The organism is Allocellulophaga tsushimaensis, assembly GCF_055383085.1.
The window spans coordinates 1326443-1384113 of record NZ_AP039451.1 but is presented as its reverse complement, the minus strand read 5'-3'; the positions used below and the strand labels follow the sequence as shown (position 1 = coordinate 1384113).

Here is a 57671-nt window from a genome sequence, read left to right as displayed (position 1 = left end):
TTATGCTGCAAAATTAGGTGTTGATATTGATAATTTAATTATTTCGCAACCAGATAATGGAGAGCAAGCTTTAGAAATTGCAGATAATTTAATTAGATCTGGTGCTATTGATATTGTTATTGTAGATTCTGTTGCTGCTTTAACTCCTAAAAGCGAAATAGAAGGCGAAATGGGAGATTCTAAAATGGGACTTCATGCAAGACTTATGTCTCAAGCGCTAAGAAAACTCACTGGCTCTATTAGCAAAACTAATTGTACTGTAGTATTTATAAACCAATTAAGAGAAAAAATTGGTGTAATGTTTGGAAATCCAGAAACAACTACTGGTGGTAATGCCCTTAAATTTTATGCCTCTGTTCGTATTGATATTAGACGCTCTACACAAATTAAAGACACAGATGGTAACGTACAAGGAAATAAAACAAGAGTTAAAGTTGTTAAAAATAAAGTAGCCCCACCATTTAGAACTACTGAGTTTGATATTATGTATGGTGAAGGGATTTCTAAAGTAGGAGAAATTATAGATCTTGGTGTTGAGTACGAGATTGTAAAGAAAAGTGGTTCCTGGTTTAGTTATGGTGATACTAAATTAGGGCAAGGAAGAGATGCTGTTAAAAACCTCTTGCTAGACAACCCAGAGTTATTTGAAGAGCTCGATGGTAAAATAAGAGAAGCCATCACCGCAGTGAAAGAATAAAGCAACAATAAAAAATCCCAATTTAGATTGGGATTTTTACTTTTTATAACGCAACCATTACAGCCAATCTGCATCTATTAAGTAAAAAATAAATTTATGAAGAGAAGATTTTTTGTCTTTTTATTATTTTTAAGCTTTATCACCTTAACAAACTGTAGTAGTTTAGATGAAAGCGATCAAAATTTTCATTTTGTATCTTTACCTATTGTCGAAGCTGATTTTCCTGCTTTTTTTACACTAAACGAAACATATACTATAGACGTTAGTTACGAAAGAGCATCGGATTGTATCTTCTTTGAAGGTTTAGATCGTGTAACATTAAATGACTCTACAAGGGTTATTACCCCTATAGGAACTATGTTAGTTGGGGAACAAGATTGTAAAGAAGTAAATCAAGTATTAAAATCTTCTTTTCAATTTGTGGTAATTTTCAACCAAACCTACACATTTAGATTATGGAAAGGTGAAGATGAAAATGGAGTCCCAGAATTTACAGATATAGAAATTCCTGTTAGAAATTAAATAATAATCGCTTTAAATACATAATAACCAACAATTTGAGTCTAGAAGAACTCATAAATAATTGCAAAAAAGGCAATAGAAAAGCACAAGAAAAGCTGTACCGAGACTATTCTCGAGTACTGTATGGTGTATGCCTAAAATATTGTAAAAATAAGACTGAAGCTGAAGATTGTTTGCATGACAGTTTCATGACCATTTTTAATAAAATAGACCAATTTAAATTTAAAGGATCATTTGAAGGTTGGATTAAAAGAATAACCGTAAATACTGTACTTCAAAAATTTAGAAAGGAAGAACACTTAAGTGTTGTTTCTGAAAATATTAAAGAAGAGATAGAAGTAGTAGAAACAGACTATACTAGTGTTAATCTGCCAACATTATTAAAATATATTCAAGAGCTTCCTAATAAATACAGATTAACATTTAACATGTATGTGCTTGATGGCTATTCGCATAATGAAATAAGTAAACTGTTAGGGACATCTGTAGGAACCTCAAAATCTAATTTGGCTAGAGCCAGATTAATTTTAAAAGAAAAAATAGAAACAACGTTTGTAAATGATGTTATTTCATTGCATTAAATAACACAAAAAAACAAATACAAAATAATACTGCATAATTTTTTGCATAATGAAAGAAAAAAATATAGATAATTTGTTCCAAGAAGGGTTCAAAGATTTTAATGAAATTCCAGACGAAGCCGTTTGGGGTAAAATTGAGTCTTCTCTAGACAAAAAGGAAAAATCTAGGAAAGTAATTCCTATATGGTGGAAACTAGGCGGCATTGCAGCTGCATTAGTGATCCTGTTTTATACAATTAATTTAAACAATACAACAACTGAAAACCTTCCTGAGATTACAGAAATAGAAACTAATGAAGACCAAAATAAGAAAGAAAGCATTTCTGAAAAGGAAAAAGTAAATAGTATTATTATTGAAAATAAAAATACTATTTCTAAGGAAGGCATAGCTGAAACTGAAAAGGAATTACAAGAAAAGGCTACTGTTAAAGAAAGCCAAATAATACCAAAATCTAAAAATGAAGTAGCGACTAGTATTCCTCAACATAATAAACCGAATAACGCCCATAAAATAACAAATAACACTAACGCTATTTTAGGTCAGCAAAATGTTGATGGGCAAAATAATGAGCTTACTAGTAACCAAAAGTCTACTCCAAAAACTCATAGTATTCCGGAAATAACTACAATAAAAGATAAAGAAGAAACCGTTGCAACTACTAATGATAAAGAAGCCGGAACAGTACTTAAAGATCCTTTAGATCTTCAAGAAAAAAATGATATAGCTACTAAAAAAGATGCCGTAAGCAAATTAAATGAAACTGAAGAAAAAAGCATAGAAAATAAAACCAGCAAAAAATCTATTTTTGATGTTATAGAAGAAAATAAAGAAGAAATAGTAGAAACAAAATCTTCTAAAGATAAATGGTCTGTTGGGCCAAGTGTTGCTCCTGTATATTTTGATGCTTTAGGGGAAGGCTCTCCTATACATTCTATTTTTGTGCCAAATTCTAAGTCTGGTGATATCAATTTAAGCTATGGAGTAGCTGTTTCTTATAAAATAAATAAAAAGTTAAGTTTTCGTTCAGGGATTCATAAAGTAGATTACGGTTATAATACCAATGATGTTGCTTTTTCTGCATCTGTACAAGCTTCTACTAATGGGCAAATAGATAATATATCATATGTGCCCACAGCAAAAAATTTAGTTGTTACAAGCCGTGTTACAAATAATGCAAACTTAAGTAACGAATCATCAGATTTTATTAGAGCCCCACAATCTATTGATATTACTGCTAGAAGCTCAGAAAGAGTTGGTTTTATTGAGCAAGAATTTGGCTATTTAGAAGTTCCTTTTGAACTTAATTATGCCTTAGTAGACCGTAAGTTTGGAGTACAAATTATTGGTGGTTTTAGTTCTTTATTTCTAGTAAATAATAGTATTACCTTAAGTTCTGGAAGTGCAACTACTAATGTAGGGGAAGCCAGAAACCTTAATGATGTAAACTTTAGTACAAACGTAGGCTTAGGACTTAATTACAAAATTACACCTAAAGTAAAATTTAATATAGAACCTATTTTTAAATACCAATTAAATACTTTTTCGGAAACAGATGGTAGTTTTAATCCATTTTCTGTAGGGGTGTATAGTGGTATCAGTTATAGATTTTAAAATACTTCAGCAGGATATTTCAGGACAAACACCTATGGGTTTTCTGCTGAAAAAATAATTAACATTCGATGTAAACTCGCAGTATTTAAACTTCGATCCATTGATTACTTATATAAAGAGGTTGGTTAGGGTATGTATCGTTCCACACGGTAATACCTAAAACGCTCTACTGTTAATGTTCAGTAGAGCGTTTTTATTAGGGGGAACTTGTGGGGGTATTTTTAGTCTTAATCATCATGTCCGCAAACTTTCCTTTTTTTTGCTTTAGCACCTTTTTGGTGATGTTTTGCAAAATCGTCTGGTCTGTAATAATTATTTGCATGTATTGGAAGTTTTTTTGTTATGGTAAGTTCTTCTAAAACACGTTCTATAAGTGGTACAGTACCCGTATTAATATCATCTACTTTTTTAGAATAAGTTAAATTAGAACTATGAGAAAAAGTTAAACAATGTCCAATTTCGTGTTGTAAAATAGTATATCCCTTTTGATGAATAAACCCTTGGAGTACTTCTTCTGATACACCAAGTGTACTACCGCCACCAAGACCCGACACATGAGTTGTTTTACCACATCTAAAGAATTTTTGATGAACTAATTTTTCATATACATTAATTTTTTCTTCAGAAAGCATCATCATAGAACCATCATTATTAATCAGTTTTTCCTTTATAAAGCCATCTTTAAAAGCATCAGATAAAATAACATAACCATAATTAATTAATAATCCCGTATAGCGTCTTATATCTCTAGCTGAAATATCTTCTGCCCAATCATTTTCAGGATCATTATTTAAATTATAATCATGAAATTTAATTCTCCAATCTAATTGGGCTAATTTTTTTAGCACTTTTATAAATTTTGTTTCTCCAGTAAAATCAAATCGTATTAGATTTTTTGTAATTCCAATGTCTTTATACTTTGAAAGGTCTACTGGGTTATTGTTGATATCAACAAAATCTGTACTGCCCTTTACAAAAGAATATTTTATTTCTTGTTTTGCATGTGCTCTAATTTTTTCTATATGCAGTAACTTTATTTCGGTATCTACGCCTTCTATTTTTGCTAATATGGTAGCATTTTCAATAGCTACTGGAGCAAAATTTGAAATTTCAATGGTAAAGTTGTCTATTGCTCTTACACGGAGTATTTTACCAATATCAAAAGTTCTTTCATCAGAAGTCATTATTTTTTGTGCTTCTCCATCAAAAAACATTGGTTTAGAGGTAGCATCAGTATCAAAGGAATATACTTTTACATCTTTAAAATAACTTCTGTCTATATTACTAATTTGAATTTCGCTTTCAAGAATTATTTCTTGATTATCAATTTCGTCATCTGTACTGCAAGAAAGTAGGCATAAAAAAATTATAAAATATATCTTTTTCATGATGAAATTGTCTTTAATTTGGGATTACAAATATAAAAAAAATATGCAACTTAACGTATTTTCCTACAATTTTAACGAGAAAAAATAGTATTTAGTCTTCTAAATCATGAAATTGATAATATTATTTTATATGATAAGTATTCTTAAAAAAGATGCAATATTAGTATAATATATTGATTTTCAATATTTTAAAATTTTTGTTAATGTAAATTAATTTAATAAAAAATACTGATTTTTTATACCAATTTTTCCTACAAATAATAGTATGTTACAGTAATTTTTTCTATGAATTGCCCTTTTTTATAGGTGAAAAACCATTTTTTGCACATCAAATGCATTAATTTTTTCTTTAAAATAAAAATAGACTGTTAGCTAAATCTAAATATGTTTTTCTAGTGTTTTATTATTGCTCTATTCTCTAGAGTGTTAAGAATAATTGTTCTAACCGTTTCTCGTAAACTTGCTTTATGATCTTCCGTAAGGGTTTCTGTTTCATGAAAAGAATGGATTTTTGCACGGCATTTTCCTGGTTTCCCTTTATCAAAAGAAAAGGGAAATCGTTTTTTATGATCAAAAAAAGTCATGGGTACCACAGGAATTTTATGTGCTATAGCCATTTTAAAAGCTCCATCTTTAAATTCATCCAATAAAATTTCTTCATCTGGCACACCACCTTCTGGAAAGATACAGATGCTCAGCCCTTGCTGTAATCTACGTTGCGCACGCCTGTATACAGCTGTTCTACTTCTGCTATCGCCACGGTCTACCATAATACATACTCTCTTATAAAAAAAGCCAAAAACAGGAATCTTTACCAATTCTTTTTTACCTACAAAAACAAAAGGGTTTTTGCTCACTTTTAACATTAGCATAATGTCTAACATACTGGTATGGTTGGCTACCAACATATAACTTTTTCCTTTTTCTATCTGTTGTTCTCTTTTTATTATGGGGATACATCCCATACCATATAAAATAAAATTAGCCCAAATGTTTCTGGCCAACCAGAAAAACTGTGGATAGGTTTTTTCAGAAATAGAAAAAATGACTAATAGGGGAAATAAGGAAAAGATAGGAATGGCAACTAAAATATAAAACCAAATATGATATAATACACTCCCTATTTTACGTAAAAATGAAATCATAAAAGTAAAAGTAACAATTTTATAAGGTTCTAGTATTTATTTTACTTTTGCATTAATTATAAATATACAATTTGTGTCAAGAATTTTAACTGGAGTACAGAGTACGGGAACACCACACTTAGGAAATATATTGGGGGCTATAATGCCTGCCATTAAAATGGCAAAAAACCCAAAAAACGAATCTTTTCTTTTTATTGCAGACATGCACTCGCTTACGCAAATAAAAGATGGAGAAACCTTACGTAATAATACCTATGCCACGGCAGCTACTTGGCTTGCTTTTGGTTTAGATATCGAAAAAACTGTTTTCTACAGACAGAGTGATGTGCCACAGGTAACAGAATTATCTTGGTATTTAAGTTGCTTTTTTCCATACCAACGTTTAACACTATCAACTTCTTTTAAAGATAAAGCAGACCGCTTAGAAGATGTAAACGCTGGGTTGTTTACCTATCCTATGCTTATGGCAGCCGATATTCTATTATATGATGCAAATATTGTTCCTGTAGGTAAAGACCAATTACAGCATTTAGAAATGACCCGTGATGTTGCTTCACGCTTTCATACGCAATTGGGCGAAACTTTTGTTTTACCTGAAGCCAAAGTACAAGAAGAAACCATGTATATTCCTGGTACTGATGGTGCAAAAATGAGTAAGAGTAAGGGTAATATTATTGATTTGTTTCAGACCGATAAAAAATTGCGGAAACAAATTATGGGTATCCAAACCGATAGTATCCCTATGGAAGACCCTAAAGACCCAGAGAATGATAATGTATTTGCTTTATATAAAATTTTAGCGAATGATGAACAAATTGCTGAGATGCGAGCTAATTATTTAGGTGGTAATTATGGATACGGACATGCAAAACAAGCCTTGTTTGAGCTAATTTTAGAAAAATTTGGAGATGCTCGTGAGAAGTTTAATTATTATATGGCTCATTTAGAGGAAGTGGATGCTGCTTTGTCTACAGGTGCTGCAAAAGCTAAAAAAGTTGCTGATGAAGTGTTGAGTAGAGTGCGGAGTAAGGTTGGCTATTAAATACACCAGAAATATAAAGTTTTAAGATTATTTTATGTTTTATTTTAAGTGTTTTTAATAAAACATTTACTAAATTAAATGTAAATAATTATTGTTTTAATGATAAAGTTTAGAATATTGTTTTGTGGAGTACTATATTCTTTTCTTGCGACACAAATTTATGCCCAAGAAAATAAATATGCTTCTAAGATAGCAGGTAAATTGTTGTTATATAATACAACTAAATATCCAGAAAAAAATTATTTACAAACAGATAAAGATATTTACATAAACGGAGAAACTATCTGGTTTAACACCTTCCTAGTAAATGGTATTACTAATACTAAAAGTGAACTAAGTAAGGTTATTTATGTAGAATTACTAAATAACAAAGATAGTATTATAGCAAATCGCAGATTTTATATTGATGGAATAGTAACCAATGGTCAAATTACTATACCTGAAAAAATTAAGCAAGGAAAGTACTTTTTACGCACTTTTACTAAGTATATGCTTAACAATGAAACTCCAACTCTTTATCAAAAAGAAATAGCAATTCTAAAAATAGATCCTAATTTGGGTAATTATCGAAAAGATATAAAAACACAAACAGCTAAAAAGGATAGTTCAAAAACAACTTTAGAAATTAATTTAGACTTTTACCCTGAAGGTGGTCACCTAATTACTGATATGTCTACTTTTATGGGAATTAAGGCTGTAAATAAAAGAGGTATAGGTGTTGCTCTAGAAGGCAGCATTATAGATCAAGAAGACAATTTAATTACAACTTTTAAAACTTTTGATTATGGTCTTGGTAAAGTTAGTTTTGAACCAGAAATAGGGAAAAAATATTTTGCTAAAATAAATGGTGCAAAAGAAAAGTATTCAGTACCTGATCCTAAGTTAAAAGGTTATCTACTTAATGTCATAAATACTCGTGACTCAATAACAATTAAAGTTCGTACAAATTTTGAAAATGGGTTAAAAAATACTTTACTTTTAGGACACCTAAGAGGTTATACCTTTTTAAAACGTATAGAACAGTCTAATAATAAAACTTATAGTCTTAAGTTTTCTACAAAAGATTTACAAGATGGTGTTGCGCATTTTACTTTATTTACCAAAACTGGCGAACCAGTTTGCGAAAGATTAGTTTTTATAGATAACCCTGTTAATAATTTAGATGTTCAGATTAAAACTTCTGCAAAAAAATTCGCTAAAAGAGAAAAAGTAATTTTGGACATTAATATACAAGATACTAAAAATGAACCCATTTCTGGAAATTTGGGTTTAAGTGTATCTTATGTAAATAGTAACTCTAAAAAAACACCTTCAACTATTAAAAGCTGGTTATTGTTAAACTCTGATATTGGAGGAACCATCCCTAACGCAAATTTCTTTTTTAATCCTAAAAATAAGTCTGCTAGTTATTTGTTAGATTATTTACTACTGACACATGGTTGGAGGCGTTTTATATGGAAAGATATGCTCTCTAATACAGTAAGTAAAAATACAAAATACACTCCAGAAAAAGGAATAATGATAGATGGAAAAACTACTTTATTTAATAATAAATTTTCTCCAAAAAAAAGTATCTTAACTGCCACTCTTTTGGTTGAAAATCCATATCAAGAAACTGTATCAACTAACAGTCAAGGCAACTTTAGTTTTGGGCCATTTGTTTTTATAGATTCCGTTCAAATACACTTAAAAGCGGAATCAATAGAAAAATTACAAAACAAAAAGGAAAATGATTTAAGTATTACTATAGACTCTTATATTTCTAGTAGTAGCTACACAGATAAAACTGCGGTTGATACAACTTTTAGTTTAAATTTATCAGAAAAGTATATACAAAATGCTTTTCAAAAGAAAGTTACTGAATTTAGATATAACTCTAGTATAACAAAATTGAAAGAAGTAATAGTAAGAGCAAAAAAGAAAACTCGTGAAGAACTTATAGAAAGAGAAATTAAAAAATTTACTTTACACAAAAACCCCAGTATAAGAGTCTTTACTGATTCTATACAAAAAGGCAGTCGGTTAAGTGCTTTTGATAATCTAAGGAATATCGCTGGAGTACAATTAATTGGAGGGTATCCTTCTCAGAGCATAAAAATTAGAGGTAGGAATCCATTAATTTTGTTCAATGGAAGCCCTATAAGCAATTCATTTGCCCAACAACTTAGCGGATATGAGGTAATGTTTATTGATATTTTAAAAGGTGCTAATGCTGCCATTTATGGGTCACGTGGCTCTAATGGTGTTGTAGCCCTTTATAGTTATAGACATCTTAATATTGAATCTGATATTCCAGGAAATTATCCCAATACAATTAGTTTTAGCACTAAAGGCTTTTCTAAAATAAGAGAATTTTATAGCCCTAACTATGCTATTACAGAACTAGAGCATAAACAAGAAGATTACAGGGCAACATTACACTGGAAACCTAACCTTATCTTAAATAAGCAAGGAAAAGCACAAACTGAGTTTTACACAGGAGATATTCCTGGTCTTTATTCTATTATAGTAGAAGGGATAACTATAGATGGTAGGCCATTTGTGGAGACAAATACATTTGAAGTTACAGAGTAATGATTTTTAAAAACTTTATTATAGATTTTTAAATACTTTGAAAAGTTGAATTTTATATCAAAATGTAATGATAAACTTAACACAATTAATATATGTAATTGAGGGGTAAGAGGATTCATTCCATTAATTTGAGGAAATAGCAATACCTACAATCTTAAAATATATTGGTCAATTAACACTACTTATTCGACCTGAAAAAAATCTATAATAAAGAGTAATATTAAAGTTCCTTGTGAAATTCATTTAGTTGAATTTGATTCAGAAGAAGATTTTGAAAAATTCAAAAAAAAAGATTTATACATTTAAAAGAGCAATCTATTAAATCAACTATTCTAATCCAAGATAGACAATTAAATTAACCACAAACAAACCATTAAGTTGGTTTAATCTCAGTTTATATCGATGTAAAAACACTAAAAAGCAGTTTATCTATTGACTTTTAGAGTTAAAACGCTGATATTCATTAATTTTTAGTTTAAAAGTTTTATTTTTTAAACTAACCGGTTTGTTAACTGTAGTTATTTGACATATTAAATTATATGAAAATTCGATTTTTTTTAGCAAAAAACCTATTTCTCTATATTTAATAATTCTATTTCAAAAATTAAAGCTGCATACGGTGGAATATCTCTTCCAGCACCTCTTTCTCCATATGCTAAATTATGTGGTATAAACAATTTCCATTTAGAACCTACAGGCATTTTTTGCAAGGCTTCTTGCCAACCTTTAATTACACCATTTGTGCTTAAAACCAAAGGTTCTCCCCTATCGTAAGAACTATCAAAAACAGTCCCATCTAATAAAGTGCCTTTATAGTGCACCAAAACTTGATCTGTAGCTTTAGGAATAGCACCATTTGCTTTAGTTAATACTTGGTACTGTAACCCACTTTCTGTTGTAGTTATTTCTGGTTTTCTTGCATTTTCAGCAAAAAATAATTCATCTTTTTTTATCCGTTCAGCAGCAAGTGCTTTTTGTTTTTCTTCCTCTGCTTTTTGTTTTTTTCTAAAGAAACTCTTTAAAAATTGCTCACAATCGTTAATAGACATCTTTTCTTCTCCATTAACAACATCTTTAGCAGCTCTTATTAATGTTTCAAACGAAATAGAATCTAGTTTAGAACTCTTAATATTATTCCCTACAGACACTCCAATTGAATAACTTAACTTTTCAAGATCGTCTTCAAAGTTTATAGGTTTTTCTTCTTTTAGGGAAGTGATTTCAGATTTTAAGGTGCTTATTTCTGTATTGAGTTGGGCAACTTGCTTTATTAATTCTTTTTTACTTTGTGCTTGGGTAGAAAAAGCAAAGCTGATTATGGCAATGCTAATACATATTTTTTTCATCTTGTTTTTATTAATTTATTTTAATGTTATTTATGATAAGGCTTCAAATAATTTACCAGGCAAAGGTCTAATAACCCCTTTCATCTCCATATTTAGTAAAGTAGATGACACCGTAAAAATAGGCAGATTACAACTTAAAGCAATAGTATCTAGTAATTGTTTTCCTTCTTTTAGTAAATAATTATAAATTTCTTTTTCAGTAGTATCTAGTTCAATAAACATTTGTTGTTGGATACCCTTTCCTCTTTCCGCTTCTAATTCCCAGCCAAGCATATAAACAAGGTCTGCCGCAGAAGTTAACATATGTGCTTTTTGTTGTTTAATAAGATTGTTACAGCCTATACTGTATTTGTCTTGTGCCCGTCCAGGAACTGCAAAAACATCACGGTTGTAGCTATGCGCAATATCAGCAGTGACTAGGCTACCTCCTTTTTCTGCAGATTCAATAACAATAGTAGCTTCACTTATTCCTGCAATTACTCTATTTCTTTTTAAAAAATTTTCTCGTTCCGGTTTGCTTGTACTCCAAAACTCTGTAAAAAAACCTCCGTTTTCTTCTATTTCTAACATATACTTGGCATGTGCCTTAGGGTATATTTGGTTAAGACCATGTGCTAAACACCCTATTGTTTGTAAACCCTGTTTTACAGCTGCCCTCTGTACACAAATATCTACGCCATAGGCTAAACCACTTACAATAATAGGATCTAATGGCGCTAAGTCTTCTATTAGTTTTTCGCAAAAAGCAGTACCATAGCTTGTTATTTTGCGTGTACCTACTACACTAATAATTTTTCTGTTTTCTAAATTAATGTTTCCGCGGTTAAATAAAAGTAAAGGACTATCGATACAATGCTTAAAATAACTAGGATAATTCGCATCCATAAAATAAGAAATGTTAATATCTTTCTGTTTTATAAAGCGAAACTCCTTTTCTGCATCTTTTAAATATTGAGGATCATGTAGGCATTGAAGTGTATACATTCCTACACCATCTATTTTTAAGAGTTGTTGCATTTTATCCTGAAAAACTGCAGTTGGACTGCCACAATGCGAAATAAGTTTTTTTGCAATAACATAACCAATATTAGGTATTTTTTGCAATCGTAAAACAGCAATTAACTCGTCATCAGACATTTAAAAATTCTCTTTTTTATTTTTCTAATTACTTCAAATATAATGTTAATAAAAAGTAAACGTTATAGTTTTAGACTTTATGTTTTTTTACAATATTTGTTGTGATGAGATTAGAACACTACATTGAAGAACTCCTTTATAGATATGATTGTGTAATTGTACCAGAATTTGGTGCTTTTTTAACACAAGTAAAGTCTGCGTATTTGCATAAAACCACAAGCACGTTTTATCCGCCTTCAAAAGAACTTTCTTTTAATGAGCAATTAAACTCTAATGATGGTTTATTAGTTTCTCATATGGCTTCTATTGAGAAGACATCTTATGAAGAAATGCAAAAACAAGTTGCTGCACTTGTAAAACAATGGCATACACAATTAAAAGCTGGGGAACGTATTATGCTTTCTAATATTGGGCAACTTTGGTTAAATGCCGAAGGTAAAATACAATACAATCCTTATACTCATATAAATTATTTAACAAGTTCTTTTGGTTTATCATCTTATGCTTCTTCTGTAATTACTAGAGAAATTTTAAAAGAAGAAGTTGAAGTTTTAGAAGAAAAAATACCTTTTATTATTACTCCTGAAAAAAGAGAAAAAACTTCTTTTAGACCCTTTTTAAAATATGCTGCTATTATTTTATTAGGGACTTCTATAGGTCTTACCGGTTTTCGTTTATACAATGAAAATACGGTAGGTGTGGCTATTGCAGAACAAAATGCAAAAGAACAAGTTTCTAAAAATATACAAGAAGCTACTTTTTTTGGCGATATACCACTAGAGTTGCCCTCTTTAAACTTAGATCTTAAAGTAGAATCTAAGATTCATAAAGAAGGTGCTTCTAAAAAAAGAAAACACCATATTATTGCAGGTGCATTTAGAGTAAAAAAGAATGCAGATAAAAAAATCAATAGTCTTAAAACTAAAGGTTTTAATGCAGCTTACTATGGTGTAAATAAATTTGGATTGCATGTTGTTACTTTTGATAGCTTTATAAATCCAGATGACGCTACTGCTTATTTAAAAGAGATTAAACAAAATGTATCTGCTGACGCTTGGATGCTTTCAGAATAAACTCTTTTAGCCTTTCTAATCCTTAAATTAGCATGTATCTTTGCATCAAAATTTAGGTTATGAAAGCCAAAACGCCAAGCCAATCAAGAACTATAATGACAGATTTGGTTCTCCCAAGTGAGACCAACCCTTTAGGAAATCTTTTCGGAGGAGAGTTATTAGCCCGTATGGATAGAGCTGCTAGTATTGCCGCTAGAAGGCATAGTAGAAGAATAACAGTAACAGCTTCTGTGAATCATGTAGCCTTTAACCAATCTGTACCATTAGGAAGTGTGGTTACTGTAGAAGCATCAGTTTCTAGAGCTTTTAGAACTTCTATGGAAGTTTTTATAGATATTTGGATGGAAGATAGGTTCACTGGAAAACGCAGTAAAGCAAACGATGCTATTTATACTTTTGTTGCAGTAGATGATACCGGCAAACCCACTCAAGTACCTGAAATTATTCCTGAAAGTGATCTGGAAAAAGAACGTTTTGCTGGAGCCTTACGCAGAAAACAATTAAGTTTAGTATTGGCAGGGAAAATGGCGCCTAAAGAAGCTACTGAATTAAGAGCTTTATTTATGGGAGAATAATAGTAGTGATTTACTATTATTATGATTTAACTTTTAGCAGTCTTATTACAATACCTGATGTTTTTTGATTGATGAGTCACATCCGCAAAACAATTATGAGATATAGCATTTCTAATATTTGTTGGTTTGACTCACTTAAACCCTAATTATCATTACATTTATAACAATATATACATTGTCATTTTTGTGAGCGATAACAATCCACTTAAGATTTAAAAAACCTAATGCCTTCATTAATATATAAATATCATTTTTTAGCTGCTTTTGCAATTGCTATGTGGCTCACTTTTTTCTTAATTCTTATTGCGCCTTTTGATATTGCTGAACTCCCCTTTAAAGTAAGATTACAAATAATGCCTTTATATGGTTTTATAGCTTTTGTTGGCTATATGGTATTAATTCCACTTCAAAACTTGAAGTATAAAAAGAACCCTAAACCTACTATTCCTTTTGAAATACTCATCATTATTCTATACAATATCCTTGTCTTAATTGGGAGTTATTTCTATTACAAATCTGATATCGTTAATGGCGATTATTCTTTTGTTGCTTTTACACTTGAAATATATTATCCTACTTTCTTTATATTATTACCCATAATTATTGCTTCAAGATGGTATATAAATAAAAAAGTGTCTCCTAAAAATTCAAATAAAATAACCCTAACAGGAGCTAATAAATTAGATATTTTACAACTAGAAAATAAAGCATTAGTCTGTATTTCAAGTGCAGATAATTATGTAACAGTTATGTATTTAATAGATCAGGTGCTAACAAAAAAAATGTTGAGAACTACCCTAAAAAATATAAAATCTCAATTACCTCAGCTCGTACAAGTACATCGTTCTCATCTTATTAACCCAAGTCATTTTATAGCCTGGAAGAATGCAAATACCATCCTATTAACTCAAATAGAAGTGCCTGTTTCTAAAAATTACAAAAAAGACATCTTAGCTATGAATCATTCGTCCCTAAAAACGAATAGTTCGCCACAAGCACCTTAAAATAAGCTGTTTATTGAGTGTATCATTTCTATTTTTGACATCAGTATTAACTTCATAAACAAATACATAATGAAAAAATATGTTATTTTAATAGTTGTTTCTTTAAGCTCCTTTATAGCTAACGCTCAAGATAAGAATACAGAAATAAAGGTATTATTAGAGAAAACAATTTTAGATAAAACAGTGGTAGGTGTTGTTGCTGGTTATTCTGTTGAAGGAAAAATAATAGGGCAATCTGCCGCAGGCTATTCAAATCTAAAAACAAAAGAGCCATTTAAATTAAACACCAAGTTAAGAATGGGTTCTATTGCAAAATCTATGACTGCACTAGCTGTAATGCAATTGGTAGAAAAAAATATAATTGATTTAGATACTCCCATACAAACTTATATTCCTGACTACCCTAAACACCAAAAAACACAAATTACAGTAAGACATTTATTATCGCATACTTCTGGTATTGCGGGTTATAAAGATGGTCGCGAATCTAATACTACTGTTAACTATGCTACACTTTATGATGCTTTGCATTTATTTAAAGACAGGGCATTATTATTTGAACCTGGTACCCAATATAGCTATACTTCATATGGGTATACCGTTTTAGGAGTTATTATTGAAAAAGTCACAAAAGGTAGTTTTGAGGCGTATATGCAAGAAAATATATGGGACAAAGCAGAAATGGCCCATACTGGGGTTGAAAAATATGGTGTTACACTAGCGCATAAATCAATGCTATATTCGCGCAATAATGGAAAAGGTAAAGCAAAGCTTGCTAAAGAAAATAACTTGAGTAACAGAATTCCTGCTGGAGGTTTCTATACCACTTTAGGAGACATGTTAAAGTTTGGTAATGCAGTTCTAAACAACACCTTTGTAAAAGAAAGCACGTTAAATATCATGAGGCAACACCATAGCTTAGAAAAAGAAAATAACGCTTATGGCTTTGGATGGTTTTTATACGCACCTAAACCTGATGAAGGTCGTATAATTGGGCATCCGGGTGCACAAACAGGAAATACTTCTTTTCTTTTTATAGTTCCTAGTAAAAAAGCAGTTAGTATAATACTTGCCAATACCTCAAGAGCACAATCTAGTGTAGATCCAATAGCCAATAAATTATTGAGCTTATCATTTAATCATTCAAAAAACAACTAAACCTAGTAATATACGAACTCTTCATTTTTTAGTGCACAAGGCTCGTATACTGTACTTCTTTGTAAAGTATATATAGATGAATAAAAAAGCTGTTTTCTCAGGAAAACAGCTTTTTTACCTTTTATAAATTACTTTTCTACTTATTACACATCATCAAAATCTACCTTAATAGTAGGAGTTGTTGGGTGTGCCTGGCAAGTAAGAATTAAACCTTCTTCGATTTCTCCATCAGTTAAAATCTGGTTTTTAACCATTTCTGCTTTTCCTTCTGTTACTCTAGCAATACAACTACTACAAACTCCGCCTTGGCAAGAATATGGAGCATCTATATTTTCTTTTAAAACCGCATCTAAAATCAGCATCTTTTTATCCATGGTTAGCGAAAAAGTTTCGTCATCTACTACAACGTTAACTTTGGTTTTCCCATCTAGTTCCTCTGCCATAGTATCTACAGTATCTGTAGCCGTAAATAACTCGAAATGAATTTTGTCTTTTGCTATTTCTGCTTCTGATAAGGTATTAGAAACCAGATTGATCATTTCCTCGGGGCCACATAAATAAAAAGCATCAAAAAGAGTCTCCTTAAATTTATTCTTAATGATATAGTTTACCGTAGCTTTTTCTATTCTACCAAATAAAGCACCTTCTTCTTGTGTTCTACTGTATACATATTGAACAAAAAACCGATTAGTATATTTTTTTTGTAAAGCTTCTATTTCATCTAAAAACATCGTTTCTTCTGGACTTTGGTTGCCATATACTAAAACAAAAGTGCTATTTAAATGACTCTCTAATACTGTTTGCGCAATACTCATCATAGGTGTAATTCCACTACCAGCAGCAAAAGCTGCTATATGCTTTTCAGAATTAGAAGGTTCAAAAACAAATCTGCCTTCAGGAGGCATAACTTCTAAAATATCACCTTCTTTTATGCTATCATTAGCATAAACAGAAAATGTTCCATCAGTTACTTTTTTAACGCCAACGGTTATTTTATGGGCTGTGGGTACTGAAGATATCGAATAGGCTCTACGCAATACTACACCATTAATTTCTTTATTTATGGTTATGTATTGCCCTGCACTAAAGGAAAATGTATTTTTTAAGTGGTCTGGAATAACAAAAGATATCGCTACAGAATTGGGTGTTAATTGCTTAACTGTAGACACACTTAAAGAATGAAAATCGCTCATGTATTAATTTTTCTGCAAAATTACGTAAAGGATTTACCATATAAAATTGGATTATTAAAAAAATAACTTTTCCTTGTAACAATTATAGTATATAAGATACTCATTTAAAAAAACCTTAACAATTTCAACATGAAAAAAATCTTAATTGCAATCGTATTATTAGCCTCTATTACATTAAATGCACAAGAAAATAGTGCTGCTAAAGAACAAGCTATTGAACTGGTAAAATTAGCTGGAGCTGCAGATGCATTTAATAATGCAATAGACTTAATTGGTGGTGCAGTACCAACAGAAAATAAAGAAGCTTACAAAAAAGAAGTTGTAGGTACTTTAGGTGAAATCTATAATGGCCTTGCTGATTTGTATATGCAAGAATTTACTGAAGTTGAAATAAAAGAACTTATTGCCTTCTACAAAACTGATCTTGGAAAAAAATTAGCCTCTAAGCAGACCTTAATGGCACAAAAAGGCATGGCATTAGGGCAAAATTGGGGAATGAAAGTTGGCCAAATAGCACAAAAGTATAGCAGTCAATAATATTGCTTTAAGTATCTTCAGCATAAAACCAGCCAACATTATGATATTTAAACACTTTATTAACCTACAATGGAAATCTTTTTTTAGAGCAGCTTCTTTAAAAAGCAGTATTGCTATTAAAATTCTAATGGGCTTTGCTGCTTTTTATATGGCGGTAGTTCTTATTTTTATGGGTATTGGTGTTTATTCTTTAATTGAAAATAAAAGTATGGGCAATCCTTTTGATGTGGTAAATAAATACATGATTTACTATATCTCTATTGATTTAGTTTTTAGGTATATGCTTCAAAAAATGCCTGTTACAAATATTAAACCCCTACTTTACCTACCCATTAGAAAAAGTAAGATTGTTAATTACTCATTAGGTAAAACTATACTATCCTATTATAACTGGTTGCATGCTTTCTTTTTTATTCCTTTTTCTATCATATTATTAATCAAAGAGTACAACCCCTTAGGAGTTATTTCCTGGCATATAGCAATTATCGCGATCATATATTGCAATAATTTTATCAATATTTTAGTCAACAATAAGGATAAGGTTTTTTACCCAGTAGTTGGCATAATATGCATTTTAGGGCTTTCTCAATATTATAAACTGTTTGATATTACCCATTATACAACTTACTTCTTTGATGTATTATACACTGCACCTTGGATGGCATTAATTCTTTGGATTGTTACTGTAAGACTATATTATGCTTCATATCAATATTTTAAAAAGAATTTATATTTAGACTTAGGATTAACAACCAAACAAAGTATTGCTAAAACTGAAAATTTAAATTGGCTAAACCGTTTTGGAAACTTAGGCACATTCTTAAAGAACGATATAAAACTAATCAAAAGAAATAAACGTTCTAAAATGGCTGTAATTATGGGTTTCTTTTTTATTATCTATGGACTATTATTCTTCAGTGGTATTGTTGAGGCTTATGATCATCCAATTGGGCATATTTTAGCAGGTATTTTTATCTCTGGAGGTTTTTTATTTAGTTTTGGGCAATTTGTACCCAGTTGGGATAGTGCATATTATCCACTTATGATGAGTCAGAATATTAAATACAAGGAATACTTAAACTCTAAATGGTACTTAATAGCCATTGCTACTCTAATAAGTACTATAATAGCTTCATTTTATCTCTATTTTGGGCTAGATGCTTATCTCTCGATACTTGTAACTGCTATATACAATATTGGAGTTAATTCTTATTTGGTTTTATTAGGCGGAGCATATACCAGAACACCTATTGATTTAACATCTGCTAAAAAGGCATTTGGCGATAAGCAATCTTTCAATCTAAAAACAATGATACTTTCCTTACCTAAAATGCTTTTACCATCACTAATTTATGGACTAGGGTATTATTTAATTAACCCAACTACTGGTTATATTCTTGTAGCCTTAGCGGGTATACTTGGTTTTGCTTTTAAAGGATTGGTATTCAAAAAAATTGAGAAGATTTATAAAAAAGAAAAATATAAAACCCTGCTCGCTTACAAACAAACCAATTAAATTATAATAGCCACAAAAAAGAATTAACTTATGATCACCACACAAAATCTTAGTAAAAAATATGGTGCAAATACCGTTTTATCTATAGAAAACTTAGAAATTCCTAAAGGACAGAGTTTTGGTCTTGTTGGGAACAATGGCGCAGGTAAGACCACTTTTTTTAGCCTTTTACTAGATCTGATTCAGCCTACCACTGGGCATATTATAAATAATAATGTGCAGGTAAATACTAACGAAGGTTGGAAACCTTTTACAGCTGCTTTTATAGATGAAACCTTCTTAATAGGCTATTTAACACCAGAAGAATACTTCTATTTTATTGGTGAACTAAGAGGTCAGAATAAATCAGATGTTGATGCTTTACTATCAAATTTTGAAGATTTTTTTCATGGCGAAATATTAAATCAAAAAAAATACCTTAGGGATCTCTCTAAAGGAAATCAGAAAAAAGCAGGAATTATAGCTTCTTTTATTGGCAATCCTGAAGTAATTATTTTAGATGAACCTTTCGCAAACTTAGACCCAACCACACAAATTAGATTAAAAGAAATTATCAAAAATCTTACTACTAATCAAAATACTACAGTACTGGTTTCTAGTCATGATTTACAGCATGTAACAGAGGTTTGCGAACGTATAGTAGTACTTGATAAAGGTAAGGTGGTAAAAGATATTAAAACGTCTACAGCAACCTTAAATGAATTAGAAATTTTCTTTGCGAGCTAATAATTAAATCAAAAATTAGAGCTAAATCTATTGACTTCTGTATAACTTCATCCTTGTAAAAAAAATGCAATCCTAAAAAAAATTACAAATTATCGATGAAATACATAATAATACCCCTATTTTTAAGTTTACATTATACACTAAAGTGAGGGGAATTTTGAAGCTTCGATTTAAATTTATTGCAAGTATTGCATTTGGTAGTATTGTTTTTAGCGCATGTTCTACAAAAAAAGACGCCTTTTTAAATCGGAGTTGGCACAGTGTTAATACAAAATTTAATGTGTTGTATAATGGCAATGTTGCTTTTGAAGAAGCTCGAGAAGAACTTAATGCTTCGTACCAAGATAATTACTGGGAGATATTACCAGTAGAGCGTTTAACCATTTCCGAAGATATTATCATAAATGTAGATACATCAACTACAAAATTTGGAAGAGCAGAAGAAAAAGCTGCAAAAGCCATACAAAAGCACAGTATGGAGATAAGGAATAGAGAGCGCAACCCCCAAACCGATGAAGCTTTTTTACTTTTAGGAAAGACACGATATTTTGAACAACGCTACTTACCTGCCTTAGAGGCTTTTAATTATATTTTAAGGAAATACCCAGATAGTGATAAATTAAATGAAGCCCGAATTTGGAGAGAAAAAACAAATATTCGTTTAGAGAACGATGAATTAGCTATAAAAAATCTAAAAAATCTTTTTAAATATGATGATCTAAATGATCAGGAGTATGCAGATGCTAGGGCTATGATGGCACAAGCCTATCTTAATATTGGTGTAAAAGATACGGCTATTCAAAACCTAAAAACGGCACAAGCTTATACAAAGAAAAAACCAGAAAAAGGAAGGTATTTGTATATTATAGGTCAGCTTTATAATGCTTTAACGTATAAAGACAGTGCAAATTTTGCTTTTAAAAAGATAATAGAACTCAATAGAAAATCTCCACGAGAGTATATGATTAATGCACATATACAAATCATAAAAAATACCGAAGTTACTGCTGCCAACGAGTTAGAAATTTTAGAATATTTAACTGATCTTGAAGAAAATAGGGAAAACAGACCTTATTTAGACATTATATACAGACAAATAGCTAAATATCATTTAGAGAAAGAATCTGATAGTTTAGCATTAGCCTATTTTAATAAATCCATACGAGCTACACAATACAAACCTGTGTTAAATGCTTTAAATTATGAAAATTTAGGAGAATATAATTTTGATGAAAATGCTTATAAAACTGCTGGAGCCTATTACGATAGTACTTTATTAAATCTTCCAGAAAATTCTAAAAAATTTAGAGCTATAAAAAAGAAATTAGATAATTTAGAAGATGTAATACTTTACGAAGAAATAGTACAATACACCGATAGTGTTATTACATTATACAATTTACCAAAAGAAAAACAACTCGCTTATTTTGAAGATTATATTTCCAAAATTAAAGCAAAGGCAGAAGCAGAAGCTAAAAAAGAAGAGCAACGACAAACGCGGGGTATTGCAGCTTTTGGAGATACTAAAGCGGGAAAACAAAACAAAGGCAAATTCTATTTTTATAATGTTACTAGTTTGGGTTATGGTAGAAACGATTTTAGAAATAGATGGGGAGAGCGTACTTTAGAAGATAACTGGCGTTGGTCTAATAAAAGTATTAATATTAGCTCTGATGCTGATACAATAGTAGACCAAGAAACAAATAATGATACTTCTACAGACGAAGAAAAGTACGATGTTGCTTATTATATAAAGCAAATACCAACAGACACTAAAGTAATAGATAGTTTAAGTAAAGAACGGAATTTTGCAAATTATCAGTTAGGTTTAATTTACAAAGAGAAATTTAAAGAAAACCTTTTGGCGGCTGGGAAATTAGAAAACGTATTAAAATCTAACCCAGAAAAACGTTTAATTCTTCCTTCTAAATACAATCTGTTTAAAATTTATGAAGAAGTTGGAAGTCCATTAATGGAGCAAATGAAAGCAAATATTATTACGAATCATCCAGATTCTAGATATGCAGAAATTTTATTAAATCCACAGGCAATCCTTGCTGGGAATACAGAAAGTCCCGAAGCTAAATATGCCCAATTGTATAAGTTGTTTGCAGCACAAGAATATTTAAAAGTCATTACTTTAGCCGAAGAAAACATTAATAAATACACTGGTGATCCTATTGTTCCAAAGTTCGAAATGATAAAAGCAAATGCTACTGGAAGAATACAAGGTTATACTGCTTTTGAGGAAGCATTAAATTATGTGGCGCTAAATTACCCCAATAACCCTGAGGGTAAAAAGGCTAAAGATATGGTAACAGGTTTGTTACCTAAATTAGCAAAAAAAGAGTTTTTACAACCTGATAGTACTAAGAGAGCAGAAAATTGGAAGTTAATTTTTCCTTTTAAGATAATTGATAACGAAAAAGCTTTGGCATTAAAAGAAGCGTTAGAAAACGTTATTAAAGACCTTAAATATTCAAATAAAATATCAAAAGACATCTACAATTTAGAAAACCAATTTGTGATTGTGCATGACTTTAAAACTAAAGAATTTGCGCTTGGTTTTGCAGAATTAATAAAAAACAATGTCGATTACCGTATTAAGAAAGAGAATTTTGTAATTTTATCGTCCAACTATAAAATTATCCAAATACATAAAAACCTTAAAGAATATAAAAAAACAGTAACAACCCCAAAACCCTAGAACACATGTTTTCAGATAACAAAAGAGGCGCTACCACAGAGATGGGCGGCCAACCAAACAGAATTGAAAAAAACACTAAAATTAAAGGCGATATCGTTTCCGAAGCTGATTTTAGAATAGACGGAAAATTAGATGGTAATGTAAAAACTTCTGGTAAAGTTGTTATTGGAAAAGGTGGTTACATCCATGGCAAGGTAGAATGTGTAAATGCCGATATAGAAGGTAATTTTAATGGTGAGCTTCTCGTTTCGGATTTATTATCCTTAAAATCTTCGGCTATTATAGAAGGTACTGTTTCTGTTGCTAAATTAGCAGTAGAGCCTGGCGCAACATTCAACGCAGCTTGTACTATGGGTGGTGGCAATAAAGCTGCTAAACCCAATATAAACCCTAATGTATCTAGTGGAAACGCAAAAGCCCCAGAAAAAAGGCACTAAAGGCTTACAAAACGCAGCTAAATTATCGGGTATTGCTTTTGAGATGGCAGCAACTATTTTGGTGTGCGTTTTTATTGGAAAATTCTTAGATAGCTATTTTGAAAAAGAAAAAACCGTATTCACTGCGATATTCTCTTTTATTGGAGTAGCTATTGCTATTTTTAACCTTATTAGAAAGGCTATTAATAGTCAAAAATAATAATGAAAAGAAAAAATATTTCAATATTTCTAGGAGGGATTCTTGCTATTAACTTACTCGTTGTCTTTTTTACAAAGCTCTTTCCAATATCATGGGTTGTAATTATCCATCTGTTTTTTCTATTTCTACTTATAGTTGTTTATACATTATTCTTAATAGTTGCTAAACGTAAAATTCAGTATGCTGGGTATTCATTCATGTCAATGTTTACTGTAAAACTAGCTGCTATTGTTTTATTTCTTAAAATTTTCCAGTCTATTAATTCCTTAAGTATTTCTTTTATCTTAAATTTTAGTTTGATATATCTTTTATACCTCTTCACATCAATGTATTTAGGGGTAAAATACCTTAATAAAGAAAACTTAAAATAAAACTTATTTATTTTTTTCTAAATAGATAAATTAATCTAATTTTGCGCAAAATTTAAAATGGCATTTTACCATGTATAAAATAAGCTCTAAACTACTTATTTTAACTGTTTTAGTATTAAGTGTATTTAGTAGTAACACTATTATTGCACAAGATCAAACTGAGCACCCGCAATCAACTAGCGACTCTACGGCTAAAGATACAAGTCACGAAGAAGAAAAGGAGTTTAATGCTATTGAGATGATTATGGAACACATATCTGATGCTAATGAATGGCATATAGCATCCTACAATGGTTCTGATGGTCATGAAAAACACATTTCGATTCCTTTACCTGTAATAGTTTGGGATGGTTCTTGGCACTTTTTTATGTCAAATGCAATTGCTCATGGTCATGAACATTCTGGTTTTACTTTAGAACACGGAAAAGTCATTTCAACTCTTGGTAAAGATAGGGCTCAACTTACTGATTTATTTACAGGTCTAGAAAATAAATTTGTTGACTTGTCTATCTCAAAAAATGTAGCTGGCATATTTATTTCTTGCCTTTTATTATTCTTTGTTTTCAGAGCTGTTTCTAAAGCTTATAAAAAACATGATGGTGTTCCTAAAGGCATTGCTGGATTCATGGAGCCAGTAGTTCTGTTTATAAGAGATGAAGTTGCGTTGCCAAATATTGGAAAAAAATATACTCCAAAGTTTTTACCCTTATTACTTACTATATTTTTCTTTATATGGTTCAATAATCTTTTAGGCCTTATTCCTATATTTCCTGGAGGTACAAATGTTACTGGTAATATTGCAGTAACAATGGTTCTTGCATTAATAACTTTAGTTGTTGTAAATATAAATGGGAATAAACAATATTGGGGTCATATTTTTAATCCTCCTGGAGTGCCTTTTCTTCTAAAGTTTATTATGATTCCAGTAGAAATTCTAGGAATTTTCACAAAGCCTTTTGCCTTAATGATGCGATTATTTGCAAACATTACAGCTGGGCATATCATGGTTCTTAGTTTAATATCACTAGTTTTTATATTTAAATCTGTTTATATAGGTCCTGCATCTGTATTATTAGCTTTATTTATATCAGTATTAGAATTATTAGTTGCAGCATTGCAAGCTTATATATTTACCGTTCTTACAGCGTTATTCATTGGAATGTCGGTGCAAGAACATCATTAATTTTATTTATTAGTAACCATTAAAAAAAAACAAATGGAAGCAGGTTTAATTTACGTAGGAATTGGTTTAGCAGTATTAGGTGTTGGACTTGGTATTGGTCAAATCGGTGGGAAAGCAATGGAAGGTATTGCTCGTCAGCCAGAGGCTGCAGGTAAAATCCAAGGGGCTATGCTTATTGCAGCTGGTCTTATTGAAGGTGCTGGTCTTATCGCTATCATCTTTGGTGCATTCGTAAAGTAAAAATTAAAAACCCTTTAGCGGTTGGCTAAAGGGTTTTTTTCAATTGAAAAAGTAATCAGATCATGTCATATATATTAGCATCAAGTGGTTCAGAATTAATAAACCCAGGTATTGGTTTAGTTTTTTGGATGCTTATCACTTTTATTATTTTACTTATCATATTAAAAAAATATGCTTGGGGACCTATTTTGGGAGCTGTAAGTGAAAGAGAAACATCTATAAAATCTGCTCTAGCAGCAGCTGAAGATGCAAAAAAAGAAATGCAAAACGTTACTGCTGATAGCGAGCGTTTGTTAAAAGAAGCACGTGCCGAAAGAGAAGCAATGATAAAAGAAGCACGTGAGCTAAAAGATAAAATGCTAGCAGATGCAAAAGAGCAAGCACAAGCTGAAGGTGATAAGATGCTAAAGCAAGCTCAGGAAGCTATAGAAAGCGAAAAGAAAGCTGCTGTAGCTGATATTAAAAATCAAGTAGCTACTTTATCTGTAGATATCGCCGAAAAAGTAATACAAGAACAACTTTCTAACAAAGACAAGCAATTACAATTGGTTGAAAATATGTTAGGAGATATTAAGCTAAACTAACTAGAACATGAACGAATCTAGAGCAGCCATACGCTATGCAAAAGCAACTTTAGTCCAAGCTCAAGAAAATAAAGCTTTGGATGCCGTTGAAAAAGATATGCGTACCATCTTAGAAACCATTGCTACTAGTAACGAGCTTACAGATGCTTTAAAAAGCCCTGTGATTAAAGGAGCAGAGAAAAAAGCCATTCTTAACGAAGTGTTTAAAGGTGCTAATGCTATAGTTATTGGTTTAATAGATGTGTTGGTTGCAAATAAAAGAATTGCTTTATTACAAGATGTTGCACAGAAATACATCATCTTAAATGAAGAATTAAAAGGTCAAGGAATTGCTATGGTTACTACTGCTGTTGCTTTAACTGAAGCTTTAGAAAAGAAAATTCTAAAAAAAGTAGTGGAGCTTACAGGAAAAGAAGTAACCATAAAAAATACAATTGACGAAAGTATTTTAGGAGGTTTTATCCTAAGAGTTGGAGATTTACAGTATGATGCTAGTTTCGCTAACAAATTAGGAAATTTAAAAAGAGAATTTACGAATAGTTTATAATAACAATTTTAAATGCGAGCTTAATGTATTTGTATTTAAAATCTAATGTCTTAAACAAATGGCAGGAGTAAAAGCCGCTGAGGTATCAGCAATATTAAAAAATCAATTATCAGGATTTGAAGCTACGGCTTCTTTAGATGAAGTAGGAACAGTTTTACAAGTGGGTGATGGTATCGCTCGTGTATACGGTTTATCTAATGTACAGTACGGAGAATTAGTAGAATTCGATGGTGGTATACAAGGTATCGTTTTAAACTTAGAAGAAGATAATGTTGGGGTGGTATTGTTAAGCCCTTCTAGAGCTATAAAAGAAGGTACTACCGTAAAACGTACCCAAACTATTGCTTCTATTAAAGTAGGTGAAGGTATTGTTGGGCGTGTAGTAAATACTTTAGGTTTACCTATCGATGGTAAAGGCCCTATTGCTGGTGACACATACAATATGCCACTAGAGCGTAAAGCACCTGGTGTAATTTTTCGTGAGCCCGTAACTGAGCCATTACAAACAGGAATAAAATCAATTGATGCGATGATCCCCGTAGGTAGAGGTCAGCGTGAATTGGTAATTGGTGACCGCCAGACTGGTAAAACTACCGTTTGTATTGATGCCATCTTAAACCAGAAAGAATTTTACGATGCAGGGAATCCTGTGTATTGTATTTATGTTGCTATAGGTCAGAAAGCTTCTACCGTAGCAAACATTGCAAAAACACTAGAAGATAATGGTGCCTTAGCCTACACAACTATCGTAGCCGCAAACGCATCAGATCCTGCTCCTATGCAAGTATATGCTCCGTTTGCAGGTGCTGCTATTGGAGAATATTTTAGAGATACGGGTAGACCCGCTTTAATTATCTATGATGATTTATCTAAGCAAGCGGTTGCCTACAGAGAGGTTTCTTTATTATTAAGAAGACCACCAGGACGTGAGGCGTATCCTGGAGATGTATTTTACCTTCACTCTAGATTATTAGAGCGTTCTGCAAAAGTAATTAATGATGATACGATTGCAAAGGACATGAACGATCTTCCAGATTCGTTAAAACCAATGGTAAAAGGGGGTGGTTCTTTAACAGCATTACCTATTATTGAAACACAAGCAGGTGATGTTTCTGCTTATATCCCAACCAATGTAATTTCTATTACAGATGGTCAGATATTCTTAGAGCAAGATTTATTTAACCAAGGGGTAAGACCAGCAATTAACGTGGGTATTTCTGTATCGCGTGTAGGTGGTAATGCTCAAATTAAATCCATGAAAAAAGTATCTGGTACTTTAAAACTAGATCAGGCTCAATTTCGTGAACTAGAAGCGTTTGCTAAATTTGGTTCAGATTTAGATGCTGCTACATTAAACGTAATTGAAAAAGGAAAACGTAATGTAGAGATCTTAAAGCAAGCGCAAAACGATCCTTTTACAGTAGAAGATCAAGTCGCAATTATATATGCAGGTTCTAAGAACTTATTACGCGATGTTCCTGTAGAAAAAATAAAAGAATTTGAAGTAGATTATATTGAATTCTTAAATGCGAAACACAGAGGTATTTTAGATACTTTAAAAGCAGGAAAACTAACTGATGAGGTTACAGACGCATTAACTAGTGTGTGTAAAGAATTATCAGCGAAGTATAATTAAAAGTTATAAGTTCAGAATTATGAGTTATGAGTAAATTGAATGCGAGTCCTATTAGGATAAAAAGTTTTCAATTTGCTTGCGATATAGTTTTGTACTGTGATTCTTTAAAAGAAAATAAAGACTTTGAACTTGCTTCTCAATTATTAAAAAGTGGAACTAGTATTGGTGCCAATACTAGAGAAGCTCAAAGAGGAGTTAGTACTAGAGATTTCAAAAATAAGTTTGGAATTGCGCTTAAAGAAGCTGATGAAACCATTTATTGGTTAGAAATTTTAGAAGCAACTGGAAGGCAAGTACCAAACAATATGAAGGAAAAGTGTGAAGAGTTAATTCGAATTTTAGTAGCAATAATAAAAAATTCATAACTAATCATTCATAACTCATAACTTGAAAAAATGGCAAACTTAAAAGAAATACGTAACAGAATAGCATCGGTATCATCAACCATGCAGATTACCAGTGCCATGAAAATGGTTTCTGCTGCTAAGTTGAAAAAAGCACAAGATGCAATTACTGCTATGCGTCCTTATTCAGATAAGCTAACAGAACTTTTACAAAGTTTAAGCGCAAGTTTAGAAGCAGATGCTGGTAGCCAGTATGCCGATAACCGCGAAGTAAACAAAGTATTGGTTGTAGCTATTACATCTAATAGAGGTTTGTGTGGCGCTTTTAATACCAATATTATTAAACAGAGTACGACTTTAGCTACTGAGACTTATGCTGGAAAGCAAGTAGATTTTATGGCTATCGGTAAAAAAGCGAATGATATTTTAGAAAAGAAATTCAATGTAATCAACAACCACAGTGCTGTTTATGATGAATTAACTTTTGATAATGTTGCTGCCATAGCAGAAGAACTCATGGAACAATTTTCGAATGGTTCTTATGATAGAATAGATATTGTTTACAACAAGTTTAAAAATGCTGCTACCCAGATTATCATGACAGAGCAGTTTTTACCAATTGTTCCTATAGCAGGAGAGGAGACTTCTAATGCAGATTATATCTATGAGCCATCTAAAGCAGAAATTGTTGAGCAATTGATCCCTAAGTCATTAAAAACACAGTTATACAAAGGGGTTAGAGATTCTTTTGCTAGTGAGCACGGTGCACGTATGACAGCAATGCATAAAGCAACAGATAACGCAACAGAACTAAGAGATCAGCTTAAATTAACATACAACAAAGCAAGACAAGCTGCTATTACTAATGAAATCCTTGAGATTGTTGGTGGTGCAGAAGCTTTAAACAATTAAACAGTTACTATAGACTTCGACTACGCTCAGTCAACAACTATATTATAAATAAGACTTCACAGCAATGTGAGGTCTTTTTTGTTTAATAACATATTTCATTAAAGTCTCATTTTTTTATCCGATTTTTGATATTAGAATGAAATCAAACAAAACCGCCTTATTTTTTATTTTTATCACTGTTTTAGTAGATGTCATAGGTATTGGAATTATTCTTCCTATTATACCGGACCTAATTATGGAACTAACAGGAGAAGATACCCATAAGGCTGTCATCTATGGTATGTGGTTAACCACCGCTTTTGCGGGAATGCAATTTTTATTTTCACCAGTTTTAGGAGAAATTTCAGATAAATATGGTAGAAGACCCATTTTATTAATTGCACTTTTAGGTTTAAGCGTAGATTATTTAATCCATGCCTGGGCTCCTACCTTAATTTGGTTATTTTTAGGTCGGTTTTTAGCTGGTATTACAGGGGCAAGTTTTACAGTGGCTTCTGCGTATATTGCAGATATAAGCACCAAAGAGAACAAAGCAAAGAACTTTGGTTTAATTGGTGCCGCTTTTGGATTAGGTTTTATTATAGGTCCTGGAATTGGTGGTTTTTTTGGTGAAATAGATATTAGATTACCTTTCTATATTGCTGCTGGATTAACTTTTGCAAATTTCCTTTTTGGGTTGTTTTTGGTACCTGAATCTTTAACTCCTGAAAATAGAAGATCTATTAATGTCTTGAAGATGATCCCCGGAGTTTCTTTAGTAAGCCTTAGAAACTATAAAGGTGTATTGCTTCTTATCACAGCTTTCTTTTTGGCAAACCTTGCCGGGCAATCTTTACCTGCTACATGGTCTTATTATGGTATTGAACGGTATAATTGGAGTCCTAAAGAAATTGGAATTTCATTAATGGTAGTCGGTTTATTAGTTGCCATAGTACAAGGCGCTTTGGTGGGCGTACTAACCAAAAAATTTGGAAAACGAAAAGTCATTACTTTTGGGTTTCTATTCTGGACATTAGGCATGTTTTTATTCTCAATAGCCTCAGAACCTTGGATGTTATATGCTTTCTTAATTCCGTATGCTTTTGGTGGTATCGCCGGTCCTACCGTACAAGGGGTAATTTCTAATGCAGTGTCCGAAAAAGAACAAGGAAATTTACAAGGTGCAATTACTAGTTTAGTAAGTGTTACAGCAATTTTAGGGCAATTGATATTTTCTCCTGTATTTTATTTCTTTATCCGTCCAGATGCTAAACCCTATTTTCCTGGTGCGCCTTATGCCTTAGGAGCATTATTTTTATTGACTTCTTTTCTTTTTGCACTATGGGCAATGAAGAAAATGAATCTTAAAGATGATAATTCTGCATTAGACATAGATAAAACAAAATAAATATATAGTACTCAAAAAAGAAAAATACTTCTAGCTGAAGTTTTTAAGCTTTAAAAAAGGCTTTATCAAAAACTTGCTGAACTAAAATCAATATCAAACTGAAAGCACCAAATACTAAAACTATTAATGACATCTAAAGAAGTGTTTTCAGGTAAAAAAATAGTTAATGTTTCACCCTCAAAACGACGCCCGTTTAGTGTTTCACTTAAATTAATACCAACTCCTTCACTAAAGTCACCATCGGTACCTCCATAAACACTAACAGCTGGCCCTAATCCATTATAAAAGAAATTGGAAATTTCAATTTCACAATCAGAAATAATGGTCACTCGACCACTAATCCCATACTCACTACTTACACGCAAATCTCTGGACTCACCAACTAAAGGGTGTGTTGCTTCGCAAACTCGTGCCTCTGGCGTTTCATTAACTTGTACTGCATCACCTCCATCATCAGAATTACAGCTTACACAAACTAAAAAAATGATCATACTAGTATGAATAAAATTTTTCATAAAATAATTTTGCGCTGAAATTACAATTATTTTTTATCAAGAAGATCACAATTCTATCACAATACAAATTTCTATGAAATAAGCTACAGATAGCCTATTTCTGGGTTTGAATGTATAACCCGTAAAAAGGAAAATAGAGTTTAAAATTGACTCTTATTTGGCATACAAGCATTAAAATATTCCATATTGCTGTAACATTTTTTCAATTTTGAATCTAAAGGGAAAAGAACTTAAAAATCTATTCTCATGAAAACAATTAAAAGAATCGTATTTGTAGTTGTATTTGCTTTCAGCTGTATCATAAATGCGCAAGAAAAAGCATTTGAAGTAAAAGTTATTGGAAAAGGAGATCCTATATTATTATTTCCTGGTTTTACCTGTACAGGAGAAGTATGGAAAGATGTAGTGACCGAATTATCAAAAAGTAACGAATGCCATATTTTTACTTTTGCAGGCTTTGGTGGCATAGCACCAATTGAAAAACCATGGTTACCAAAAATCAAGGAAAGCGTATCAAACTACATTACAAAAAAGGAATTAAAAAATAGTACCTTAATAGGGCACAGTTTAGGAGGCGCATTAGCACTTTGGTTAGGAACTGAAAACACACATACGTTTCAAAAAATTATAGTGGTAGATGCATTAGCATCAGTTGGAGCATTGATGATGCCAAATTTTAAAAGTGAATATATGGTGTATGACAATCCATACAACAAACAACTATTAGAAATGGATGATACTGCTTTTGAAGCAATGGCAACGCAAATGACTAATGGAATGACTTTAAATAAAGAAAAACAACCATTGATTAAAAAATGGATACTTGCAGCAGATAGAGAAACCTATGTCTATGGATATACAGATTTATTAAAATTAGATTTAAGAGAAACTATTTCTAAAATAACTGCTCCTGTAACTATTTTAGCAGCAACGCAACCCTATGGATTAGAAACTGTGAAACAAAATTATGAAAAACAATATACTAACCTGGATGGATATACTATTAAATATGCAAAAGACGCGGCTCATTTTATCATGTACGACCGGCCAGAATGGCTATTAAATGAAATTAAAACCGAATTAGAATAGTCTATGAAGGATTTAAAATCCCTTTTTGATGAGGTGTATCACAACAATTACCCTAAAGTAATACGGTTATGTTTAGGATATTCTAGCGGTGATGAAATAGTTGCAAAAGATCTGGCTCAAGAAGTTTTTATAAAAGTATGGGAAAACCTACCAAAATTTAGAAAAGAGGCTAGTATTGCTACATGGATTTATAGGATTACTGTAAATACTTGTTTGATCTATTTCAGAAAAAAGAAAAAAATAGCTCTTACAGGTAACTTAAGCCACATAGAAGACACTTCTGAAGGAACAGAGACAATTACAAAAGAAACACAACTAAAACAGCTCTATGCTTGTATTAATAGTTTAAACAAAGACAATAAAAGTATTATTCTACTAGAACTAGAAGGTTTGCCCCAAAAACAAATTGCTGAAATTATGGGGCTTAGCCATGAATCTGTTCGAGTAAGAATCCATAGAATAAAAAATGAATTAACTAAATGCGTTAAAAAATGACAGCTTTTAAAGATTTAAAAAAACAATGGGAAGACCAACCCAATCCAGAAATTCCTAAAAATGGATCGCAAAAAATTTTAAATAAAGTTACAGCACTTAAAAACAAGCAACATATTACAAATGTTGTTTTAGGTATAACGATACTTATTTTAGTGGGCTTCTTTGTATATATAGGAGCATATAAAAACACTTTAGTTGCTTTTGCATTAGTATTGATGATAGGGTCTTTACTGGCTAGAATTATCATAGAACGCTTTAGCATAAAAACATTAAAAAATCTAAATGTAACTGCTATATCTAGTGATTTTAAGCAAGAAATGTTACAGTACTATAAAACTAGAGTTAAAGTCCATTACATTATCACACCAATCATTATTGTGTTGTATGCTATAGGTTTCATTATCCTTTTACCTTTTTTTAAACAAAGTTTATCTACTGGATTTTATACTTATATCATTGTTTCATCCATAGTCATTTTATTTGTTTTGAGCTTTTTTATCTACAAACAGATTCAAAAAGAAATGGCAGCATTAAAGGAATTAAACACAGATGAGTACTTTTTTTAATGACCTCTATTCATTTTAAAACCTAAAAAATGGTCATTAAAATTCTTTTTCACACTGAAAGAAAAGTCTTTAAAAGATTTTTACTCGTATCTATTTGGCATTAAATTTGGTTTCATACCTTTATCACATAATATAAATACGTATGAAAACGACAATATATACCGCAATTATTTTAGTCATGAGCTTAGGAAGTTGTTCATCTCAAAAAAAATTACAAACAGAAACCCCTTTTGAAATAAGCATGGCCACTTGCCAAAAATGGATAGGAGGCACTGCAGATAGCGGGTCAGGGCTTTCGTTAAACATTGCTATAACTTCAAATGTACCTAATGGTATTATATTTCATAAAGTATTTTTTAGAGGAAAAATTACAAACTGTAGTATGGAAGAAGATGGTGGAATAAGTTATCTAGTTTCTAATTTTCCTGATCAGAACATGCAGAAACCAGATATTGTTATGCATGCAGATTCTAAAAAAGAAGTAGGTAACCAGCCTCCTTCCCTGAATAAAAAAGAAGAATTTCCTTTTGAAATTAATGATAATGAGGCCTTAGTTGCTTATACAGAAAAAGGGAATGCAAAAATGAAGTATGCTAAGATTTCTGATATTAAAGAGAAACAGCCTTTAATTTATTCTAGTAGGCCAAATAATTAATTTTGTCTTAAAAAAGGGGTTTTAACATGTATTTTTATACAATAACATTGCACTATTGAACCCATTAAAGAAACTTTTTAAGCAAACATTTGTATACGGATTAGCAACTGTACTTCCTAGAATGCTTTCTTTTCTATTAGTTAGGTTATACACAGACGTAATGCCTCCAGGTTTATATGGAGAAGTATCAGTTATCTTTGCTTATTTCGCAATTTTTAATGTGTTTTTAGCCTATGGAATGGAAACCGCTTTTTTTCGGTTTTATCATAAAACCAAAAACAAACAATCTGTTGTTTCTACCTCATTAATTTCCATAGGAATTTCTACTACATTATTTTTTATACTTGCCTTATTATTCAAAGAAAATTTGGCAGAAGTATCAGATATTGCACCCAAATATGTAAACTATGTAATTTATATTCTAGCTTTAGATGCTTTAGTAATTATTCCGTTTGCATGGTTACGTGCTACTGAAAAACCAATGCGCTATGCCATTATTAAAATTGTAAACGTTTGTATTAATCTAGGATTTAATCTGTTCTTCCTTATCTTATTACCCAGCATCATAGATAACAATCCTAATAGTGTATTTGCTTGGATGTACAAACCAGACTTCCAAGTTTCCTATATTTTTATATCAAACCTTATAGCAAGTGCAATTACACTACTCCTAATGTTAGAATTATATCTAAAAAACCAATATACTTTTGATGGCCATTTATGGAAAAAAATGATGAAATATGCTGCACCTGTTCTTATTGCTGGGATTGCATTTACCATAAATGAAGTTTTTGACCGTGTTTTATTAGAAAAATTACTAAGCCCAGATATTGCTAAAGATGAAATAGGAAAATATTCTGCTTGCTACAAGCTAGCCTTATTTATGACTTTGTTCGCTACAGCCTTTAGAATGGGAATAGAGCCTTTCTTTTTTAGTCATGCTAAAGAAGAAAACCCTCAGAAAACCTATGCACAGATTACTAATTATTTTGTGATTTTAGGAAGTGTAATTTTACTGGCTGTAATTGTTTATGCAGATATTCTAAAGCTAATTTTTGTGAACAACAAAGATTATTGGGATGCCATGAAAATTGTACCGATCATTTTATTAGCGAGTTTTTTCTTAGGGATTTACCACAATTTATCGGTTTGGTATAAAATAACCGATAAAACCAGATATGGGGCATTTATCTCTGTTATTGGAGCCATACTTACTGTTATAATCAATTATATATTTATAGGGTACTTTAGTTATATGGCATCAGCTATTGCAACATTAATTGCCTATGGTACAATGATGGTATTATCATATACCATTGGCAAAAAACAATACCCAGTTCCTTATAATATGCGAAAAATAGGATTTTATTTAATTACCTCCATTGTATTTTCTGTCATAGCCTTCTATATATTTGATCGGAACTTACTATGGGGAAACCTATTACTATTCGTATTTTTAGGAATCGTCTATAAAATGGAAAATGATACACTACGGAAAGTGTTCAAAAAATAACAAAAACGTTTAAAATATAAAATGGAAATTAAAATTATAAACAAGTCTAATCACGATTTACCACATTATGAAACTAGTGCTTCTGCTGGTTTGGATTTAAGAGCCAATATTACAGAAGCTGTTGTTCTTGAACCCTTAGGTAGAGCTATTATAAAAACAGGCCTTTTTATAGAATTACCCATAGGTTATGAAGCGCAAGTAAGACCAAGAAGTGGTTTAGCAGCAAAAAAAGGGATTACAGTTTTAAATGCTCCTGGTACTGTAGATGCTGATTATAGAGGTGAAATAGGTGTAATTTTAGTAAACCTTTCTAATGAAGTTTTTACTATAGAAAACGGAGAACGAGTAGCACAATTGGTGATCGCGAAACATGAGCGTGCTGATTGGATAGCCGTTACCGAATTATCTGAAACCAAAAGAGGCGAAGGTGGTTTTGGGAGTACCGGAGTAAAATAATATATTTTAAAAAAATTATAAACCAAAAAAAAACCAATAATGAAAATCAAACTTTTACTTTTAATTACTGCTTTTGTTACTGTAACAGGCTACGCACAAGACACAGATGTAAAGAAAACTGCAGATATTGCATGTGAATGTATAAATGATATAAAACTTTCTTTAAGTGAAAAAGAGCGGTATAAAGAAATTGAATCTTGTATTTCAACAGCTACTCTTACGCGTCAAATGGCAAAAACATTTGAGACCATAAAACTAGATTCTATTGCAGAAGCAGCTGTAAATAATGCTACAGATACTATTATTTTACCTAGCAAAAAAGAGTATAATATTATTGTTGGAGCAAACAAAAAAGAAATTCAAGAATATCTGCTCAGAAATTGCGGTTCAATGAAAGTATTAATGACTTCAATTAATGAACCTACCGAAAGTTCTATTTCCAACAAGAAAAAAGCAAAAAAGTTTTATGAAAAAGGACAAGAGTATTATGGTGCGGGAGATTTTGTAAAAGCAGCTGTAAACTATCAGAAAGCTGTGGATAAAGATCCAAAATTTGCTTATGCCTGGGATATGTTAGGGATTAGCCATAGGCGCTTAGACCACTATGAAAAAGCCATTTTTTGTTATAAGAAATCTTTAGAGGTAGACCCTACAGGTAAAATGCCAATGATGAACATTCCGGTTGCATACGAAAAATTAAAGCAATATGATGAAGCAATTGAAGCATATAAAGTATTGATAAAAGCATCTCCAGAAGATGGAGAAGGTTATTATGGCACAGGACGCATGTACCATTTAAAAGGAGATTATGAAAATGCTTTAGATCATATGATGCAAGCATTTTTGCTATATCAAAAAGCAAAATCTCCTTATGCAAGAGATGCAGAAAGTAACTTACAACTTTTTTACAAAGAACTAAAGCAAAAAGACCAATTAGCTATCTTTGAAAAAATGGCTGAAAAACATCATATAGAATACTAAATTTAAGTGTTTTTTGTAAAATAAATTACGCTAAAATCTGTTTAGTTTATAATGTGAAAAAGTAAGTTTAATTACATATATAATTTGTTAGCAGTAATTATCATAAAATGAATGAAGAGTTTCAAATAAAAGAAAATGGCTTTAATGAAATAAAAAAAGCAATAATTATTAGAACTATTCCAATTACGATTTTAGCTGCTGGAACTGGACTCGTAATTAGTCATTTTAATTCAAATGGAGAATCAAGTGATCCATTAGCACTTATACTAACAATCATAATAGCAATAGGAGCAATAGCTTTTGGGTTAAATAAAGCAATTAAAAGACAAAAAATATTATTTGAAAGCTATAAGTTAATTATAAATTCTAAGAATATTATAAGAGAACAAAAAAACACTCAAACAATCTCAATCTCCCACAGTGAGATAAAATCAATCATTAGAAACTCTAAAGGAATACTAACCATATTAGGAAGTTCTAAGACCGAAATTATCGGTATACCTTCTCAAATAGATGATTCTGAAAAACTTGAACAACTATTATCTCAAATTCACCCAATTACAGATTCTGACAAGAAACCTTTAGCTGAAAAATACAAAGGTTTATTAATTATACTAATACTTGGTCTAATGGCCTCTGTATATATAGCTACAAATAAATTAATTGTAGGAATAACAGGAACGATTTTGATTTTATTTTTAGGATATTCTTTTTACGAAGTTCGCAGAAATAAAAATATAGATAAAAAGACAAAAAATGTAATATGGTGGCTTTTATTGGTGTTATTCTCAATAATTGGAACTATGTATTTCAAATTAACTGGAGAAATATAAAAGAACAAAAAATAAATATTAACTATAAAATCTCTGTATATACAGACAATTAAATGAAAATAATAGTACCAATGGCGGGTAGAGGTTCCCGTTTAAGACCACATACATTAACAGTACCAAAACCCTTAATTCCTGTAGCAGGAAAACCAATTGTACACCGTTTGGTAAGAGATATTGCTGGTGTTCTAGGAGAACCTATAGAAGAAGTTGCATTTGTTTTGGGAGACCCTGCTTTTTTTGGTGATGATGTAGTTGAAAGCCTTAAAGCATTAGCAGAAAGTTTAGGGGCTAAAGCATCTATCTACAGACAAGACCAACCCTTAGGAACTGGCCATGCCATTATGTGCGCAAAAGAGTCACTAAGCGGCCCTGCAGTAATTGCATATGCAGATACCCTTATTAGAGCAGATTTTGACTTAGATAAGACCGCAGATAGTGTTATTTGGGTAAAACAAGTAGACCAGCCAGAGGCTTATGGTGTGGTAAAGCTAAACGAAAACCAAGAAATTGTAGAATTGGTAGAAAAGCCAGAGCAGTTTGTTTCAGATTTAGCAGTTATTGGTATCTATTATTTTAAAGACGTTGCTATTCTTAAAGAAGAATTACAACATGTATTAGACAATAACATTATTAATGGCGGCGAATACCAAATTAATGATGGTATTAAGGGTATGATGAAAAAGGGTATGAAATTTGTGCCTGGTAAAGTAGAAGAGTGGATGGACTGTGGCAACAAAAATGTTACTATAGAAACCAATCAGCGTATGCTAGGGTTTTTAGAAAAAGATGCTAAAGAAACACTTGTGGCTACATCTGCTAAATTGGAGAATGCAAATATTGTAGCCCCTTGTTTTATAGGAGAAAATGTTGTGTTGAAAAACTGTACTGTAGGTCCTTTTGTCTCTGTTGGCGACCATACTTCTATTGAAGATAGTACCATAAAAAATAGTTTAATACAAACAAACTCTATCATTAGCAATGCAAATCTAGACAATGCTATGATTGGTAATCATGTAAAATATAATGGTAATTTTGAAACCATAAGTATTGGTGATTACTCAGTAATGGAATAAATATAATTCATCTTAGAAATCGAACAATATTTCTCGTTATTTGTTGTTTGATTTTTAAGATTGATACATTAAATATGGGCAAAGCACTATTTTTTTTCTTTTTTCTAGGAATAGTTTTAATTTCTACAGGAAACTATGCGCAAGAAAAAATTATAGAAACTGAAAAAAGTTCAGAAGTGTTTTTAGACGAATATTCAGATACTTTTCAAGAAACTTTTTTTGAGGCATTAAAACAAAAGGGGATAGAAAATTACGATAAGGCTATAAACCTATTGTTAGAATGCAAACAAATAGATCCAGAATTAGCTACTATAGATTATGAATTAGCAAACCTATACACCACAACCAAACAAGCAATTCTTGCAAAAGAATATGCCATAAAAGCAATTAATGGAGCTCCAGATAATTATTGGTATTTAAATACTTTGTTAGATGCATTACAATTGCAAAACGGTGGCATAACAGAAGTAGAAGGTGAGATTCCGTTTGATAATAATATGCTTAAAGAAAATTTAGCATTACTATATTATCAAAAAGGACGCTACGAAAGTGCTCTTAAAATACTAAATGGTATTAAAAATAATTCATTTATAGTTAGTCTAAAAAGTAAGGTTGAGGAAGCAAAAAAACAGCGCGAAAAACACACACAAACCATTACCTATACCGCAACCAATTCTAGAGGGTCCGAGGACAATTCTATTGATGCTTATAAATTTAAGATGGATGGAATGATCCGTGCCAACAATTTAATGTTTTTAGATGAGCTTAGTAAAAATGCATTAGAAGAATATCCCGCTCAACCCTATTTTTATTATACACGTGGTTTATCTTTAAATTATAAAAAGAAATATAGAGAAGCGGTGAGCATATTAGAAGAGTCTTTAGACTATATGTTAGATGATACAAAGCTAGCTAATAAAATATATAAAGAATTAGCAAATGCATACACAGGTTTACATAATACGGTAAAGGCAAATCTGTATCTTCGTAAAATAAAACCTGGTTTTTAAAATAGGAATATGAAAAAAAGCTTTTTAACTAAAGTAATAGTTTGTTTATTGATTTTTTTTAGTTTTTCATGTAAGTCTACTAAGGTCATTACGGGAGGTACTATTAATACCAAACTATCATCTAAAGCAATTATAAAAGCACATTATATCAATCGGTTAGATTTTGTCACTTTAGCAGGTAAAATGAAGATAGATTATGAAGATAAATATGCATCGCAAAGCTTTAGTGTAAGTCTTAGGATGGAAAAAGATAAAGCAATATGGATTAGTGCAACCCTTGGTATTGTTAAAGCATATATAACACCCAATAGAGTTACTTTTTTTAACAGACTAGACAATTCTTACTTTGATGGTGATTTTAGCTACCTCAGCAAATTATTAGGTACTGATTTAGATTTTGAAAAAGTACAAAACGTATTATTAGGTCAGGCTTTGTTTGATTTAAGAAAAGAAAAATACAACACAGGTATTGTAAACAATACTTATGAATTGAAGCCTAAAAAACCTTTAGATTTATTTAAAATACTCTTTCAGATAGAGCCAAAACATTTTAGAATAGGTACACAACAAATTTCACAACCCGAAAAAGATCGTTTATTAGAAATCCAATATAAAAACTACCAAAAAATAGATCAAAAAATTCTTCCTAATGAAATAGCAATTGTTACTAATCTAGAAAACAACAAAAGTAAAATAGCTATTGAATATAAGAATATAGAATTTGGCAGAAAGCTTAAATTTCCTTATAAAATACCGAAAGGTTTTAAAGAAATTATTTTAAAATAACATGCAAATTAAAAACGCATATAAAAAGTGTTTACTTCCATTATTACTGGTATGTTCTTTTTTGACCAATGCACAGACAAGCGAGCAAAAAAAATTAGAAAAAAAAAGAGAACAGTTACAAGAAGAAATTCGTCAAATTAACCGTTTATTATTTGCTGAAAAAAGAGAAAAAGGAAATGTTTTAGAGCAATTAGATGCTTTAGACCAAAAAATTAGAATACAACGACAACTTATTAGAGTTACTAATACACAATCTAATCTTTTAAATAGGCAGTTAAATGCTAATATTAGAAGTATCACAAAACTTAAAAACGATTTACAGGTTTTAAAAGATGATTATGCTCTAATGATTCAAAAATCTTATCAAAATAAATCTAATCAAAGCAGGCTTTTATTTTTATTATCTTCTGAGAGTTTTTTTCAAGGTTTTAAAAGGCTTCAGTATATGAAACAATATACGGAATACCGAAAAAAACAAGCAAAACTAATTACAACAAAAACGGATGAACTTACCAGCTTAAATATAGCACTGGCGTTACAACGTAAAGAAAAAGACAAATTAATAGCTGAGAATACTAAGGCTAAAAAAGAACTTATTAAAGAAAAAAAGAAACAAGAAGAATTACTAGCTACCATTAAACAAAATGAGAGTAGTTATGCTGCTACAATTAAAAACAAAGAAAAAGAAGCTCGTAAAATAGACAAACAAATAGACAAACTTATTCGTAGTGCTATTGCGAGTTCTAATAAAAAAGCTGGCAAAAAATCTAATACAAGTAGGTTTTACTTAACTCCAGAAGCCAAAATAATAGCTACTAATTTTTCTGCAAATAAAGGAAAATTAGTTTGGCCTGTAGAAAAAGGTATAAAAAGCAAAGGTTTTGGTGTTTATAGCGATGCCATTTATCCAGGAATTAAGCATCAAAACAATGGCGTTATTATAGCCACTGACAAGGGCGCTAAGGCACGTTCTATTTTTAAAGGAGAAGTTATAGCTATAATTAGTGTTCCTGGCGGAAATAAAGGCGTACAGATTAAACACGGCAACTTTATTAGCACGTATTATAACCTTTCCTCTGTTTTTGTAAAAAAAGGAGAGCTTATCAGTACCAAACAAGAGGTAGGTGTTGTTGCTACAAGTACACAAAGCAACCAAACACAACTTAAATTCTACCTTTACCAAGATACCAGCAGGTTAAACCCAGAAGAATGGATTTATCAGCTATAAACCCAATCATTTTTAAGCTATTGACCAATAAAATGCTGTAATAGCCTAAATTCTGTTTGAATTAAAACTATTTTTTATTGAAATACCTTCTTGAGTCTGTCCAAATATGATTTATTGTAACAAATTTTTAATACTACAATCTCTTTTATAGTCTACATAAAGTGCTCTTAATAAAACTCCTTTAGTAGTATCTGCAGCGTCATCTCTACATAAGTAGGGCAAAATATGATTTATCTCTTTAAGAAAAGCATCAAAATGTTTCTCTGCTTTTATTATTGATGCATTAGTATATTCTTGGGTTGAAATTGTTTGTTTTTTTGGTATAAGCATAATAAGTAGGTTTTAATTTAGGGTATTAATTATATACCCACAAAGATGCTATTATTGTGCAATAACAAAGGAGGGTTATAGGTAAATTACGGCTTACTGTAGATGAGTGGAACCATTACCATGTTGAATAAAGTAAATATTGCAACTTTTAGATAGTACAGCAACTTAATATAAGACTCATAAAAGAATGATCTTACATTAAATATATTCACTTTATTTTGAGTTATATAACTACAAATCAGAAAAATCTCTATGTTCTTTTTTCTGAAGTTCTTCTGGAGATAATGATTTAAAATAATCATATACTATTTTGAGCCCTTCAGAGCGATGCACTTTAGGTTCCCAACCCAATATTTCCTTAGCTCTAGTAATATCTGGTTTGCGTTGTAAAGGGTCATCTTTTGGTAAGGGCTTGTATATAATTTTTTGGTTTGTACCAGTAAGTTTTACAATCTCTTCTGCAAATTCTTTGATGGTAGTCTCATCTGGATTTCCAATATTTATGGGATCTGAATAATCACTCATAAGCAACCTATAAATACCTTCAACCTGATCGTCTATATAACAAAAAGAACGTGTTTGAGAGCCATCACCAAAAACAGTGAGGTCTTCACCACGTAGAGCCTGTCCCATAAAGGCGGGTACTACACGACCGTCATTCAGTCGCATTCTAGAACCGTAGGTATTAAAAATACGGATAATACGGGTTTCTAAGCCGTGATGGCGATGGTATGCCATCGTTAACGACTCCATAAAGCGTTTTGCCTCATCATAAACACCACGTGGGCCTATAGTACTAACATTTCCATAATATGCTTCGTTTTGAGGGTGTACTAAGGGGTCCCCATAGATTTCCGAAGTAGATGCTACTAGTATTCTAGACTTCTTTTGCATAGCAAGTCCTAGCAGATTAAATGTACCTAAAGAACTTACTTTTAGCGTTTCAATTGGTATTTTTAAATAATCAATTGGACTTGCAGGAGAAGCAAAGTGTAATATATAGTCTACTTTCCCTTCTAAATGTATAAAAGTACTCACATCATGATGGTGAAACTCAAATTGTTTAAGTGGAAAAAGATGTGCTATATTTTTTAAATCGCCAGTAATAAGATTATCCATAGCTATTACAAAAAAGCCTTCTTTTATAAAACGGTCACATAAATGTGATCCTAAAAATCCTGCTGCGCCTGTTATAAGTACTCTTTTCATTAATTTTACTTTTATCTTCCTATGGAATAGTATGTGTAACCTATATTCCTTAAATCTTCGGTATCATATAAATTACGTCCATCAAAAATAAGTTTCTTTTTTAACTTATTGCTTAACTTCGTAAAGTTTGGGTTTCTAAAAACGCTCCATTCTGTGCATATTAACAATGCATCGGCATCTTCCGTTGCTTCATACATATTTTTAGAATACACAATCTTATCTCCAAGTAATTTTTTGACATTATCCATGGCTTCTGGATCAAATACGTTTAGGGTTACTCCTCTTTTTAATAATTCTTCTATCATATATAAAGATGGTGCTTCTCGAATATCGTCAGTCTCTGGTTTAAAAGCCAAACCCCATAACGCTATTTTTTTGCCTTTTAAATTTCCTTGAAAATGTTTTTCAATTTTAGGAAGAAGAATTGTTTTTTGAGATTGATTTACTTTAATAACAGATTCTAAAATAGAAAAATCATAATTTGAATCTTTACCTGATTTATGTAGTGCTTTTACATCTTTTGGAAAACAAGAACCTCCATATCCAATTCCTGGGAAAAGAAAACGTTTTCCAATTCTTGAATCTGTTCCCATACCCTTTCGAACCATATCTACATTAGCTCCTACTTTCTCGCAATAATTGGCAATTTCGTTCATAAAAGTTATTTTGGTAGCCAAAAAAGAATTTGCTGCATACTTAGTAAGTTCTGCCGATTTTTCGTCCATAATTAAAATTGGATTTCCAGATCTAACATACGGCCTATATAATTTACTCATTAAATTTATTGCCCTCTCCGAAACAGATCCAATAACAATCCGTTCGGGTTTTAAAAAGTCATCCACTGCAAACCCTTCACGAAGGAATTCTGGATTAGAAACTACATCAAAATCTATTTCTGTTCTCTTAGCAATAGCCATACGTACCTTTTCAGCTGTTCCTACGGGAACTGTACTCTTATCAACTATTACTTTATATTCAGAAATAATTTCTCCTATGTTATTTGCAACATCCAAAATATATTTAAGGTCAGCAGAACCGTCTTCTCCTTCTGGAGTTGGTAATGCCAAAAAAATAACCTCTCCATGATTTAAACCTTCTTTCAGTGAAGTTGTGAACGATAATCTACCTGCTTTGATATTTCGTTCAAAAAGGATATCTAAATGAGGTTCATAAATTGGTACCTCACCATTCTTCATTTTTTCTATTTTATTTTCATCTATGTCTACGCAGACAACTTCATTTCCAGTTTCGGCTAGACATGTACCTGTAACTAATCCAACATAACCAGTACCTATTACTGATATTTTCATATTTTTAATTTACTTTTTATAAAACATCGCTGGTGTATAGTTTAACATACTATTACTCCAGTTATAGTTCCTTTTTTGATTTATTTTTTTTTAATTTATTTTTTTTAGAATCGGGTTTATTTACTTTAAGACTTTCTATTTTTTTCTTTAAAGTTACTTTTTGCTTTAAATTACTAAAATTGTAATTGTACTTGAAAAAAACATACCCCAAAACAATAATAATGAAAACAAGCATCAATACCATCCCCAAATTTTTTGAGGTACTGCCTAAAACAATAAATAACATTACAAACAGAATATTGAAACAACCTATTAGAAAGCTAGCTTGTTTATGGCTTAATCCCCAATAATCTATGAGTACATGATGTGTATGATTTCTATCTGGTGAAAATGGACCCTTTTTATTTGCTAAACGTATTGCAAATACCCTAGCAGTATCAAATAAAGGAACAATGAGAATGCTTATGGCTATTAGAGGGGCATTTTCTAATAAAAAAGGCAGCTCTGTATAATCATGCGGTTTTAAGGCTAAAAACTTAAGTGTAAGTATACTAATTACAAACCCAACTATCAACGAACCAGTATCTCCCATAAAAATTTTGCGATCCGAAGAAATATTAAATCCAAAAAAAGCAATTAGAGAAGCATTCATTGTTATTCCAATTAAAGCATAAAAATACTCACCGGATAAATAAAATATTGTGGTATATAAGATTAATATTACTATCCCAACAATAGATGCTAATCCATCAATACCATCAATTAAATTATATGAGTTTATAATGGTTAGCATCATAAAACCCGCAATTGGCAGATAAATAAAATATGGTATTTCATTAATATTTAGAAATCCGTTTAAGGAATAGATGGTAAAACCTTCATTTGCTAAGACAAAAGAAATGGCACATATTTGCGCAATTAGTTTAGTAACAGGTGATAATACTACTAAATCATCTTTTAAGCCTACTATAAACAGTATAGTAAGGCCAGGGATAATATACATTCCTTCATCAAAAGTATTCCACCCTTTTATAAAAAACAAAGCAAAAATAAGTGTAAAAAAGAAAGCTACGCCACCTAAAGTAGGAGTTTTAGTAGAATGAGAACTCCTTTTATTAGGATCATCCATTAGTCTCTTATATTCAACAACACCAATAATTTTTGGAATTGTTAAGTATGTTAAGAGAAAAGCTCCTAAGAAAAGACATATTGCGGTTTCTAAAAAAAACACGATTTTAATATTTTCGTAAAAGTATAAATTATTTAAGCTTATATCTTAAAAAGTCGCATATAAAAATTATCAAAAATGTAGGATATGTTCTTAGCGTTCTAAGAAAAACCCTCTTTTCATCAAAAAAGCGATAAAGCCACCTTAAATTTAGATCGTTTATCCATTTGGGATAATAATTTATTCCTTTGGCTGTTTGGTGAATAAACCCTCCGCAAGTATATGCAAGTCCATCATAACCTTCGGAATTTAGAGTATGTAAGAATTTTTCTTGATGAGGTGTACCCATACCTATAATTACAATTTCTGCAGCAACTTCTTTAAGCGTTAAACAAGTTTGCTTCTTTTCAGTTTCTGATGAAAAATAACCATCCCTATAACCAACTATATTTAATTTTGGAAAAGATTCTTTTATCACCTTAACTGTTTTTTTTATTGAAAGAGCATCACTACCTACAAAATATATTTTTGAACCTTCGTTCTCCGCTTTTTTAAATAATGTTCCAAAATAACCAACCATATCTGGACTATTCCTTTTTACTTTATATCCCATACTTTTAAATAAAAGGGCTAAAAAAATGCCATCTAGGAATAATACATCTATATTTTTTAGAAGCCAAGATTCTTTTCTTAATTCTAAGTATACTGTTGGATTTATGTAAGAAAAATATTGAAATTGTTTTGAAGTTAATACTGTATTGGTTGTATGTAATCTATCAACAATATTTTTATAAAATGATTTATGAAGCATCCTAAAATAAGCTTAGTTTAATTCTTTATGGTGACTTTTCCTTGTAATACTATTTTCGAGTAAAAGTATCAAAAAAGAGTACATAACAACACCTTTATGAACAACAAACACTGATTCCATAAATGCAAAGGAACCCAATAGTATTGAAATAGTTAGAAAAAATATACTCTTACTTTTTAAACAGATATAAGTAAGCCTTACAAATACTATTAAAACCAATAGTAAACCAATAATACCTAATTCTAAAAAACTTTGTAAATATTGATTATGAGCATCATATTTATAAATAATCCCTTGATGGTAAGATTGTGCTTTAAAACCATCCCCAAGCCTATTTTTAACATTACCTACACCTACTCCTAAGACATATGATTGCGTAAGAACATCAATTGAAGAGATCCATATTTGTTTTCTTACCGAAAACCCACCAACAGTTTCCTCAGAAGTAGAAAGCTTACTGATTTCTGAAATGGTTCTTTTAATTCGCTGTTCAAAAACACCTATTTTTGATAAACCAAACAACATTGATATAACCACAACAAGTACAAAAACACCTGTCTTTTTTTTTCTTTTTTTTAAAAAATACCATACAATTGAAATCACAGTAATTAAAATGGTAATTAATAAAACAAATCTAGAGGCAAGGAGAAACATAAAAAAAAGAAAATAAAGCATCAGAAAAAAATAGAGAATGCCGGTTAACATCTTAAAACCACTATTAAAAAGTAAATGCCTGTATAAAATCCAAAAAAAAGAAATAGCAATAAATACCGACATATAATTGGCATTAAAATTTATCTGTTGCGATAAGAAATCATTATTATACCTCCAATCAAAGTACAGCCTCAGGGGCACATTATTTTCAATTAAAAAATTAAAATTTAAAATAAGTGCAGAAAACGATGCGATAAATGCAACAACTGTAAAAACCGTAAATACATAGTTTGAATTTATTTTTCTATGAGCTAGGAAAAAAATAATTGGCATGCCTATAAAAGACAGATAACTCTCTATTTCCTTTATTTGTTGAGAAATAAAGATTGAAGATACAACCACTAACAAAAAGTAGCATATTAAAGAAGTTTGTAAAAAACTTATTTTGAATGTAAAACTCGATTTTTTTAAAGTAAACAATGAATACGTTACTAATAACAGAATGGAAATACTATTAAGCTTAATAGAAAAAGGGTATGTTAAGATAAATAAAGCTATTAAAATTTCAAAAGCAGGTATTGTTTTAATCTTATTTAGCATCTATATCTTATTAGTGGATTTTATTGTAGTAACTAAAAAAATCAAAAAAGTCATCATTAATATTCCATCAATATAATTATCCATTAACATAGACACTAAAAAACAATAAAAGAAAAGCTTAATTGTAATCATATTTTTGTCTATCGCTATTTTTTTATTGATTACTCTAATAACTTTATATATGAGATAAAAGAATACTACTAAACCTACTAAACCCATATCTACAAAAATCCCAAGATAATCATTATGTGTTCCTGGAGCTTCAAAAACATAGGAGAGGTTGTTTGAGTAGCCATTTAAAAATATAAATCGATGTGTTCCAAGTCCAAGGCCAAAAAATACTTCAAAAAAACTATCAATTTGAGCTAAATAGTTTTGCCAAGCTTCAAATCTCCAAGAAATAGATGAGGCTGAACTAAGCTCAAAATCATCAAGATTAAATACCTTAGAGACCCTAAATAAGATACTATCCCATTTTAAATAAATGTAGATAGCTGATGATATTACTGCAACTGGGAATGAATAATAAAAAACTAATGATTTATATAATTTTTTATGTATAAATATTAAAAAGAAAAATAATAAATTAATGAATATAGAGGTCATACTACCGGTCTTCCATAGCAATATTTCCAGAAGTATGATTAAAATTATATTGAGATATTTAGATTTTCTATATGCATAATCATAGGTAAGTATTGCAATGAATAAACTTAAGAAAGAGGCACAAACATTTGGGTTAGAAAACGGTCCAGGCAAACGATATACTCCTTGAATATTTTGATAACTAGATGTAAATATTTGTAAATAAGAAATGAAAATTGTGAGTAAAATAATTGGTTGAATTAAACGATTAAAAATAAATCTATAATCAAATCTAGATTTAACGGTTTTAAACACAACAAACACAATAGCTATTTCAATGATATACCTCAAAAAAACTATTAATATTCCAGTTTTTGGCATTCCTATTGTATGGTATGTCCATATAGCCAATAAACTTGAGCAAATAAAAGAACATATAATTAATAGCGTATCCTTAAATAAATGCTTTTTTAATATTATTTGAGGTTTATTTAGCATAATAATAAATACAGCGGTAATTAACAAAAAGAAAGAAAAAACCTTAGTAAAAGGGAAAAATATTGGATCAATCCAACCAACATTATAAAACGAAGCAGGCAACTCAGAAGAAAACCTTAAAAAAAAGGCTATAAAAAAGAGGTTAAGAAGAAAATTATTAAGCTTTATCTTTTTTTTCATTTAAATCTATAAGAAGTTTTAAAAGATTTTCATTGCATTCTTTTTCAGAAAGTTTATTTTCTTTTAGTAAATCAATTGTTTTAGGCGCTTTATAATTTAAGATATTTTCCTGTACTTTAGTAAAAAACGTTTTTAATTCTTCTGATTTTTGATAAATAAAAACCCCATACTCTGATAGCTCACCAGCAGTATATTTAGAAAGTAAATTAAGAACAATTCCTAATTCTTGATGGCATATTACATAACAATTACTGGCAATAGCTTCAAGAAAAGCGATTGAATACGTTTCATAATCTCCTGAAAATAAAACAACGTCTGATTTTTGATAATATGAAGGCATTTTGTTATTCGGAATATTACCACCTACAAAGAATCTATTTTTATAATTATCGTTTAGAAAGTTTTCAACGGCATTAAAACCTTTTTCTGGTCTCAGTGGGTCATGTGGAAAAAAACAAGTAATCGCTGTAGTATTATTTTTTTGAGGAAAAAACATCTCTGTATTTACTCCTAAAAAATTACTTTGATAATATTTACTTGATTTTCTATACATCTGTTTTTCATTAAGAACTAATATTTTATTAAAAAACAGTACTGGGATTCTCATTATTGGAGAATACCGGATAAGCTTTTTTATACCTAGACTTTTAAAACGTTTAAGTCCATAAAAAAAGCCTAATACAGGTTCGCTTTCATGTAAGGATAGTATCCATGCTTTATTCCAAGCCAAAATTATTGCTGGAATACAGGCAAAACCACAAATGATATGATTAACATAAATAATATTAAATTTTTTACTATTTGAGATAATTTTTCTAATACACCCAAAAAAATTTGCAAGGCTAGAAGTGTCAACTTCTATTAGTCCAACTTCATCATTAGTTGAAAACTCTTGAAAACTTTTAAATTGGCGTTCTAACACACCAGACCAATTAGCCCTTTTTGGTTTTTTTTTAATGTAGAGTATCTTATTCATCTATAAGTACTGACATTGTATTCATTAATTCAGAAAACTCATCTTCTGTCCCAAAAAGATGTCCTTTATGAACATTTTTTTGAATATTTTGTAATAGTACTGTTGGGTTATTACCAGTATGTGTTGATATATCTTCACTTATACTTTTATAAGAGGAATTGATTATATAATTACCCATAGACTTATATGGCCAATTCCCTAAAACAAGCGTTGGTTTGTCCTTTATATAACTTTCTAGACCAACTGTAGAAGAAACAATAATTACTGCTTTTGCAGAATCAACTACATCAAAAGTATTTACATCTGCATTTAGTAAACGAACATTCTTAATTTTATCTATTTCTTTATAATTGTTTAAAGTTAGGTGCCCTTCATCTCCTGGGTGAGTTTTTACATATAAAAAATAGTCTTTGGGCAAGTGTTTTGCAATTTGTTTTACTGTTTTTATTTGATCGGAAAAAGCTCTATTTCTTATAAATAATTCTGATTCAGCTGCTACATTAAATGGAAAATAAAAAAAATCATTATTTGGTTCAAAACTTTTAAAGTAATTTGATGTAGTAAATTCTAAGAAAACATGACGTAGTTTTCTCTTATAAATATGATATAAATAAGCTCTAATAATATTATAATTTCTATGAAATATAAGTGTGCTGAATTTAGCTAAAATATTCCCTTTTTGGTAATTTGTTGCCTTAGTGCTATACTTAATGACTTTCTTTTTTGAAATTTTTTCTGAAATAATCTGTTTTGCTTTTTCCTCTGAAAGTTCTTTGTAATTTTTTGGAACAATTATAGTTTTTTGTTCATCTGAATACAATGTTGAAAAGCCTTTAAGAAAAGATTCCCCAGAATATATAGACTTCATTTTTGCTGTTTTTGCAGCCAAAAAAGCAGCTCTGCGAACAACTTCACCTCCTTGCATTTGAAAAATATACTTAATAGTATATTTTTTGAATATTGTTTTAAAAGCTATTAAATAATTGTATGCATATCTTTTAATGTTGTTTTCATCATCATTGTAGTATGCCTTTTCAGTTTCTATAAATTGATTTAATTCTATATTTTCTTTCTTAAAAAATGCTTCTATTTCTTTAGTTTTAGGGGTTTTTAATGGAAAGAAATTATTAATGTAAATAACAGAAACACCTTGTTTTTTTAATTTTTTAAATTCGTAAGGATTAGGGGTTAAAACCAACGCATTTTTCCCTTTATTTTTTAACTCAAAATAAAATTGTGCTGATAAAGCAAATTCATGATAACCATTTATAAGTGCAATATCTATATCCATTGACATTTATTTTTTAGAAAAAGTATTCTAATTAAGATGATTAAAATATAAGTAATTGTAGTTGAAAAAACAGCTGCGTATAGTCCAATTTTTTCAAGAAAAACTATGTTAATAAATATATTTACTAACGCTCCAATAATTGAAGAGTACATTAAAACGCTATCTTTTTTTAGTGCATATAAAATATTTTGAGGGATTATGGTTAATGATATTAAAATTGAATTTGCAATCATTAACCAAATAATATTATAATAAGAAAATAATTCGTCTTTTTCCATATAAGAAATTAAGTAAGGCAACAAAACTAATATCCCTATAATTATAATACTATAAATACTCAATATTTTATATAAATACGATTTTACATGCTGTTTTAACTTTGTAAGGTTATTTTCAGCTGCTAAAAAAAGAGGAATATATTGAACACCTATACTACTCGTAATAAGTGTTGTTGCTATACCTGCTATACCAAAATAAAAGCTATATATTCCAAGTTGTTTAAGGTTTAAAAAATTCTCAATTAAATACCGATCACTAAACTCAATAATTCTTAAAGAGATCGCCATTAAAAAAAATGGAAAAGCTACTTTATATCCTTTTAAAATCCATTTAAAATCAATTACGCTCGGTCTTATGAATCTGTATTTAAATAAAAATATAAAACCCGTTAAAAAGGCAACAATTGTACCATAGAACCAATATTGCAAAATTTCAGTAATATCAATTTCAGTTTCAAAAGAGAACGATATAAGCATCAAAGGAAACACCCACGCTCCATTTTTAAGAAAAAATAGAAAGTTGTAGATCACTGATTTACCAACATAAACAAAAACTCTAGATATTTCTTGGGATATGTGATCAAAAATAATAATTAAGTAAATTAGTAGTAGGTACTCACTGTCTACCATATGCTTAAAAAACAAGAAGTATGATAAAGGAATGGCAATTAAATAGAATATAAAATGGGCAACAAATTGATTAATTAATAAAAAATTTTTATTTGCTCTATCTTTATATTGCCTTCCGGTGTAGCTGTGAAACTCAAAACCAACTATAAATAAAAATACTGCTACGGTTACAGATAATAAATTATAGATGCCTAAATCTTCTAGTGTTAATTTTTTGGTGATATATAAGACCAAAAAAAACTTTCCAATTATAGCCAACCCCCTAAAGAAAAGGTTTGGTAAATTATTTTTAATTAGGGAGCCTATTTTGGTCACTTTTTATTTTATCAAGTATCGTTGAAAAGTCTCTTTATACTTCTTTTTAGACTTCTTTAAATCCTTTGTAGGTTCTGTTACATCATAGAATGTATTTTTTACTCCAAATAAACTATTAGTGTACTCAAACTGTAGTAAAAGTCTATCATCTTTTTCTAATTTTTTTCCCTTGTGAAAACCGCTTGTATCTACCGCTAAAATAGTTCCTTTTTTACCCCCTATTTCCATTAAATTTTCTTTCCCATAAGCTTCTTCCATTTCTATATCAGAAATTCTACCATCTCTTCTTACAGCTAAAGGAATATTCTTAGTTGAACCCTTTACATAGCAATGAGGTCCTGTATTCTCATCAACATCTGTTAGGTATATAAAAAATTTAATGAATCTTATTCTTTCCATATCAAAATGATATAATTGAGCAATTTTAGAAGAAGCTTCTTTAGAAATACTTGTACTCCACCACATGCTTATTAAATCAAGAATGGGTTTTGCTTTTAAAAATTTTTGAGCAATTAAAAGAATAGTTTTATCTATAGCTATTTTTTGAATAACTGAATTATTAATTAAATCTTGTTCTTGAAATTGGTATTTTATAGCTTCAGGATTGTTTCTATCATATGTTTTAAAAACCATTTCTTCATTTGGCATTAATCTAGCTTTAGTTTCTAAAGAAAACTTTAATAGATGATCAATATCTTCATGATTAAGTTTTTTATCAAAAACATAATAGCCATTGGTATTTATATCAGAAACAATTTTATCAATATCTTCATGATTAAGTTCTCCTAAAACTCCATTTATTTTTTCTTCAAAATCATATAATTTGCTTTTTTTACCTATTCTTGAAGATATTTTTTTATTAAATTTTCCATTACTAGTATAGTATAGTTTCCTTAGGCTCTCATATGAATACTTTGGAGTAAAGCCAAACCAATTAAAAAAAACAAGTCCAAATTCAAATAACACTCTTGCTAATCCAATTTTTAATGATTCCATTTTTAATTTATTTTTTTTATTCTAAAGTCCAATTCTTTATAATTACTATCTAAACTTAAAATCTCTATTTTTAGATAGTCTAATTCATTAGCATTATCTTCTAAGTCAAAGTTGAGTTTAAAATTCCCTGTTAGTTCTTTAACAATTTTTAAAGTTCCTATAAGGAAGCATACTTTAAATTTATTTTTTTCAGAACAACTCCCTTCAATACTTAAACTTAGTATTTCTTTATTTAATCTAATTTCACCTTCATCTATAAGTTTAATTCCATACTCAATATCTTTTTCAATATTGATGTGATCAAATCCTTTGTAAAAATAAGGCCAATTTTCTGCATTTTTACAGTTAAGGTTAATTGGGGGTGAAAAACTTAATCTTTCTCTAATAAATCTAGCAGGTGCACCAACATAAACAGTATATGGAGGAATATCTTTTAAAACTACAGAATTTGCTCCTATTACTGCACCCCGACCAATTGTAACACCTTGGGCAATAAAAACACCCACTCCCAACCACACATCTTCATTAATAGTTACTTTTTTAGAATGAGCATTTAGTCCTTCTTCTGTAGAGAAGACCATTTTATCTTGATTTTTTATTAATCTTTCTGGGTATGTAAAAGCATAGTGATTTCCAGAAGATATAAAAATATTAGGCGCTAAAACACAATACCTTTCTATTGTTACTTCTCCTAATACTTTACAATTTGTATTAAGGCTTGTATACTCTTTTATGATTAAGTTTTTACCAGAAATTGCATTAAGCTCAGAAAAAGAACCTATTCTAACATGGTTTTGAATAACTATTTTTCCTTTTTTTTCTTTAGACGCATTTGGGATAAAAATATGTACATGCTTTCCAATCCAACTGTTCTCTCCTATTGTAAAGTTATTTAGATCATTGATATAAATGCCTTTAAGAAAAGATTTTAAATAAAAAAAAGTAAATAATTTCAAAAATTTAATTTATTAAGTTTAAGTGTAATGGAGTACCTCTTTTTATATCAACAGAGAAAGAACTACCTAAAATGTCTTTAAAATGTTTTGGGTGCATACCATATCCTGGTCTAATAGATCTAACATTTTCTTTTGTTATAATATCTCCAGAGTTAACATCTTTAACTACAAATAGTGATCTTGCAAATTTTCTATTGTTTTTTACTTTTTCTGAGATTTCATAGGAGACTTTTCCTAATAATTTTTCAGTGTCTCTTACTTTGTCCACTAATTCCGTAAACTCTTCAACATCAAGAGAAAAATCAGCATCTGGACCTCCAATAGATTTGTTTAAAATAAAATGTTTTTCAATAACCTTTGCTCCTAATGTTGTTGCAACAGTTGGTGCAAGTGAACCATAAGTATGGTCGCTAAAACCAACTTCAACATTAAATCGAGATTTTAAATCAGGAATAGTATTTAAATTCGCTAATTCTAAAGGGGCAGGATAAGAAGATGTACATTTTAGTAAGATAATATCATTATTGCCAACCTTTCTACAAGTATCAACTGCTAATTGAATGTCTGCTTCTTCTGCGATACCTGTGGATATAATAATTGGTTTTCCTTTGGATGCAGCATATTCTATTAAAGGAATATCTTGAATCTCAAACGATGCAATTTTATAAGCTGGGACATTTAATTCCTCAAGAAAATCAACTGCTGTAAAATCAAAAGGTGAAGAAAAACAAATTAAACCTTCTTCTTCTGCTACTTCAAAAAGTTGCTTATGCCATTCCCAAGGGGTATATGCTTCTCCATAAAGTTCATATAATGTTTTACCATCCCACAAGGTTCCCCCTTCAATTTTAAAGTGTTTATTATCACAATTTATAGTTAATGTATCTGGGGTATAGGTTTGAAGTTTTATGGCGTCTGCTCCTGTTTTCTTTGCCGCTCTTATCGTTTCTATTGCAACATTTAAATCGCCATTATGATTGGCAGAAAGCTCTGCTATTATAAAACATGGATTGTCTCCTCCTATCGTTTTATTTCCTATTTTCATTACCAAATATATTTCCGAGGTTAAAAGTACAATTTTCTGTTCTTATTATATCTAAGTTAATTGCTCCATTTGCGGTCTTAATAACTAGCTTAGGCTGAAGTTGTATAATTTCTCCTATACTTTGCGCATTTGTTATTTTAACATCCGAAAAAGATACCTTATCAATGATAATTTTTTGGTTATTATAAAATGTAAATGCACCTGGATATGGATTTGCTTGTGCTCTAACCCAATTACGAATAGCTTCTCTGCTCCAATTCCAATTAATTTCACCGTCTGCAGGCGTTCGTTTTCCAAAATACGTTGCGTCTTCTTCTTTTTGAACTGCTAAGTTTAATTGATCATTGAAAACATCATGTAATACTTTTTTTACTAACGGATAATATGCTTTTGCATATTTTTCTAGTATTGTTCCTCCTGTATCTTCTTTTTCAATTGGTATTTCAATCTGGTGTATTATTTTTCCAGTATCACAACCTTTATCAATAACATGAGCTGTAATTCCAGCTTTATCTTCTCCATTTATTATTGCCCAAACATGTGGCGTTCTACCCCTGTATTTAGGTAATAAAGATCCATGGATATTAAATGTTAAAAGGTTAGAATGGTTAATAATATCTTCATCAATTAAAAATAAGTAGTTAATTGATGCTATAATATCTACATTAAATTCTTTTATAAAATCATAACCAGCACCTTTCCTTGGGTTACCAGCATAAAATGGAATATTATTTTTAGTTACAAAATCTATTATTCCAGTAGAATTACTGTCTGTTAAAACAAATTCTATAGCGTGGTCTTTAGCTATTTTTACTAAGGTGTCTAGGCCTAAACCACCACTACAAAGTATACCTGTAGTTAACATATTTCTTTTATTAAATTTAAATGTCTTAAAGCTATTTTATCATCAAACAGTGCTTTTTGAGCTTCTATTTGATAGTTAAATTGTGCTTCCTTTAAAATTATATTTATTTTGTTTAAAAAATCAGAAGATTTATAGTTCTTCATATTCTCTCCTTTATAAATAGCTTTCTTATCTAAAAACCCTTTATAAATTAACTCTTGATTATCTATATAGAATCCACTAAAAATAGGCATTTTAATACAGGAAAGCTCATACAAAATGGTACTTGCTGGAGCAATTGCAAAATTACATTTTTGCATTACTTTTATTAATTGTTCTTCAGAAAGATTACGATACGTTTTTATTTTGTTGGAGTATTTCTCTTCTAAATTAAAAATCTCATCATGTTTATACGCAGCACCTAGTACAATATGTATATTTTTAAAAATTTTAATCTGTAATACTGCTTCAACAACTTTTAAGCTAAGATTAAATGGGTCTGCGCCACCAAAACAAATAAAAGCACTATCCACTCTTTTAATGGTTTTGTTTTGTTTTGCTACTTTTAAAAAAAGGGGTCTAAGTAATGCATATTGCGTTCCTAAAGCTAATTTAGTGTACGATTCTTTATGGTAATGTTTTTCATTAATATGTGGCGAATGATTAATAACCACATCTGCATGCATATGTTCTTTAGCCAAATCATCAATATAAATTAAACAAAATCCAAGTTGTTTTACTTGTTTTTGATATGATGCTGTAAATTGATATCCATCTGCAATAATAATATATTCTTTAGCAGAAAAAGAAGTAGCTAACCATTCTGGCTCTTCATCAATAGTAATGTTTTTAGGGATACCTTTTTTTGCATAAAGTTCTGGAATTACTGAATCTGTTGAAGTTTCGTGTGTTAAGAATACAAAATCTAAAGTGTCCTTAACAATTTCTGCTAGACTAAATAATCTATATAAATGACCTAATCCTGTTGTGGCATTTCCATCTGCTCTAAAGATTACCTTCTTGGTCATTAAGTATGAGTTTGTATTTAATTTCTGCAAGTTTCCAATCTGTTTCTGTATCAATATCTTGAGCATGCAATTCTGAAATTACAATGGCTCCAGAATTATTTGTAAACAACTTTTTATCTTTATTAAAAGAGTTAGGTTTTAGCCAATAAAACTGACCAGAATCATGGTATCTCAATTCTAAATCTTGAGAACGTGAATTTAAATGCTCACTCCATACCATAGCTACTTTGTTATCTTTAAATTTTAGTGATCGTTGTATTGGGAAAGAAAACGCTAACACAGGAAAAACACTATCAAAATTATCCTCTATAAGTTTGTTATACGCTTCATTGATCTTATTTGATGTTACAAATGGTGCTGTAGGAAGTATACAACAAATAGCATCAAAATTTTT

At 30.4% G+C, this 57671-nt stretch carries 58 protein-coding genes (2 of these 58 running past the window's edge); 36 read left to right on the top strand and 22 right to left on the bottom strand.

Annotation, left to right across the window (positions count from 1 at the left end):
* The 4 genes from recA to ACZ451_RS06015 form a co-directional block, all read left to right on the top strand.
* Positions 1-697 carry the 3' portion of a recombinase RecA gene (gene recA, locus ACZ451_RS06030; protein WP_464216206.1) on the top strand. It extends 311 nt beyond the left edge of the window, so the window shows 697 of its 1008 coding nt (coding positions 312-1008); its start codon lies beyond the left edge, outside the window; it ends in the stop codon at positions 695-697.
* A gap of 96 nt (positions 698-793) precedes the next feature.
* A complete protein-coding gene (locus ACZ451_RS06025; protein WP_464216205.1) occupies positions 794-1219 on the top strand; it encodes a hypothetical protein in 426 nt (141 codons plus the stop codon).
* 35 nt (positions 1220-1254) lie between these two features.
* Positions 1255-1800, top strand: coding sequence for an RNA polymerase sigma factor (locus tag ACZ451_RS06020; protein WP_464216204.1), 546 nt, complete (start codon positions 1255-1257; stop codon positions 1798-1800).
* A 49-nt stretch (positions 1801-1849) separates the two neighbouring features.
* Positions 1850-3412, top strand: coding sequence for a hypothetical protein (locus ACZ451_RS06015; protein WP_464216203.1), 1563 nt, complete (start codon positions 1850-1852; stop codon positions 3410-3412).
* A gap of 227 nt (positions 3413-3639) precedes the next feature.
* Here the strand turns inward: ACZ451_RS06015 and ACZ451_RS06010 are convergent, their stop codons facing one another.
* A complete protein-coding gene (locus ACZ451_RS06010) occupies positions 3640-4800 on the bottom strand; it encodes a hypothetical protein (RefSeq protein ID WP_464216202.1) in 1161 nt (386 codons plus the stop codon).
* Positions 4801-5192: 392 nt separating this feature from the next.
* Complete coding sequence (locus ACZ451_RS06005; protein WP_464216201.1) at positions 5193-5945, bottom strand: lysophospholipid acyltransferase family protein; 753 nt, start codon at positions 5943-5945, stop codon at positions 5193-5195.
* Positions 5946-6018: 73 nt separating this feature from the next.
* Here ACZ451_RS06005 and trpS point away from each other — a divergent pair, with 73 nt between their 5' ends.
* Entirely contained in the window at positions 6019-6987 is a 969-nt protein-coding gene (gene trpS / locus ACZ451_RS06000) for a tryptophan--tRNA ligase (protein WP_464216200.1), read from the top strand.
* Between the two features lie 99 nt (positions 6988-7086).
* Positions 7087-9561, top strand: coding sequence for a Plug domain-containing protein (locus ACZ451_RS05995; protein ID WP_464216199.1), 2475 nt, complete (start codon positions 7087-7089; stop codon positions 9559-9561).
* Positions 9562-10130: 569 nt separating this feature from the next.
* On the opposite strand, the gene ACZ451_RS05990 is transcribed toward ACZ451_RS05995, so the two are convergent.
* Positions 10131-10907, bottom strand: coding sequence for an FKBP-type peptidyl-prolyl cis-trans isomerase (locus tag ACZ451_RS05990; protein WP_464216198.1), 777 nt, complete (start codon positions 10905-10907; stop codon positions 10131-10133).
* Between the two features lie 30 nt (positions 10908-10937).
* The gene (gene dprA, locus ACZ451_RS05985; RefSeq protein WP_464216197.1) at positions 10938-12044 is read right to left on the bottom strand and encodes a DNA-processing protein DprA; all 1107 of its coding nucleotides are present in this window, start codon (positions 12042-12044) and stop codon (positions 10938-10940) included.
* Positions 12045-12148: 104 nt separating this feature from the next.
* Between dprA and ACZ451_RS05980 the strand changes: the two genes are divergently transcribed.
* From ACZ451_RS05980 to ACZ451_RS05965, 4 genes are all read left to right on the top strand, one after another.
* The gene (locus ACZ451_RS05980; protein ID WP_464216196.1) at positions 12149-13117 is read left to right on the top strand and encodes an HU domain-containing protein; all 969 of its coding nucleotides are present in this window, start codon (positions 12149-12151) and stop codon (positions 13115-13117) included.
* Between the two features lie 59 nt (positions 13118-13176).
* The gene (locus ACZ451_RS05975) at positions 13177-13692 is read left to right on the top strand and encodes an acyl-CoA thioesterase (protein WP_464216195.1); all 516 of its coding nucleotides are present in this window, start codon (positions 13177-13179) and stop codon (positions 13690-13692) included.
* A gap of 224 nt (positions 13693-13916) precedes the next feature.
* Positions 13917-14696, top strand: coding sequence for a LytTR family transcriptional regulator DNA-binding domain-containing protein (locus ACZ451_RS05970; RefSeq protein ID WP_464216194.1), 780 nt, complete (start codon positions 13917-13919; stop codon positions 14694-14696).
* Positions 14697-14765: 69 nt separating this feature from the next.
* Positions 14766-15854, top strand: coding sequence for a serine hydrolase domain-containing protein (locus tag ACZ451_RS05965; RefSeq protein ID WP_464216193.1), 1089 nt, complete (start codon positions 14766-14768; stop codon positions 15852-15854).
* Positions 15855-15997: 143 nt separating this feature from the next.
* Here ACZ451_RS05965 and ACZ451_RS05960 read toward each other — a convergent pair whose 3' ends face one another.
* Positions 15998-17047 carry a 2Fe-2S iron-sulfur cluster-binding protein gene (locus tag ACZ451_RS05960; RefSeq protein WP_464216192.1) on the bottom strand — a complete coding sequence of 350 codons (1050 nt, stop codon included), beginning with the start codon at positions 17045-17047 and terminating at the stop codon, positions 15998-16000.
* A 129-nt stretch (positions 17048-17176) separates the two neighbouring features.
* On the opposite strand from ACZ451_RS05960, the gene ACZ451_RS05955 reads away from it, so the two are divergent.
* The 14 genes from ACZ451_RS05955 to ACZ451_RS05890 all read left to right on the top strand — a co-directional run bounded on the left by ACZ451_RS05955 (position 17177) and on the right by ACZ451_RS05890 (position 30373).
* Complete coding sequence (locus tag ACZ451_RS05955; RefSeq protein ID WP_464216191.1) at positions 17177-17584, top strand: DUF2059 domain-containing protein; 408 nt, start codon at positions 17177-17179, stop codon at positions 17582-17584.
* A 43-nt stretch (positions 17585-17627) separates the two neighbouring features.
* Positions 17628-19100, top strand: a complete 1473-nt coding sequence (locus ACZ451_RS05950; protein ID WP_464216901.1) for a DUF5687 family protein — start codon at positions 17628-17630, stop codon at positions 19098-19100.
* A gap of 30 nt (positions 19101-19130) precedes the next feature.
* Positions 19131-19826 carry an ABC transporter ATP-binding protein gene (locus tag ACZ451_RS05945; RefSeq protein ID WP_464216190.1) on the top strand — a complete coding sequence of 232 codons (696 nt, stop codon included), beginning with the start codon at positions 19131-19133 and terminating at the stop codon, positions 19824-19826.
* A gap of 157 nt (positions 19827-19983) precedes the next feature.
* On the top strand, positions 19984-22533 hold the full coding sequence (gene porW / locus ACZ451_RS05940; protein ID WP_464216189.1) for a type IX secretion system periplasmic lipoprotein PorW/SprE: 2550 nt from the start codon (positions 19984-19986) through the stop codon (positions 22531-22533).
* A gap of 5 nt (positions 22534-22538) precedes the next feature.
* On the top strand, positions 22539-22970 hold the full coding sequence (locus tag ACZ451_RS05935; RefSeq protein ID WP_464216188.1) for a bactofilin family protein: 432 nt from the start codon (positions 22539-22541) through the stop codon (positions 22968-22970).
* Complete coding sequence (locus ACZ451_RS05930; protein WP_464216187.1) at positions 22936-23169, top strand: AtpZ/AtpI family protein; 234 nt, start codon at positions 22936-22938, stop codon at positions 23167-23169. Before ACZ451_RS05935 ends, ACZ451_RS05930 begins: the two co-directional genes overlap by 35 nt.
* A gap of 441 nt (positions 23170-23610) precedes the next feature.
* Positions 23611-24723: a F0F1 ATP synthase subunit A gene (gene atpB, locus ACZ451_RS05925; protein ID WP_464216186.1), complete on the top strand. Its 1113-nt coding sequence runs from the start codon at positions 23611-23613 to the stop codon at positions 24721-24723.
* Between the two features lie 33 nt (positions 24724-24756).
* A complete protein-coding gene (atpE, locus tag ACZ451_RS05920; RefSeq protein WP_464216184.1) occupies positions 24757-24963 on the top strand; it encodes an ATP synthase F0 subunit C in 207 nt (68 codons plus the stop codon).
* A gap of 62 nt (positions 24964-25025) precedes the next feature.
* Positions 25026-25547, top strand: coding sequence for a F0F1 ATP synthase subunit B (locus tag ACZ451_RS05915; RefSeq protein ID WP_464216183.1), 522 nt, complete (start codon positions 25026-25028; stop codon positions 25545-25547).
* Between the two features lie 7 nt (positions 25548-25554).
* Positions 25555-26094 carry an ATP synthase F1 subunit delta gene (atpH, locus tag ACZ451_RS05910; RefSeq protein ID WP_464216182.1) on the top strand — a complete coding sequence of 180 codons (540 nt, stop codon included), beginning with the start codon at positions 25555-25557 and terminating at the stop codon, positions 26092-26094.
* 58 nt (positions 26095-26152) lie between these two features.
* Positions 26153-27730, top strand: coding sequence for a F0F1 ATP synthase subunit alpha (atpA, locus tag ACZ451_RS05905; protein ID WP_464216181.1), 1578 nt, complete (start codon positions 26153-26155; stop codon positions 27728-27730).
* 26 nt (positions 27731-27756) lie between these two features.
* Positions 27757-28095, top strand: a complete 339-nt coding sequence (locus ACZ451_RS05900) for a four helix bundle protein (protein ID WP_464216179.1) — start codon at positions 27757-27759, stop codon at positions 28093-28095.
* Positions 28096-28125: 30 nt separating this feature from the next.
* Positions 28126-28986 (top strand): ATP synthase F1 subunit gamma, encoded by an 861-nt coding sequence (gene atpG, locus ACZ451_RS05895; RefSeq protein ID WP_464216178.1) that lies wholly within the window; start codon positions 28126-28128, stop codon positions 28984-28986.
* 136 nt (positions 28987-29122) lie between these two features.
* Positions 29123-30373 carry a TCR/Tet family MFS transporter gene (locus ACZ451_RS05890; RefSeq protein WP_464216177.1) on the top strand — a complete coding sequence of 417 codons (1251 nt, stop codon included), beginning with the start codon at positions 29123-29125 and terminating at the stop codon, positions 30371-30373.
* A 65-nt stretch (positions 30374-30438) separates the two neighbouring features.
* Here ACZ451_RS05890 and ACZ451_RS05885 read toward each other — a convergent pair whose 3' ends face one another.
* Complete coding sequence (locus tag ACZ451_RS05885; protein WP_464216176.1) at positions 30439-30888, bottom strand: DM13 domain-containing protein; 450 nt, start codon at positions 30886-30888, stop codon at positions 30439-30441.
* A 246-nt stretch (positions 30889-31134) separates the two neighbouring features.
* Here ACZ451_RS05885 and ACZ451_RS05880 point away from each other — a divergent pair, with 246 nt between their 5' ends.
* The 12 genes from ACZ451_RS05880 to ACZ451_RS05825 all read left to right on the top strand — a co-directional run bounded on the left by ACZ451_RS05880 (position 31135) and on the right by ACZ451_RS05825 (position 41573).
* Positions 31135-31977 carry an alpha/beta fold hydrolase gene (locus tag ACZ451_RS05880; protein WP_464216175.1) on the top strand — a complete coding sequence of 281 codons (843 nt, stop codon included), beginning with the start codon at positions 31135-31137 and terminating at the stop codon, positions 31975-31977.
* 3 nt (positions 31978-31980) lie between these two features.
* Positions 31981-32472 (top strand): RNA polymerase sigma factor, encoded by a 492-nt coding sequence (locus ACZ451_RS05875; RefSeq protein ID WP_464216174.1) that lies wholly within the window; start codon positions 31981-31983, stop codon positions 32470-32472.
* Entirely contained in the window at positions 32469-33038 is a 570-nt protein-coding gene (locus ACZ451_RS05870) for a hypothetical protein (protein ID WP_464216173.1), read from the top strand. Before ACZ451_RS05875 ends, ACZ451_RS05870 begins: the two co-directional genes overlap by 4 nt.
* Positions 33039-33180: 142 nt before the next feature.
* The gene (locus ACZ451_RS05865; protein ID WP_464216172.1) at positions 33181-33693 is read left to right on the top strand and encodes a hypothetical protein; all 513 of its coding nucleotides are present in this window, start codon (positions 33181-33183) and stop codon (positions 33691-33693) included.
* A gap of 55 nt (positions 33694-33748) precedes the next feature.
* The gene (locus ACZ451_RS05860; RefSeq protein ID WP_464216171.1) at positions 33749-35206 is read left to right on the top strand and encodes a lipopolysaccharide biosynthesis protein; all 1458 of its coding nucleotides are present in this window, start codon (positions 33749-33751) and stop codon (positions 35204-35206) included.
* A 21-nt stretch (positions 35207-35227) separates the two neighbouring features.
* Positions 35228-35662: a dUTP diphosphatase gene (dut, locus tag ACZ451_RS05855; RefSeq protein ID WP_464216169.1), complete on the top strand. Its 435-nt coding sequence runs from the start codon at positions 35228-35230 to the stop codon at positions 35660-35662.
* Positions 35663-35701: 39 nt separating this feature from the next.
* A complete protein-coding gene (locus tag ACZ451_RS05850; RefSeq protein ID WP_464216168.1) occupies positions 35702-36643 on the top strand; it encodes a tetratricopeptide repeat protein in 942 nt (313 codons plus the stop codon).
* Positions 36644-36750: 107 nt separating this feature from the next.
* Positions 36751-37476 (top strand): hypothetical protein, encoded by a 726-nt coding sequence (locus ACZ451_RS05845; protein ID WP_464216167.1) that lies wholly within the window; start codon positions 36751-36753, stop codon positions 37474-37476.
* A gap of 53 nt (positions 37477-37529) precedes the next feature.
* Positions 37530-38549 carry a sugar nucleotidyltransferase gene (locus ACZ451_RS05840; protein ID WP_464216165.1) on the top strand — a complete coding sequence of 340 codons (1020 nt, stop codon included), beginning with the start codon at positions 37530-37532 and terminating at the stop codon, positions 38547-38549.
* Positions 38550-38623: 74 nt separating this feature from the next.
* On the top strand, positions 38624-39559 hold the full coding sequence (locus ACZ451_RS05835) for a tetratricopeptide repeat protein (protein ID WP_464216163.1): 936 nt from the start codon (positions 38624-38626) through the stop codon (positions 39557-39559).
* Positions 39560-39568: 9 nt separating this feature from the next.
* Positions 39569-40345: a lipoprotein insertase outer membrane protein LolB1 gene (lolB1, locus tag ACZ451_RS05830; RefSeq protein ID WP_464216162.1), complete on the top strand. Its 777-nt coding sequence runs from the start codon at positions 39569-39571 to the stop codon at positions 40343-40345.
* A 1-nt stretch (position 40346) separates the two neighbouring features.
* Positions 40347-41573 (top strand): murein hydrolase activator EnvC family protein, encoded by a 1227-nt coding sequence (locus ACZ451_RS05825; RefSeq protein ID WP_464216161.1) that lies wholly within the window; start codon positions 40347-40349, stop codon positions 41571-41573.
* Between the two features lie 111 nt (positions 41574-41684).
* On the opposite strand, the gene ACZ451_RS05820 is transcribed toward ACZ451_RS05825, so the two are convergent.
* The 16 genes from ACZ451_RS05820 to pseF form a co-directional block, all read right to left on the bottom strand.
* Positions 41685-41903, bottom strand: a complete 219-nt coding sequence (locus ACZ451_RS05820; protein ID WP_464216160.1) for a hypothetical protein — start codon at positions 41901-41903, stop codon at positions 41685-41687.
* 231 nt (positions 41904-42134) lie between these two features.
* A complete protein-coding gene (locus tag ACZ451_RS05815; protein ID WP_464216159.1) occupies positions 42135-43112 on the bottom strand; it encodes a UDP-glucuronic acid decarboxylase family protein in 978 nt (325 codons plus the stop codon).
* Positions 43113-43123: 11 nt separating this feature from the next.
* Positions 43124-44422: a UDP-glucose dehydrogenase family protein gene (locus ACZ451_RS05810; RefSeq protein ID WP_464216158.1), complete on the bottom strand. Its 1299-nt coding sequence runs from the start codon at positions 44420-44422 to the stop codon at positions 43124-43126.
* A gap of 61 nt (positions 44423-44483) precedes the next feature.
* Positions 44484-45653, bottom strand: coding sequence for a glycosyltransferase family 4 protein (locus ACZ451_RS05805; RefSeq protein WP_464216157.1), 1170 nt, complete (start codon positions 45651-45653; stop codon positions 44484-44486).
* A 28-nt stretch (positions 45654-45681) separates the two neighbouring features.
* On the bottom strand, positions 45682-46401 hold the full coding sequence (locus tag ACZ451_RS05800; protein WP_464216156.1) for a WecB/TagA/CpsF family glycosyltransferase: 720 nt from the start codon (positions 46399-46401) through the stop codon (positions 45682-45684).
* Between the two features lie 12 nt (positions 46402-46413).
* The gene (locus ACZ451_RS05795; RefSeq protein ID WP_464216155.1) at positions 46414-47388 is read right to left on the bottom strand and encodes an O-antigen ligase family protein; all 975 of its coding nucleotides are present in this window, start codon (positions 47386-47388) and stop codon (positions 46414-46416) included.
* A gap of 267 nt (positions 47389-47655) precedes the next feature.
* The gene (locus tag ACZ451_RS05790) at positions 47656-48918 is read right to left on the bottom strand and encodes an O-antigen ligase family protein (protein ID WP_464216154.1); all 1263 of its coding nucleotides are present in this window, start codon (positions 48916-48918) and stop codon (positions 47656-47658) included.
* Entirely contained in the window at positions 48896-49894 is a 999-nt protein-coding gene (locus ACZ451_RS05785; RefSeq protein WP_464216153.1) for a glycosyltransferase, read from the bottom strand. Before ACZ451_RS05785 ends, ACZ451_RS05790 begins: the two co-directional genes overlap by 23 nt.
* Positions 49887-51185 (bottom strand): capsular polysaccharide export protein, LipB/KpsS family, encoded by a 1299-nt coding sequence (locus tag ACZ451_RS05780; protein WP_464216152.1) that lies wholly within the window; start codon positions 51183-51185, stop codon positions 49887-49889. Before ACZ451_RS05780 ends, ACZ451_RS05785 begins: the two co-directional genes overlap by 8 nt.
* Entirely contained in the window at positions 51176-52408 is a 1233-nt protein-coding gene (locus ACZ451_RS05775; protein ID WP_464216151.1) for a lipopolysaccharide biosynthesis protein, read from the bottom strand. Before ACZ451_RS05775 ends, ACZ451_RS05780 begins: the two co-directional genes overlap by 10 nt.
* A gap of 3 nt (positions 52409-52411) precedes the next feature.
* Entirely contained in the window at positions 52412-53404 is a 993-nt protein-coding gene (locus ACZ451_RS05770) for a phytanoyl-CoA dioxygenase family protein (RefSeq protein WP_464216150.1), read from the bottom strand.
* A gap of 2 nt (positions 53405-53406) precedes the next feature.
* Positions 53407-54360 (bottom strand): acyltransferase, encoded by a 954-nt coding sequence (locus ACZ451_RS05765; RefSeq protein ID WP_464216149.1) that lies wholly within the window; start codon positions 54358-54360, stop codon positions 53407-53409.
* Between the two features lie 4 nt (positions 54361-54364).
* Positions 54365-55405 carry a pseudaminic acid synthase gene (gene pseI, locus ACZ451_RS05760; protein ID WP_464216148.1) on the bottom strand — a complete coding sequence of 347 codons (1041 nt, stop codon included), beginning with the start codon at positions 55403-55405 and terminating at the stop codon, positions 54365-54367.
* Positions 55389-56270: a methionyl-tRNA formyltransferase gene (locus tag ACZ451_RS05755; protein ID WP_464216147.1), complete on the bottom strand. Its 882-nt coding sequence runs from the start codon at positions 56268-56270 to the stop codon at positions 55389-55391. The genes pseI and ACZ451_RS05755 overlap by 17 nt, the downstream gene beginning before the upstream one ends.
* Positions 56264-57277 carry a UDP-2,4-diacetamido-2,4,6-trideoxy-beta-L-altropyranose hydrolase gene (gene pseG, locus ACZ451_RS05750; RefSeq protein ID WP_464216146.1) on the bottom strand — a complete coding sequence of 338 codons (1014 nt, stop codon included), beginning with the start codon at positions 57275-57277 and terminating at the stop codon, positions 56264-56266. The genes ACZ451_RS05755 and pseG overlap by 7 nt, the downstream gene beginning before the upstream one ends.
* Positions 57255-57671 carry the 3' portion of a pseudaminic acid cytidylyltransferase gene (gene pseF, locus ACZ451_RS05745; RefSeq protein WP_464216145.1) on the bottom strand. Its footprint extends 288 nt past the window's final position, so the window shows 417 of its 705 coding nt (coding positions 289-705); its start codon lies off the right edge, out of view; its stop codon occupies positions 57255-57257. Before pseF ends, pseG begins: the two co-directional genes overlap by 23 nt.

What these genes read in the sequence shown, in the direction of transcription:
- ACZ451_RS06025 (WP_464216205.1), top strand. Translation starts at nt 794, where the DNA reads ATGAAGAGAAGATTTTTTGTCTTTTTATTATTTTTAAGCTTTATCACC.
- ACZ451_RS06015 (WP_464216203.1), top strand. Translation starts at nt 1,850, where the DNA reads ATGAAAGAAAAAAATATAGATAATTTGTTCCAAGAAGGGTTCAAAGAT.
- ACZ451_RS06010 (WP_464216202.1), bottom strand. Translation starts at nt 4,800, where the DNA reads ATGAAAAAGATATATTTTATAATTTTTTTATGCCTACTTTCTTGCAGT.
- ACZ451_RS06005 (WP_464216201.1), bottom strand. Translation starts at nt 5,945, where the DNA reads ATGATTTCATTTTTACGTAAAATAGGGAGTGTATTATATCATATTTGG.
- ACZ451_RS05995 (WP_464216199.1), top strand. Translation starts at nt 7,087, where the DNA reads ATGATAAAGTTTAGAATATTGTTTTGTGGAGTACTATATTCTTTTCTT.
- ACZ451_RS05990 (WP_464216198.1), bottom strand. Translation starts at nt 10,907, where the DNA reads ATGAAAAAAATATGTATTAGCATTGCCATAATCAGCTTTGCTTTTTCT.
- dprA (WP_464216197.1), bottom strand. Translation starts at nt 12,044, where the DNA reads ATGTCTGATGACGAGTTAATTGCTGTTTTACGATTGCAAAAAATACCT.
- ACZ451_RS05980 (WP_464216196.1), top strand. Translation starts at nt 12,149, where the DNA reads ATGAGATTAGAACACTACATTGAAGAACTCCTTTATAGATATGATTGT.
- ACZ451_RS05975 (WP_464216195.1), top strand. Translation starts at nt 13,177, where the DNA reads ATGAAAGCCAAAACGCCAAGCCAATCAAGAACTATAATGACAGATTTG.
- ACZ451_RS05970 (WP_464216194.1), top strand. Translation starts at nt 13,917, where the DNA reads ATGCCTTCATTAATATATAAATATCATTTTTTAGCTGCTTTTGCAATT.
- ACZ451_RS05965 (WP_464216193.1), top strand. Translation starts at nt 14,766, where the DNA reads ATGAAAAAATATGTTATTTTAATAGTTGTTTCTTTAAGCTCCTTTATA.
- ACZ451_RS05960 (WP_464216192.1), bottom strand. Translation starts at nt 17,047, where the DNA reads ATGAGCGATTTTCATTCTTTAAGTGTGTCTACAGTTAAGCAATTAACA.
- ACZ451_RS05955 (WP_464216191.1), top strand. Translation starts at nt 17,177, where the DNA reads ATGAAAAAAATCTTAATTGCAATCGTATTATTAGCCTCTATTACATTA.
- ACZ451_RS05945 (WP_464216190.1), top strand. Translation starts at nt 19,131, where the DNA reads ATGATCACCACACAAAATCTTAGTAAAAAATATGGTGCAAATACCGTT.
- ACZ451_RS05935 (WP_464216188.1), top strand. Translation starts at nt 22,539, where the DNA reads ATGTTTTCAGATAACAAAAGAGGCGCTACCACAGAGATGGGCGGCCAA.
- atpB (WP_464216186.1), top strand. Translation starts at nt 23,611, where the DNA reads ATGTATAAAATAAGCTCTAAACTACTTATTTTAACTGTTTTAGTATTA.
- atpE (WP_464216184.1), top strand. Translation starts at nt 24,757, where the DNA reads ATGGAAGCAGGTTTAATTTACGTAGGAATTGGTTTAGCAGTATTAGGT.
- ACZ451_RS05915 (WP_464216183.1), top strand. Translation starts at nt 25,026, where the DNA reads ATGTCATATATATTAGCATCAAGTGGTTCAGAATTAATAAACCCAGGT.
- atpH (WP_464216182.1), top strand. Translation starts at nt 25,555, where the DNA reads ATGAACGAATCTAGAGCAGCCATACGCTATGCAAAAGCAACTTTAGTC.
- atpA (WP_464216181.1), top strand. Translation starts at nt 26,153, where the DNA reads ATGGCAGGAGTAAAAGCCGCTGAGGTATCAGCAATATTAAAAAATCAA.
- ACZ451_RS05900 (WP_464216179.1), top strand. Translation starts at nt 27,757, where the DNA reads ATGAGTAAATTGAATGCGAGTCCTATTAGGATAAAAAGTTTTCAATTT.
- atpG (WP_464216178.1), top strand. Translation starts at nt 28,126, where the DNA reads ATGGCAAACTTAAAAGAAATACGTAACAGAATAGCATCGGTATCATCA.
- ACZ451_RS05890 (WP_464216177.1), top strand. Translation starts at nt 29,123, where the DNA reads ATGAAATCAAACAAAACCGCCTTATTTTTTATTTTTATCACTGTTTTA.
- ACZ451_RS05885 (WP_464216176.1), bottom strand. Translation starts at nt 30,888, where the DNA reads ATGAAAAATTTTATTCATACTAGTATGATCATTTTTTTAGTTTGTGTA.
- ACZ451_RS05880 (WP_464216175.1), top strand. Translation starts at nt 31,135, where the DNA reads ATGAAAACAATTAAAAGAATCGTATTTGTAGTTGTATTTGCTTTCAGC.
- ACZ451_RS05875 (WP_464216174.1), top strand. Translation starts at nt 31,981, where the DNA reads ATGAAGGATTTAAAATCCCTTTTTGATGAGGTGTATCACAACAATTAC.
- ACZ451_RS05870 (WP_464216173.1), top strand. Translation starts at nt 32,469, where the DNA reads ATGACAGCTTTTAAAGATTTAAAAAAACAATGGGAAGACCAACCCAAT.
- ACZ451_RS05865 (WP_464216172.1), top strand. Translation starts at nt 33,181, where the DNA reads ATGAAAACGACAATATATACCGCAATTATTTTAGTCATGAGCTTAGGA.
- dut (WP_464216169.1), top strand. Translation starts at nt 35,228, where the DNA reads ATGGAAATTAAAATTATAAACAAGTCTAATCACGATTTACCACATTAT.
- ACZ451_RS05850 (WP_464216168.1), top strand. Translation starts at nt 35,702, where the DNA reads ATGAAAATCAAACTTTTACTTTTAATTACTGCTTTTGTTACTGTAACA.
- ACZ451_RS05845 (WP_464216167.1), top strand. Translation starts at nt 36,751, where the DNA reads ATGAATGAAGAGTTTCAAATAAAAGAAAATGGCTTTAATGAAATAAAA.
- ACZ451_RS05840 (WP_464216165.1), top strand. Translation starts at nt 37,530, where the DNA reads ATGAAAATAATAGTACCAATGGCGGGTAGAGGTTCCCGTTTAAGACCA.
- ACZ451_RS05835 (WP_464216163.1), top strand. Translation starts at nt 38,624, where the DNA reads ATGGGCAAAGCACTATTTTTTTTCTTTTTTCTAGGAATAGTTTTAATT.
- lolB1 (WP_464216162.1), top strand. Translation starts at nt 39,569, where the DNA reads ATGAAAAAAAGCTTTTTAACTAAAGTAATAGTTTGTTTATTGATTTTT.
- ACZ451_RS05825 (WP_464216161.1), top strand. Translation starts at nt 40,347, where the DNA reads ATGCAAATTAAAAACGCATATAAAAAGTGTTTACTTCCATTATTACTG.
- ACZ451_RS05820 (WP_464216160.1), bottom strand. Translation starts at nt 41,903, where the DNA reads ATGCTTATACCAAAAAAACAAACAATTTCAACCCAAGAATATACTAAT.
- ACZ451_RS05815 (WP_464216159.1), bottom strand. Translation starts at nt 43,112, where the DNA reads ATGAAAAGAGTACTTATAACAGGCGCAGCAGGATTTTTAGGATCACAT.
- ACZ451_RS05810 (WP_464216158.1), bottom strand. Translation starts at nt 44,422, where the DNA reads ATGAAAATATCAGTAATAGGTACTGGTTATGTTGGATTAGTTACAGGT.
- ACZ451_RS05800 (WP_464216156.1), bottom strand. Translation starts at nt 46,401, where the DNA reads ATGCTTCATAAATCATTTTATAAAAATATTGTTGATAGATTACATACA.
- ACZ451_RS05795 (WP_464216155.1), bottom strand. Translation starts at nt 47,388, where the DNA reads ATGCCAATTATTTTTTTCCTAGCTCATAGAAAAATAAATTCAAACTAT.
- ACZ451_RS05790 (WP_464216154.1), bottom strand. Translation starts at nt 48,918, where the DNA reads ATGAAAAAAAAGATAAAGCTTAATAATTTTCTTCTTAACCTCTTTTTT.
- ACZ451_RS05785 (WP_464216153.1), bottom strand. Translation starts at nt 49,894, where the DNA reads ATGAATAAGATACTCTACATTAAAAAAAAACCAAAAAGGGCTAATTGG.
- ACZ451_RS05780 (WP_464216152.1), bottom strand. Translation starts at nt 51,185, where the DNA reads ATGGATATAGATATTGCACTTATAAATGGTTATCATGAATTTGCTTTA.
- ACZ451_RS05770 (WP_464216150.1), bottom strand. Translation starts at nt 53,404, where the DNA reads ATGGAATCATTAAAAATTGGATTAGCAAGAGTGTTATTTGAATTTGGA.
- pseI (WP_464216148.1), bottom strand. Translation starts at nt 55,405, where the DNA reads ATGAAAATAGGAAATAAAACGATAGGAGGAGACAATCCATGTTTTATA.
- ACZ451_RS05755 (WP_464216147.1), bottom strand. Translation starts at nt 56,270, where the DNA reads ATGTTAACTACAGGTATACTTTGTAGTGGTGGTTTAGGCCTAGACACC.
- pseG (WP_464216146.1), bottom strand. Translation starts at nt 57,277, where the DNA reads ATGACCAAGAAGGTAATCTTTAGAGCAGATGGAAATGCCACAACAGGA.